Annotated in this window: 45 protein-coding genes; 12 read left to right on the top strand and 33 right to left on the bottom strand. The window is 34.8% G+C overall.

Annotated features, from left to right (window positions below):
- The 5 genes from ACJROP_RS02815 to tes all read right to left on the bottom strand — a co-directional run.
- The coding region (locus ACJROP_RS02815) for a histone-like protein (protein ID WP_406533985.1) at window positions 1-87 on the bottom strand (87 nt) is incomplete at its 3' end.
- A gap of 199 nt (window positions 88-286) precedes the next feature.
- A complete protein-coding gene (locus ACJROP_RS02810) occupies window positions 287-1567 on the bottom strand; it encodes a tRNA (N(6)-L-threonylcarbamoyladenosine(37)-C(2))-methylthiotransferase (RefSeq protein ID WP_406533981.1) in 1281 nt (426 codons plus the stop codon).
- Between the two features lie 10 nt (window positions 1568-1577).
- The gene (locus ACJROP_RS02805) at window positions 1578-2198 is read right to left on the bottom strand and encodes an HVO_0476 family zinc finger protein (protein ID WP_406533980.1); all 621 of its coding nucleotides are present in this window, start codon (window positions 2196-2198) and stop codon (window positions 1578-1580) included.
- Window positions 2199-2209: 11 nt separating this feature from the next.
- On the bottom strand, window positions 2210-2692 hold the full coding sequence (gene hacB / locus ACJROP_RS02800) for a homoaconitase small subunit (RefSeq protein WP_406533979.1): 483 nt from the start codon (window positions 2690-2692) through the stop codon (window positions 2210-2212).
- 86 nt (window positions 2693-2778) lie between these two features.
- Window positions 2779-4284 (bottom strand): tetraether lipid synthase Tes, encoded by a 1506-nt coding sequence (gene tes / locus ACJROP_RS02795; RefSeq protein ID WP_406533978.1) that lies wholly within the window; start codon window positions 4282-4284, stop codon window positions 2779-2781.
- A 152-nt stretch (window positions 4285-4436) separates the two neighbouring features.
- Between tes and ACJROP_RS02790 the strand changes: the two genes are divergently transcribed.
- Window positions 4437-5000, top strand: coding sequence for a CDP-2,3-bis-(O-geranylgeranyl)-sn-glycerol synthase (locus ACJROP_RS02790; RefSeq protein WP_406533977.1), 564 nt, complete (start codon window positions 4437-4439; stop codon window positions 4998-5000).
- Window positions 5001-5033: 33 nt separating this feature from the next.
- On the opposite strand, the gene ACJROP_RS02785 is transcribed toward ACJROP_RS02790, so the two are convergent.
- From ACJROP_RS02785 to wecB, 3 genes are read right to left on the bottom strand one after another with little or no spacing between them, the layout of a single operon-like run.
- A complete protein-coding gene (locus ACJROP_RS02785) occupies window positions 5034-6056 on the bottom strand; it encodes a hydantoinase/oxoprolinase family protein (RefSeq protein ID WP_406533976.1) in 1023 nt (340 codons plus the stop codon).
- A gap of 1 nt (window position 6057) precedes the next feature.
- Window positions 6058-7146, bottom strand: coding sequence for an ATP-grasp domain-containing protein (locus tag ACJROP_RS02780; protein WP_406533975.1), 1089 nt, complete (start codon window positions 7144-7146; stop codon window positions 6058-6060).
- Entirely contained in the window at window positions 7130-8452 is a 1323-nt protein-coding gene (gene wecB, locus ACJROP_RS02775; protein ID WP_406533974.1) for a non-hydrolyzing UDP-N-acetylglucosamine 2-epimerase, read from the bottom strand. Before wecB ends, ACJROP_RS02780 begins: the two co-directional genes overlap by 17 nt.
- A 171-nt stretch (window positions 8453-8623) precedes the next feature.
- On the opposite strand from wecB, the gene ACJROP_RS02770 reads away from it, so the two are divergent.
- Together ACJROP_RS02770 and ACJROP_RS02765 are read left to right on the top strand one after the other, a co-directional pair.
- On the top strand, window positions 8624-8758 hold the full coding sequence (locus tag ACJROP_RS02770) for a DNA/RNA helicase domain-containing protein (protein WP_406533984.1): 135 nt from the start codon (window positions 8624-8626) through the stop codon (window positions 8756-8758).
- Between the two features lie 133 nt (window positions 8759-8891).
- On the top strand, window positions 8892-9302 hold the full coding sequence (locus tag ACJROP_RS02765; RefSeq protein ID WP_406533973.1) for a hypothetical protein: 411 nt from the start codon (window positions 8892-8894) through the stop codon (window positions 9300-9302).
- A gap of 124 nt (window positions 9303-9426) precedes the next feature.
- Here ACJROP_RS02765 and ACJROP_RS02760 read toward each other — a convergent pair whose 3' ends face one another.
- A complete protein-coding gene (locus ACJROP_RS02760) occupies window positions 9427-10464 on the bottom strand; it encodes an SHOCT domain-containing protein (protein WP_406533972.1) in 1038 nt (345 codons plus the stop codon).
- Window positions 10465-10525: 61 nt separating this feature from the next.
- Window positions 10526-11353, bottom strand: coding sequence for an ion transporter (locus tag ACJROP_RS02755; protein ID WP_406533971.1), 828 nt, complete (start codon window positions 11351-11353; stop codon window positions 10526-10528).
- Window positions 11354-11616: 263 nt separating this feature from the next.
- Between ACJROP_RS02755 and ACJROP_RS02750 the strand changes: the two genes are divergently transcribed.
- On the top strand, window positions 11617-11877 hold the full coding sequence (locus ACJROP_RS02750; protein ID WP_406533970.1) for a hypothetical protein: 261 nt from the start codon (window positions 11617-11619) through the stop codon (window positions 11875-11877).
- A 7-nt stretch (window positions 11878-11884) separates the two neighbouring features.
- Here ACJROP_RS02750 and ACJROP_RS02745 read toward each other — a convergent pair whose 3' ends face one another.
- From ACJROP_RS02745 to ACJROP_RS02720, 6 genes are all read right to left on the bottom strand, one after another.
- The gene (locus ACJROP_RS02745) at window positions 11885-12502 is read right to left on the bottom strand and encodes a hypothetical protein (RefSeq protein WP_406533969.1); all 618 of its coding nucleotides are present in this window, start codon (window positions 12500-12502) and stop codon (window positions 11885-11887) included.
- 354 nt (window positions 12503-12856) lie between these two features.
- On the bottom strand, window positions 12857-13717 hold the full coding sequence (gene truA / locus ACJROP_RS02740; RefSeq protein ID WP_406533968.1) for a tRNA pseudouridine(38-40) synthase TruA: 861 nt from the start codon (window positions 13715-13717) through the stop codon (window positions 12857-12859).
- Between the two features lie 55 nt (window positions 13718-13772).
- A complete protein-coding gene (locus ACJROP_RS02735; protein ID WP_406533967.1) occupies window positions 13773-14279 on the bottom strand; it encodes a GNAT family N-acetyltransferase in 507 nt (168 codons plus the stop codon).
- A 49-nt stretch (window positions 14280-14328) separates the two neighbouring features.
- Complete coding sequence (locus tag ACJROP_RS02730; protein WP_406533966.1) at window positions 14329-15186, bottom strand: ABC transporter permease; 858 nt, start codon at window positions 15184-15186, stop codon at window positions 14329-14331.
- Window positions 15179-16108: an ABC transporter permease gene (locus ACJROP_RS02725; RefSeq protein WP_406533983.1), complete on the bottom strand. Its 930-nt coding sequence runs from the start codon at window positions 16106-16108 to the stop codon at window positions 15179-15181. Before ACJROP_RS02725 ends, ACJROP_RS02730 begins: the two co-directional genes overlap by 8 nt.
- Before the next feature lie 111 nt (window positions 16109-16219).
- Window positions 16220-17839 (bottom strand): ABC transporter substrate-binding protein, encoded by a 1620-nt coding sequence (locus ACJROP_RS02720; RefSeq protein WP_406533965.1) that lies wholly within the window; start codon window positions 17837-17839, stop codon window positions 16220-16222.
- Window positions 17840-18182: 343 nt separating this feature from the next.
- Here ACJROP_RS02720 and ACJROP_RS02715 point away from each other — a divergent pair, with 343 nt between their 5' ends.
- Window positions 18183-18875 carry a 4Fe-4S double cluster binding domain-containing protein gene (locus ACJROP_RS02715; protein WP_406533964.1) on the top strand — a complete coding sequence of 231 codons (693 nt, stop codon included), beginning with the start codon at window positions 18183-18185 and terminating at the stop codon, window positions 18873-18875.
- Here the strand turns inward: ACJROP_RS02715 and ACJROP_RS02710 are convergent.
- Complete coding sequence (locus tag ACJROP_RS02710; protein WP_406533963.1) at window positions 18870-19433, bottom strand: GNAT family N-acetyltransferase; 564 nt, start codon at window positions 19431-19433, stop codon at window positions 18870-18872. The two genes, ACJROP_RS02715 and ACJROP_RS02710, sit on opposite strands and share 6 nt — an antisense overlap.
- 154 nt (window positions 19434-19587) lie before the next feature.
- On the opposite strand from ACJROP_RS02710, the gene ACJROP_RS02705 reads away from it, so the two are divergent.
- Both ACJROP_RS02705 and ACJROP_RS02700 read left to right on the top strand, forming a co-directional pair.
- On the top strand, window positions 19588-20535 hold the full coding sequence (locus tag ACJROP_RS02705) for an ABC transporter ATP-binding protein (protein ID WP_406533962.1): 948 nt from the start codon (window positions 19588-19590) through the stop codon (window positions 20533-20535).
- A 1-nt stretch (window position 20536) separates the two neighbouring features.
- Window positions 20537-21151 carry an ABC transporter ATP-binding protein gene (locus ACJROP_RS02700; protein WP_406533961.1) on the top strand — a complete coding sequence of 205 codons (615 nt, stop codon included), beginning with the start codon at window positions 20537-20539 and terminating at the stop codon, window positions 21149-21151.
- Here ACJROP_RS02700 and ACJROP_RS02695 read toward each other — a convergent pair.
- Window positions 21148-22518: an MATE family efflux transporter gene (locus tag ACJROP_RS02695; RefSeq protein WP_406533960.1), complete on the bottom strand. Its 1371-nt coding sequence runs from the start codon at window positions 22516-22518 to the stop codon at window positions 21148-21150. The two genes, ACJROP_RS02700 and ACJROP_RS02695, sit on opposite strands and share 4 nt — an antisense overlap.
- Window positions 22519-22769: 251 nt before the next feature.
- Here ACJROP_RS02695 and ACJROP_RS02690 point away from each other — a divergent pair, with 251 nt between their 5' ends.
- The 5 genes from ACJROP_RS02690 (at window position 22770) to ACJROP_RS02670 (ending at window position 27857) form a co-directional block, all read left to right on the top strand.
- On the top strand, window positions 22770-24374 hold the full coding sequence (locus ACJROP_RS02690) for an ABC transporter substrate-binding protein (RefSeq protein ID WP_406533959.1): 1605 nt from the start codon (window positions 22770-22772) through the stop codon (window positions 24372-24374).
- Between the two features lie 80 nt (window positions 24375-24454).
- Complete coding sequence (locus ACJROP_RS02685) at window positions 24455-25450, top strand: ABC transporter permease (protein WP_406533958.1); 996 nt, start codon at window positions 24455-24457, stop codon at window positions 25448-25450.
- Complete coding sequence (locus ACJROP_RS02680; RefSeq protein ID WP_406533957.1) at window positions 25443-26294, top strand: ABC transporter permease; 852 nt, start codon at window positions 25443-25445, stop codon at window positions 26292-26294. Before ACJROP_RS02685 ends, ACJROP_RS02680 begins: the two co-directional genes overlap by 8 nt.
- Window positions 26295-26308: 14 nt before the next feature.
- Entirely contained in the window at window positions 26309-27256 is a 948-nt protein-coding gene (locus tag ACJROP_RS02675) for an ATP-binding cassette domain-containing protein (protein ID WP_406533956.1), read from the top strand.
- Window positions 27246-27857 (top strand): ABC transporter ATP-binding protein, encoded by a 612-nt coding sequence (locus tag ACJROP_RS02670; RefSeq protein ID WP_406533955.1) that lies wholly within the window; start codon window positions 27246-27248, stop codon window positions 27855-27857. Before ACJROP_RS02675 ends, ACJROP_RS02670 begins: the two co-directional genes overlap by 11 nt.
- A 240-nt stretch (window positions 27858-28097) precedes the next feature.
- On the opposite strand, the gene ACJROP_RS02665 is transcribed toward ACJROP_RS02670, so the two are convergent.
- From ACJROP_RS02665 to ACJROP_RS02595, 15 genes are all read right to left on the bottom strand, one after another.
- The gene (locus ACJROP_RS02665; protein WP_406533954.1) at window positions 28098-29108 is read right to left on the bottom strand and encodes a virulence RhuM family protein; all 1011 of its coding nucleotides are present in this window, start codon (window positions 29106-29108) and stop codon (window positions 28098-28100) included.
- 184 nt (window positions 29109-29292) lie between these two features.
- Window positions 29293-31767: a heavy metal translocating P-type ATPase gene (locus tag ACJROP_RS02660; protein WP_406533953.1), complete on the bottom strand. Its 2475-nt coding sequence runs from the start codon at window positions 31765-31767 to the stop codon at window positions 29293-29295.
- A gap of 18 nt (window positions 31768-31785) precedes the next feature.
- Window positions 31786-32160: an ArsR/SmtB family transcription factor gene (locus tag ACJROP_RS02655; protein WP_406533982.1), complete on the bottom strand. Its 375-nt coding sequence runs from the start codon at window positions 32158-32160 to the stop codon at window positions 31786-31788.
- 133 nt (window positions 32161-32293) lie between these two features.
- Window positions 32294-32740 carry a hypothetical protein gene (locus tag ACJROP_RS02650; RefSeq protein WP_406533952.1) on the bottom strand — a complete coding sequence of 149 codons (447 nt, stop codon included), beginning with the start codon at window positions 32738-32740 and terminating at the stop codon, window positions 32294-32296.
- A 23-nt stretch (window positions 32741-32763) separates the two neighbouring features.
- Window positions 32764-33228: a DUF2124 family protein gene (locus ACJROP_RS02645; protein WP_406533951.1), complete on the bottom strand. Its 465-nt coding sequence runs from the start codon at window positions 33226-33228 to the stop codon at window positions 32764-32766.
- 50 nt (window positions 33229-33278) lie between these two features.
- Window positions 33279-33767: a methyltransferase family protein gene (locus ACJROP_RS02640; protein ID WP_406533950.1), complete on the bottom strand. Its 489-nt coding sequence runs from the start codon at window positions 33765-33767 to the stop codon at window positions 33279-33281.
- A gap of 77 nt (window positions 33768-33844) precedes the next feature.
- On the bottom strand, window positions 33845-34801 hold the full coding sequence (locus ACJROP_RS02635; RefSeq protein WP_406533949.1) for a hypothetical protein: 957 nt from the start codon (window positions 34799-34801) through the stop codon (window positions 33845-33847).
- A gap of 72 nt (window positions 34802-34873) precedes the next feature.
- The gene (locus ACJROP_RS02630) at window positions 34874-37132 is read right to left on the bottom strand and encodes an ABC transporter permease (protein WP_406533948.1); all 2259 of its coding nucleotides are present in this window, start codon (window positions 37130-37132) and stop codon (window positions 34874-34876) included.
- Window positions 37133-37381: 249 nt separating this feature from the next.
- Window positions 37382-39652: an FtsX-like permease family protein gene (locus ACJROP_RS02625; protein WP_406533947.1), complete on the bottom strand. Its 2271-nt coding sequence runs from the start codon at window positions 39650-39652 to the stop codon at window positions 37382-37384.
- Window positions 39653-39656: 4 nt separating this feature from the next.
- Window positions 39657-40361 carry an ABC transporter ATP-binding protein gene (locus ACJROP_RS02620; protein WP_406533946.1) on the bottom strand — a complete coding sequence of 235 codons (705 nt, stop codon included), beginning with the start codon at window positions 40359-40361 and terminating at the stop codon, window positions 39657-39659.
- Between the two features lie 100 nt (window positions 40362-40461).
- A complete protein-coding gene (locus ACJROP_RS02615; protein ID WP_406533945.1) occupies window positions 40462-41898 on the bottom strand; it encodes an ABC transporter ATP-binding protein in 1437 nt (478 codons plus the stop codon).
- Entirely contained in the window at window positions 41891-42604 is a 714-nt protein-coding gene (locus ACJROP_RS02610; protein WP_406533944.1) for an energy-coupling factor transporter transmembrane component T, read from the bottom strand. Before ACJROP_RS02610 ends, ACJROP_RS02615 begins: the two co-directional genes overlap by 8 nt.
- Window positions 42605-42613: 9 nt before the next feature.
- A complete protein-coding gene (locus tag ACJROP_RS02605; protein WP_406533943.1) occupies window positions 42614-43195 on the bottom strand; it encodes an MptD family putative ECF transporter S component in 582 nt (193 codons plus the stop codon).
- Between the two features lie 51 nt (window positions 43196-43246).
- The gene (locus ACJROP_RS02600; RefSeq protein WP_406533942.1) at window positions 43247-44992 is read right to left on the bottom strand and encodes an ABC transporter ATP-binding protein; all 1746 of its coding nucleotides are present in this window, start codon (window positions 44990-44992) and stop codon (window positions 43247-43249) included.
- Window positions 44989-45451, bottom strand: a 463-nt coding sequence (locus ACJROP_RS02595) for an ATP-binding cassette domain-containing protein (protein ID WP_406533941.1), incomplete at its 5' end; no start/stop codon positions are given. The genes ACJROP_RS02595 and ACJROP_RS02600, both read right to left, overlap by 4 nt.

Raw genomic sequence — 45451 nt, 5'->3', positions numbered from 1 at the left:
TAATGCAATTTTTGCATCATCACTAATTCTTTGTGCGCCAGCATTTTTTAAGATACGACCGACTGGTGCGATTGGTAATTCACTCATTTTGACACCTCCAATTAAAAGATAGTATGCAATAGTATATAAAGGTATCGGTAAAAATGCCTATTATTCCCCCATATTTTAACATATCAACTCATTGTATATGCTTTCCAAATTTGGAAAAAAATATAAGAATTATATGAGATTAAGGGATACAAATTAACAATCATATGAAAATAAGAATACATACAAAAAATAAAAATTATTTTTCCAATAATTCGCTTTTAAGGTATGTGGCGGTCGCTTCGGTTATTTTTACTTTAACAAATGTTCCTAACTCAACATCTTCAATAATTACTGGAATATAGGAATCAGTTTTTGCAATAAATCCTCCTTTAGAACCTACTTCAACAACCAAAACCTTTTGAATGGAACCAACAAGATCCTGGTTCTCATCTTCTGTTATTTTTGATTTAATTTCAGACAAAAATTTTGATCTTTTTTTCATTATTTCAGGTGGAACTTCACGAAGTGAAGATGATATTGCACCTTTTCTATGTTGATATTTTGACAAATGAATTAAACTCGGCTTAACATCTTCAAGCAATTTTACAGTTAAATCAAAATCGTCATCATTTTCAGTGGGATATCCAACAATAATGTCCACCGCCAAGGTAATGTCTGGAATTTCATTTTTGAATTTTGAGACAATATCCAGGTATTGGCTTATATTATGACCCCGCCTCATATCGGATAAAACTTTATCACTTCCGGATTGAACCGGTAAATGTATGAAATTATATACCTTCGGATGTTTCATTGCATCGATTATTTCATCAACATCATTTAAAATGTTTTTAGGATGCATCATTCCAACACGGACACGGAAATCTCCTTCTAAATTAGCCACTTCTTTAATTAAATCTGATAGTTTCTCACCACTATCCCGGCCGAAAGCAGCAGTGTCTTGAGCTGTAAGCTGAATTTCGCAGGCCCCATTTTCAATAGCTTTTTTAGCTTCGGCTTTAATGTCTGCAATCGGATAGCTATTTAATGGTCCGCGAGCAAAACGAGTGCAGCAGAATGTGCATGCGCCCAAACAACCTTCACAAATCTGAATAATATGGATTAAACTATCATCAACCACTTTAGGAACTCCTACTTTAGGTTCCTTAGAAAATCCGCATTCGCGAATGACTTCACCACAATAGGCGCCGCTCACAACGTCAGCTGCCTTATTCAATTGGTGAGGGCCAATCCAGGAACAGTCAGGTCCGACCTTATCAAGCTTTTCAGGATCAATTTCAACCATGCATCCTCCGATGATGATTTTTTTATCCGGATAGTCCTTTTGAAGCTTTTGGATTCTATAGGTGACCTTATTTTCAGTAGGTAACTTAACATAACAGGTATTTACAATAACAACGTCCGCTTCTTCTATAGACTCAACAATATCTATTTCATTCTCTTTTAGATTACCCGCAATTATCTGTCCATCAGCCTTGTTAAAGGTGCATCCATAAGATTCAATATATACTTTCATTAGTTTCACTCTATGAGGTTTTTTTAACGATGTCTTTAGTCAAGTCATAATCATAATTATTGAATTTGACCGGCTTTGAGTATACTCTTTTAATTACTCCTGCCTTTGCAAATCCTGAAGTTAACTTCCTATCTTGGGTTTTTATGACATGAACCTTTACAATATGTTTGTCGATTTTTACAATATCTCCAGGAGCTATTTCGAAATCCCGCTCCAAATCTAATTTATATGAATCGACTTCACCATGCAAATCAACAGAAAAACCGATGCGTGCCGGAATTTCAATAGATGAAGCCCAAATTGTATTTACATCTTCTAATTTTGCTTGTGTTACTCTTTTATCCTTAATTTCAATGCCTGTTACCTCAACTTGACCTAAATCAGAAAGTAAGATATCACCGCATTTAAGCTCATCACTTGGAGATAAATCAATTGTGGTTTTATGAGATTTATCCTGCTCTGAAATGATTAATCTATAAGGTTTAGGTTTTTTTGCTGATATGACATCCTTAAAAACATGACCGCATTCATCACATTTCAACAAATATTCCTCAATGAATTTTTTCTTAGAGGACTTATCTTTTGAATTCAAAATTTCAAGTTCGTCAGAACCGCAAATCGGACACTCCATTTTCATGCCTCCTAATCATCTTTCAAATAATGGTTTACTAAACCGCCGTCTTCCAAAATATTCAACATGAACTCCTTAAACGGTTCAAAAGTCTTGGATTCACCAGTAGTCTCGTTGACTAAAATTCCTTTTGACAAATCAATGCTGATGACATCCCCATCTTTTGCTTCAATATCGCTGACAATAACAGGCAGGCCTATATTGATTGCATTTCTGTAAAAGATTCTTGCAAATGATTTGGCAATGATTGCATCTACACCTGCAGTCTTGATGGCTACCGGCGCTTGCTCTCTTGATGAACCGCAACCGAAGTTTTCATCAGCGACAATAATGTCTCCTTTCTGAACATTTTTAGTAAAGTCAGGACGTTCTCCCTCCAATACATGGTCCGCCAAGTCTTGAGGATTGAATGTTCTTAAATATCTTCCTGGAATAATGACATCAGTGTCAATGTTTTCTCCAAAAGTCCATGTTTTTCCTTTAATAATATCCATTTATATCACTATAAAATTGATTTTGAAAAAAATGAGTATTTGGGATGACCCAAATACAAAATAAGTAAGGTGATTTTAAAATTAATCTATTTCTTTTGTTTCAATGGTGTTGAAAATTCTTGTTCTACTCCTTCACGATACATAGAGTTCATGGTACAGAATGGGATAATCCTGCCGTCCGGTGTTGCATAGTGAATAACACATTTTTTAACTCTGTCTTCATCAAAGTTGAATGGATCCATGAAGTGCATGCATGAAATAAGCATAGCATCTTTAGAAAATTCTCCTAAAGCCTGATAAGACCTTTTCTTAAATAAATTTAAGAAAATCTTTACAAGGTCTAAGTTTTCAGGAGCTTTGCTTGGATGAACCATTCTTGGAAGCCTTTTAGCTGCACTGGCTAAAACTTTCTTTCTAGCGCCGAATTTTCCTTCAATAAGTTTATCGGCATATTCATCAAGCTTTTCAAATAAGTCTTCAACATCGATAATGTCAGTTATTGGTACTAATCTATCTTTGCCCGGGCCTTCAGTTTTTTCTCTAAATATGTAAGTTCCTACACCACAGTGCTGATGGCAATTTAAGGTTACATAAGGTATTTCACTACCATCTAAAGCACTGATGAACCTTGCAATTGGTTCAACTGCAGAAGGTGGGTAAAATGCATCGCTTGTAACCTGACCGTCAGTTTCCTCATCAATAATATTGATGAAATCTGGAATTGTGATTCTTTGAGTTTCAACCTCATCGGCAGGGGTTCTTCCTGAAAAGGAAACCGGCTGGAAATTAACTCCATAAATAATGTCTGCATTGTCAAATGCGAACTTGATAATCTCGCCAACTTGATCATCGTTGACTCCCTTAATCAATGTTGGAACAAGAACTACACCCAAATCCGCTTTTCTACAGTTTTCAATAGCTTTCAATTTTATATCAAGCAAGTCTTTTCCTTTGTTCTTGATATATGGCTCTGAAGTAACACCTTCAAATGATAAATAGATTGTATTTAATCCTGCATCCTTAAATTCTTTTGCAAGATCTTCTTTTCTAGCCAATCTTAAACCATTTGTAGCCATTTGGATATGGGAGAATCCTTCTTCCTTAGCCATTTCAATAAGTTCTATAATATCCTTTCTGACTGTAGGTTCACCGCCGGCATATTGAATAGCAGGACAAGGGTTAGGCTTTAGACTTCTCAAATTCCTAAGCATTTGCCTTATCTCTTCTTTAGTAGGTTCATACAGATATCCTGCTGCCGCAGCATTTGCAAAACAAACCGGACATTTCAAGTTACACCTATTAGTTACATCGATTAATCCTAAAACTGTTGAGGTTTCGTGTTTTGAGCATAACCCGCAGTTGCTTGGGCATGATGCAGTATCCTCAACGCAAGGGTTTTCTACAGGCAACAATGATGGTGCAAATTTTTCTGCCCTATTGTATAAATCTTCACTGCCCCAATAAGTATTGACAAATTCCCCATGCTCATCACAGGTTTTTTTGATGAAGACCTTGCCGTCCTCATCATAAACTTCCGCATCAAGAGGTTTGCCACACTCCGGACATAAGCTTTTTGTATCCTTAATTTTCAAAAAATCACCTTAACTAACAAATGTTAAATTATTAGTATTACTATTATAAACTATTATATATTTAAACTAATTTAATATTTAAACTTAATTAATATATAATAGTTTGACAATAATTATTATTATAAAAAAATAAATTAAAATGGAGAAAAACTATGATTAATTTCCAAATGTTGCTGATTGCATGTGTTTCAACATTATATTTCATACTTCCAGCATACTTTTCAAACGGCAGCGGACTGGTTTTCGGAGGAGGTCTGCCACTCGATTTTGGAAAATCCGACAGTAAAGGCGTTCGCTGGATTGGCGACGGAGTCACCTGGAGAGGATTTATTGCAGGAACCGTCGTCGGAACAATAACCGGTGCTATTCAGGGAATTATTGCCCCCTATGTTATTCAGACATTCGGCCAATACATTACCACTCCAATTGTTACAAACCTTCCTGAAGGGATGCTTGTTGGTTTTTTACTTGGTTTTGGAGCCCTTCTAGGAGATGCAATAGGTAGTTTTCTGAAAAGAAGGCTTGGAATCGGAAGGGGAAACCCCGCTCCTGTTTTGGATCAGCTTGATTTTATAATCGTTGCATTGATTCTGGTTTCATTTGTTGTGGAACTTAATTTATTATTTGTTGTAATAGCTATTGTTTTGACTTTAGCATTCCACTTCTTAACAAATGTCGGCGCTTATCTGCTTGGTTTGAAAGACGTGTGGTACTAATTTTTAAAAAAAAGTTTTAAGAGAATAATTCTCTTAATTCAAATATTTGTTCATCATTATTGCGGTTCCAACGGCCGGCGCTACAACACATTCCTCATCAGTCAGGATATCGCCCATGGACTTGACTTCCAGACCTAAGGATTCCGCCGCTGGCTTGTCTAAAATATCCTTTCCAAGACCAGTTACTACAATCAAATCCAAGTCTTGGGTTTCGACAACCTGCTTTAGGCCATCAGCAATTTGGGCAACCTGCTTTTCGTGAATGAACTTGGACATTTCAATGATATCATCCATTGACAATATCTCCAAATCGGCACATACGACACGGGCTATCCTTTTGGCGCAATCCACTTTGGATTTGGACTCGCCATCAAAGGTGTCACATACATAATCTTCAGGTTTGATTAGGTCTAAAACTGTGTAAACATCAGCGGTTTGTGCAAACAGCTCAGATGCTACCCTATATTCTTTTCCGTTCAATTCTATCTTATCAAGAAAGCTTGCAAGATTGGTCCTTAAAGTTCCAGTGTAGACCAGCTCGCCTGTAGCGGATCTGTCGAAGTCAGATTTGCCGATTGCACATTCCTTGCCATTTTTAATTGGTATAATGTCAGTTGTGGTGCTTCCGGTATCGATGAAAATGCAGTTATCAGATATCAATGTTGCAATCTGGACTGTTGCAATCCAGTTTGCAGCCGCAGCCTTAAGCGGAGTTTCCTCTATTTCATCTTTTGAAAGCATTCCATCAATTCCAACATAAGCTATCGGGCAGTCAAATGTCTCTTCACATTTCTTAACGACATCCAAAACACCATCCTTTTTAGTGTCATATGCATCGACAAGCTCGGCAGTCATTGAAATGCCGACAGCATCAATTTCTGAAATCGGACATATGTTTTCTATTAGCTCAACCAAAACCCTTGACAAATCATCATTATTGCTCCACATCGGAAGATAAGCAAAATCGACTTCGATATTTTTAATTTCCTCTCCGTCAAAGTCAATTACCGCAAGATCGGTATTCGCTCCTCCAATATCAAATCCAGCTACCTTCATCTTATAAACTCCTAATCACCATTGAATCTCCGGACTTCTTGAACTCGACTTCACCATCCAGAGCAATGTCAATATCGTCAATATCAATTTCGCCATCGAGCAGTTCAACAATTGTCTTTCCGATGTTGATGTTGGCAATCCTGTTCAATCCGACATATGGGGTTGTGAATCTGGAATTGACTTCCAAAAGATAGACTGAGTAAATATCTTTTTCATCAGCATTAATCAATAAGTCCACACCGACAAATCCTTTAAGCCCTTCAATAGCTTCAACGGCTTTTGTTGCAATTTCAAATGCTTCATCCTTGTATTCGCTTTCATAAGGCAACTTTCCGCCCATGTAGGTTCCCTTGTCCCCTTTAAGTTCAACAAACTGCTTGTTCAGACTGATTGGAATGGCCTTTTTGCCGTCGGATATTAGGCTAACGCTGATATCTTCACCTTCAATATACTCCTGAACGATTATTCTGGAACCCGGAACGAATATCTTATCCAAATCCAAGGTTAAATCTTCGATGTTTTCAATGATTACGATATTTTCGCAGTCAACGCCAACCAATGGCTTTATGATTAATTTTAATGGTGTTAACGGGTCTTCAGCCTGCCATTTTTCATGCAGGTTTTCGATTGCCCTTTTCCAGTACCCCTTCGGATCTATCTTGAACCTGAATGACCTTGGCTGCGGAACGATGTTGGAAAGAGCTTCATAAGTTTCATACTTATCGGAAGACTTTAAACAAGCTTCAGCTGAAGATGTATATGTTTTAACGTTATTTTCTTCCAATATTTTAGTTATATTGTAGAGATTGTTGTTGTTTTCAGCGGCAATGAAAATCGCCTTTGTAAACCCTGAAGCGTTTTCTTCAAGCCAGGAGATGATGTCTTCATCTATCAGGATAGCATTGACATTTTCATATTCCTTTACAACATCCTCATAAGACTTGTTGATGACCAAATCAACATTATAATCTTTCAAATCTTCTACAAGACTAAAAATCAATGCTTCGGCTTCGGAAATAATGCATTTATCCTTTTCGCCGGAAGCAGTGAAGTACTCAAATACTAAAATTGAATCATTCTCGTTTGTCATAACTAATCATCATACCATTTAAGTTTAATTCATCAGCTGGAAATATCATTTTCTCCCCATCAAATACCATGTGGATTAAGGCATTTTCCCTAATCTCAAATTCATTTACAGTGATTTCCTCATTTATTTTTGCCATTCTTCTTGTAAATGAAGTCATTATATCTTCTGGAGCCTTGATATCCAATAATCCATCAGCATAATACTTTTCTATTGCATCAACAGTCAATTTTGCTGCATCGCCCTGACCGTAAGGGTTTGCGGCATTCTTCATTTTGTCTGCAAAATCCCTATCGGATAATATTTTACGTGTATTATCCAAAATAATATCTTTATTAGAACCTACAAGAATATTCCCTCCGGCACTAACGGTTTCGGGCCTTTCCGTATTGTACCTCAATGTCAATGCGGGAACATTCAATGTGATTGCTTCTTCCTGGAGACCTCCAGAATCAGTTAGAATCAATGTTGATTTTGAAGTTAAAAGCAGGAAATCAAGATAGCCTATAGGCTTTATAATGTGAACATGACTTAAATCATTCAATTCATCGAATAAACCAAAGTTTTGAAGAGTATTTTTGGTTCTGGGATGAATCGGGAAAATAATATTCATATCATCCAATTCCTTTAAAGCTTCGATGATATTTGTAACCCTTTTCTTGTTATCAACATTTTCTGCCCTGTGCATTGTTAAAGTCAAAATATTGTCCATATTTTCAATATCCAACTCTTTTAGGGATTTGTCTTCAAACCCTCTTTTTTGAGCTATTTTTAAATGTCTAAAACAAGCATCGACAACGGTATTTCCTGTGATAATTAAATTTTTTGGTGAAAAACCTTCAGCCAAAAGGTTGATTGCAGATTCTTCAGTTGGAATGAAATACATCACTGAGCAGATGTCGGCTACCTTCCGGTTTATCTCTTCAGGCATTGTCAAATCAAATGATCTAAGGCCAGCTTCAACGTGGCCAACAGCAATATGCAATTTAGAAGCAACCAATGCACCAGCCAAAACCGCATTAGTATCTCCTTGAACCAATACGATATCGGGTTTTTCATCTAAAAGAATCTCTTCTATACCTTCCATCATCAATCCAGTCTGTTTTCCATGGGTTCCGGACCCGACATGAATGTTATAATCTGGAGTTGGGATTTCCAAATCCTTAAAAAAAGCATCTGACATTTCCTCATCATAATGCTGTCCGGTATGCAGAACAACTTGACTGATACTCCTTTTGGAGATTTCATCAATGATAGGGGCCATCTTGATAATTTCAGGCCGAGTTCCTAGAATGGTTGCTATTTTCATAATATCACTAATTACTATATTATTTAAATAAGTTAATAATTATTTTGAAAATGAGGGAACCTCTGGGAAAAATTAATGAAAAAATGAAGTCCTCAAAAATCGGAAAAAGGAAGGTGGATTTATCTTTGATTATAGTTGTTTTGAAAATCTGCTGCAAAAAATAGGTTTTGAATATTTGTACTGAAAACATTCGCTACAAACGACAATAATATTTATAGAATAAACAGTTATAGGGTTCTATTAACTCGGGGCCGTGAGGGTTTTATTATATTTGTTCCACCTACTGCTAAGTTGGATTCCTATTAATTTTTTTATTTTCATAATATTAATTTGGTGATATTTGACTATTTTTATGTATGGAAATGTTTATTAATATTAGACAACAGATTCTCTTTTAACAAGGTATTTTAAAACCAATAATGTTTGGAGGTTTTAATTTATGGATAATAAAAGGAAAATAATCTTGTTAATATTATTGTCTGTCTTTATAGTAGGCATGTTATGCGGTTCAGCATCTGCAAGCCACACTTTCAAAGACAAAGGATATAAATACAAGATGAGTACAAAAGAAGTCAATAAATTAAAAAAGTCTGCTAAGAAGAATACTCGTGCTTATAAGCATGTTAAAGTTAGTAAACTTGTCAAAAAGGATTCTTTGGAGAAAGTCACTAAAAAACAATTTTTAAAGGCTCAAAAAACGGGTGCCACCCCCTATGGTAAGAATTATCAGTTTGTATCCTGTAAAAAGTGTGGTTCTCATTATAAAGTGACTTTGAAGAGAACTGCTAAAATGAATTGTGGAGTTGAATATTATAAGGGCAAATATTCTTATTATGCAACTGCATATTAATTTTTAAAGCCAATGGCAATTGGGTTGTTGGTTTTTTATTTTTTCATTTCTCTAATTTTTAATAACTACAACATAAAATACCATTCCTATTTCGTTTTTTCCAATGAATTACAAATATTCAAATTTAAATTAATTTTGCACCACAGTTTGTGCAGAATTTACTATCTTCATCATCAATAGGTGTACCACATGATCCACAGAATTTAGGTTTATCATTTGGAATTATATCATTTTGTTCTATGAAATCTTCCTTAAGAGAATACTCCTCATCTATAGGTCCTGTTTCAATTATGTCATTACTACTTGTACCAAGCAGTTCTGCCTTTTTCATGTCAAATTCTTCTTTAGTCAATAGTCCTTTTTCATATAATTCAGCATATTTGAGTAATTCATCTGCAGTAGATGTTGTTGAAATGTTTTGTTGTATTGGTGCGGTTTGTTGTGGGCTATGTGTTTTTTCAAGATATGATTCAAAAGCATTATTCATTAACTCAAATTTGTCTCTAGTTACGAATTTTAAGTGTACATGTTCAGAACCTTTTGTATTAATTATAACACTACTTGATGCGTGCAATTTGCCTCTTGCATCATAATCTAAACTAGTTAGATTATAGAAAAAAAGTTTACGAGTCCCCATATTTGATTTAAGCCAAACACTTTCCTTAATAATTTCAAAGTTGTCCTCATTAATTATTACATATGCAGTATCGATATTTCTAACTCTTTGATTACTGAAAGTACTGTATTTTATTTCTTCAATAGAACATTGAAACCATTGTTTATTTGTTAAATCAACTCCAAATTTTTCTTCAATTTCGCCTTTTTTGATTAATTTTTTATTCATAGATTCCTGATAATTTTTTTTCCTTTTTTCGAGTATTTGAGGACTTGCATTTTCAGTAAGAATTTCATCAATTCTTTGATTAATTGCTTCAGTTGTAGGTTCTAATTCATTATTTATAACTTCATTTTTTATTGTTTTTAAAACCTTTGACCTTACTTTTTCTTGGTGTATTCCTTTGACACCTTTACTACTCATTCTAGCGAAAAAATTAAATCTAGTACGAGTAGGCATCATGCCCCCAACTAATTCATCTAAAATTTTTTCAGCTTGTTTCTTTTTTTGCTTTTGTTCGTTATTTCCACTATCAAATAATGCCATAGTAATCTTCCTTAGATATTTTTTATATTTATCCATTTCTAATAAAAGTAAATTTTATCCTTCATTTATTGTTTATTAAGTCTTTTAATTCATTAATTTCATCTTTTAGTTCATTAATTTCATTTTTTAATCCCTTATTTTCCTCATGAACATTTTTTAACTCATTCATAATATTTTCAGATTTTTCTTCAAAAACTTCCTTAATTTCATCTTTAATGTCTTCCTCATCATCTTCTAATATATTGTCAGTAAAAAATGAAGACATCATCGCAGTAATTGTGGAAAATACGAATATTCCAATTAAGATTAAAATTATTGATAATACTTTTTCATTATAGGTCTTGGGTGTTACGTCTCCATATCCAACTGTAGTCAATGTAACTATGACAAAATAAAAAGAGTTAAAAAAGTCAAAATGTGGACCAAAATGCTCAAATAATAATGTGAATAATAATATAGTAATTATTATTCCTCCGAAAATCTTATGCAACCCTGTTTTTTCAAATAACTCTTTAATAAACTTTAATCTGCTTGATAAAAGAAATATTCTAGTTAATTTAAAAAGTCTGAGATATCTTAAAACAATAGTGTGTGGAATAATTGCAGATAAAATAATATCAAAAGGTATAGAAGCAATTAACCCCACTATATTCAGAGGGTCTAATATAAAATCTTTTTTGGGAGACGATAAATATAAATTCAGTGCATATTCTACTAAAAGAATTATACAAACAATTAAATCAAAATTTTGGATATCTGTGGCAACATTTGCTGGAATTTGGAAAATCAGGGAAATAGTAATTAAAATCATATCGATGATTATCAAACCGTTAAAACAATAAAACCAAAGAAAAAATTTTAAATTTATATCTTTACCCCATATTTTCATTGTTTATAAACTCCTTGAGAATATTATTCTTAATGTATTATACTTCATTTCTTTCAAGTTGTAGAAAAATTAATATTATGATAATAAATTATGTTAAAAATTATTATTAAATATTTTGATGTCTGATTATTTCTTCTCATGACTACATTGTTTTAACCTTGTAATTTCACAAACAGAAAGCAATAATTAATGGGTCATATGTAAAGACTTAAAATGATTAAATAATCAATTAATACATAATGAATCCTCCAGGAGAAAGAAGTATGACTAATTCATTAACTATAATAGAATTACATGATATCCTAACTAAACTAATCAACCGAGGGGAAGGCGATAAAGAATTCCAAATATTTTACGATAGAGAATGCGTATATACAACAATCCCAAAAGACAGTAAGATTAGAATATTAGATGATAGTGTAAGATTCACCAATTATGACTATTATAACCACCTTAAACATATAACAGACCATATAAATAAAAAAAAGAAAAAGATCAGTAGAATAAAAACTACTGGCAATTAACATCATCTTATATTGCAGTTGGACCTGTATATTTTTTCAAAGGAGATTTTGCTTTAATAGAGATTCTTTTATATTCTAATGGGAAGTCACCATCAAGACCAAACCAAACACTATCCCCACTGAATTTGCCTTTGTATGTTTCAGTTGCTACAGTCATATAAATTGGTTTTTTAACCTTTTTATAACCGTTTTTAACTTTCTTTGTTGTAGTTATTTTTTTACCAAATTTAGTAAATGACTTTTCTTTTCCATCAACTGTTTTTGAATATGAAGAGAATTCTGTCCATCCTTCTTTTTGATATTTCTTATAGGCTGCACTTTTTACGGAATGGAATGCCCCATCATCAGTATAATACCCATCTTCAATATCCTTATACAACCATTTTTTTGTTTTAACAGTCTTATACTTGGCTACTTTTTTTGTTTTGTATTGTTTTGTTTTTACGGTAATGTATTTAGCTTTGCCTTTCTTTTTTGCAGTTTGTAAGGACTTATATTGTTTATCAGATATTGTTCCTTTGTATTTTCCTGCTTTAAAGGTATGACTTGCAGATGCAGTTCCCATTACCATACCCACAATGAAAATAGATAGTATGATTAATATTAGTATTTTCTTTTTATTCATTGTTTTACCCCAAAATATATTTTGATATTATTATGTGTATAAGTTTATTTTTATACAATTTACTATTTTTCGTGAGAATGTTAGAACCCCCCCCCTCCGCTATGTATTTTTCGAAGTTTTGATGTACCTTGTAATAAAAAATAGAGGCATTTATTAAATATTGTTTAAAAATAAAGCATAAAAATATTCATATATTCAAAAGAATAGTTATTAAATGTGTCAGAAATAGTTTGTGAATAATTGATTGTGCTACGAAATGGCAGCTTCACATAATCAAAACTCAAAAATGTTACTAAAAAACAAGACAAATACCCGAGGTTATTTGTGTTTGAAATGAATGTTTTAGAGAAATATTCATAACAAATCATTCAAACTCTTTACCATTGACTCACGAATCGCATACCTTTTTTGCAAATCGCTTAAAGAATCAACCAAATCACGCCTGAACCTCTCGCAGGCATAATCGTCATAGGTGAATTTGATACCGTCATATTGAATATCCATTAAAATCAGATATTCTGCTTCCATGACCTTGATATATGCCCTTGGCTCATCTTCAGCAGGATTCAATAGTCTTTCAACCTCATCCAAATCCATTTTCCCGATAGCTACATCAACAAAGACCCTCATCATCTTCCTTACCATATTCCATAAAAACGATTCACCATAAATGTCAATGAATATCGGAGAGATTGTATCATGAAGGTTAGGGAATTCCCTCTTGTGATAGTCATCCAGATCCACTTTTGTGACTTTAATATCATCAATTGTTCTGACTGTAGTCTTCTGAAATCTTTTGGTAAAATTAGTGAAGTCATGGGTTCCCTTGAAGATTTCTGCAACCTCATTGAGCTTGTCAATATCCAAATCCTGAAACAGCATATACCGATACTGTCTCATCTGAGCATATCTTGGCTTGAAAGCATAGCGAACAGGAGCACTGGCTAAAATCTGAATGTCATCAGGAAGGGAATTGTTGATTTCATTGACTCGCACTTCCTTTTCTGACTGGAAGCTGATTACATTGCCCAAACTGTGAACTCCAGCATCGGTCCTTCCGGCTATTCTGAATCTGGACTTTTTCAAATCATCAATATAGCCAAGTTTGCGCAAATGGTATATTAATTCCTCTTCGACTGTCCTTAAATTGGGTTGTCTTTGAAAACCGTGAAAATTAGTTCCTATATATCCAATCTTTAGTGCTGTTCGCTTCATCAATATAATATTAAGCACAATATAAAATAAGTTTTTAGGAATTTGAATCCTAAAATTAATATAGATTTTTTACCATATGATCGGTTTCATCATAGTCGTCTTCTTGAACAGTTATCTCATAACCAAGGGATTTCCAGAATGCAGGTGCGGCTTCAAGGTATCTGTGAGTATGCAGATATATTCTGTCATATCCTTCATTTTTAGCGAATTCTTCCATTTCACTAACCAATCTGCGTGCAAGGCCATGTCTCCTATACTCCTTATCCACCATCAATCTCCAAATGCTTGCAGTATCATCTTCTGAGTAGATGCCTCTAAAAAGCTCATAGTCCTTATCATATGCCCTAATCCCGGCAGTTGCAACAATTTCATCCCCACAAAAAGCAACATAAAAATTGTTTCTCTCAGGCAAGATATAATATTCTTCCATCTCCTCAATGTCATAATGAAACTCGGGAGTCGGACCTATCCCATACTCCTTTTTAATCTGGTCATATAAAAAATCCTTCACAGCGCAAATTTCATCAAAATCATTGTTAATCTCTCTAATATAAATGTCCATAATATCCCTTAAAAAAATAAAAAAAATAGAGAAATTTTAAAAATTTCCCTTATTCTTGAGCAGTTTCCGGATTGAGTAACTTTTCAACATTTTCTCCAATAAGGTCAAATAACAGCACTACAAGTAATAATGCTACACCCGGATAAAATGCCAACCACCAATATCCAGAAGATAAATAGTGCATTGACTCAGATAAGATTACTCCAATAGCCGGTTCGTGAGGCGGTAAACCAAATCCTAAGAAAGTAATTGCCGCTTCGTGCATGATTGCATGAGGAAACATTAAGATTACCCCTACAATAATTTGAGATACAATTAAAGGCAAGATATGCTTGAGTGCAATCCATACTTTGGATTTACCTAGATTTTGAGCTAAATGAATATATTCTTTGGTCCTGATTTCCTTTACCTCGGACCTTAAAACCCTTGCAAGCGGCGTCCAGTGAGTTAAACCCACACCCATGATAACACCATATACTCCACCACCGAACATGATGGAAACAAGAATGATTAAGAGAATATGAGGAATTGAACCAAACAGGTCAATGATTCCTGCAACACATTCATCTGCCAATTTATTGAAACTTGAGAATAATCCTAAAACAATGGAAATGACAGTACTTACCGCTGATGCGATAAAACCTACCATAATACTTAACCCAAGTCCGGCAATTGTACGCTGAAACATGTCCCTTCCCATCCAATCAGTACCGAAAGGATGCTGCAAGGAAGGCATTTGATTAGCGCTAGCGAAATTTGATGGAATATCTCTTATAAAGTACCCGCAAACGAATATGGAAACAATAACCAATATGGATATGGCTATGATTACAAGAGTTTTTGTTCTGAGATTTGCAGAGTAAATAAACCATTGCTTTTTATCATCCGCTTTTGGATTTTTAATCATTGAACTCACTCTCCTTGATTCTTGGGTCTATTAGATAATAAGAAATATCCGCAAGCAAGTTACCGACAAATACGAATATTGCACTAATAACAACAATTCCTAAAAATAGCGGCACGTCATTCTGAAGACCTGCTGCTACTGCAGTCTGACCTATTCCCGGATAGGAAAATACCTGTTCTACCATTACCGCACCACCGAACAATTCACTGAATGAGAGGAACTGCAATGTGATTGCAGGCAGTAATATATTTCTAAGTCCGTGATTTTTAACCAGGTCCCAACCTTTTTCACCTCTGGATTTTGCAAACAATACATAATCAGAAGATAAAACTTGGATTAGCTCATTACGTGTATACATTGCAATCGGCGCTAGACCAACTAAACTCAATGTCAATGCAGGAAGGACCAGCCTTGATGCCCATTCCATAAACGTAGCGTCCGTACTTTTTACACCAATTGGAACACCGAATCCTATTGGGAACCACCCTAAATAAACAGCAAATACCATTAAAACGAGCATTCCAACCCAAAATGATGGAGCAGATTGAATTGCATAACAGTAAATCTTAACTGCTTTATCAATCCATGATCCTTTATTCTTACCAGCCAATACTCCTAATATAAAACCTAAAATACCGCTTAAAATCCATGAAATCGCCATCAATACCACAGAAGCGGAGAATTTATCAATGATTACATCCATAACAGGAGCACGATATATTAAGGAAGTTCCCAAATTCCCTTGAATCAAATCCAAAAGCCAATGATAGATTTTAGTTGGTAGGGGAACATTGGTTCCGAAATATTGCTGTAAGATTTGTCTTTGTGCTTCTGATACTGCAGCACCTTTTAGATAAGCACTAACTGGGTCAATAGGGGATAAATCCAATAATACAAAACTGAATATTGCAACAGCAACCATTAATAATATAAAACGGATTAATTTATATCCAAAATATTTTGCTAATTTTTGTTTATTCAATGAAATGAACCCCCTTGAAAATTTTTAAAAAAAATAAAAAAGGAAAATGATTTAAGCTGTGGAATTGGTTCTGGTCCAATCACAGATATTAATTAAGAAATCATTTCCTAAACCGTCAGGTTGTTCGCCCATATCTATATCGTTTTTGACGAAATAGTTGTAGTTGTAGTTAACAAGCCATGCAAATGGAGCATCTCCAGCAGGACCCCAACCTCCGCCGTTAACGAGAGCAGATTGTGCCCATAAGGTGTTAGCAGCATTTAAATCGGTTGAGTGCATTGCGTCTTCCATCAGCTTGTCGGAATCAGTATTGTTATATAAACCAGGGTTCATATAGAAGTCATCTGCCTCTTTACTGTGGTATTGTTGGTAGATGGATTTATATGGGTCTGGGGAAGTTTGTTGCATTAATGCAGCTGAGCTGTACATGTTAGCATAGATTGTATCCCAGTCAGCACCTACGAGGTTTACTTCAATTCCGATATCTTTTGCTTGTTCTGAGAATACGGTTGCTAGAGATTGTCTGTCGAGATAATCAGGTGGGTAGTATAAATCGAATGATGCTTTTACACCATCTTTTTCTACGATTCCGTCACCGTCAGTATCTGTCCAACCGCCTTCTTTCAAGATTTCTTTTGCTGCGTCAACATCGCCGTCTTGTACTTTAGCGTCAGGGTTTGCGTAGTCTCTTGTATCAGTACTTGTGTACTCAGGAGTAGCGTGACCAGCGAATACTTCATCACACATTTTTTGACGGTCAACACCGACGTTTAATGCTTCTCTGATTGCTTTATCAGCAGTTACGTTATTACCTATTTTGTATCCACCAGGGCTTACATCACCAGTATCTTCAAGGTAAGGGAATGATACACCTTGAGCTCTACCTGCTGATTTTTCAACGAATTGATAATTGTCAACAGTTTGGTTTAATGCGGAAGTTGCAACTGGTACTACATCAACTTGACCTGATTTAGCAAGTTCTAACCAGGTTGCTTCTTCAGGGAATAACATGGTAACTTGGGTAAAGTATGGTTTATCACCATAGTAATTATCGTTTACTTTGAATATTGCTTGTTGACCTTTATCCCAGTGATCTAATACGTATGGTCCAGTACCGATTGGGTTTTCACCATAGGTAGCGTTATCATACTCTTCCGGTACGATACCGACGTATCTTAAATCATAAATAAAGGTTGATCTTGGTTCTACTAAGGTAAATTCAACACAAGTGTCATTTACTGCTTCTACTTTTTCAAGATTTGTTAAGTCTAAATCTGTTTCAGTATCTTTTGCAGTGTTAAATGTGAATGCTACGTCATTAGCATCAAATGTTGAATTGTCTGAGAATACAACGTCATCTCTTACGTTTACAGTCCAGGTTTTTCCGTCACTGCTGATTGAATAGTCAGTAGCTAAATCTGGAACAATTTCTCCACTTTTATCTGTTTTAAATAAACAGCTTTGTACTAATGGATTATAGTTCATGTGTCCGCATCCCCAACCAGTAAGTGGGTTGAAACCTGCTTCTGGTTCTTTCATGTTACTGTGTGCAGCTACAGTCAAATGGGTAGGATCATCATCAGTTGTTCCACCCATTAATGCAAAAGCACCAATAGCGACAATGGCAATTGCGGCAATAGCGCCTATAATCATCATTGTTTTTTTATCCATAACTTTTCACCATTTGTCTATAAATTCAACATATTAAAATAGAAGTATTACTTTTATTGAAAATTATACTCAACTAGTAATACTTTATTTATTTATTTTAATATTAATTATTATTTTATAATAATACATATAAAAACATTTTTATTACATCTTAAAGTGTACTTGACTAAAAAATTATACAATCATTCAAATAAAATACTGAACATTGTCATATTTAATAAGTAATATAATTTAGACATGATAAAAAAATTAAGACAGAAAATGCACATACATAAATAAAAAATACAAATTGACAATAATACTTAAAATAAATATAAATAACATCAGCTGTATATATTCCGATATGGCACTATCTCTTAAACTAAAAAAATTCTTACTAAAACAGGGTGCTAGTGAAGTAGGGTATGCCGATATCACTGATTTTACACCAAGACCCGGATTAAACTCAGGAGTTGTTTTTTTTATAGCATATCCCAAAGGAATTATAAAGACCATGAAAAATGCACCTTCTCCAGAATATCTTGAAGAATTGATTAGTTTAAACTCAAGATTAGATGCAGTCGGAATGAAATGCGAAGAATTTTTGATTGATGAGGGATATGACGCCTATGCCCAAACAAAAAAGAGACTGGGGACTGATTTTGGAGAATTCAATTCATTCGAATTGCCTCACAAAACAATAGCTACCCGTGCAGGCCTTGGATGGATTGGAAAATCCGCACTTTTTACAACATTAAAATACGGATCCGCTTTAAGATTATCATCAGTTCTGACCGATGCCCCACTGGATTTTGGAAAACCAATACTCAAATCAAAATGCGGAAAATGTGAAGAATGTAAAAACGCATGTCTCGGAGGAGCAATAAGCGGATTGAACTGGAATTACAAACTCAAAAGAAACGATTTTTACGATGACAAGAAATGCGAAAAGTATGCTCTGGTAGTTTCAGAGGAAAATTTGGGGAAAGCAGATACAGTATGCGGAAAATGCATTTTTGCCTGTCCACACACACAAAAATATTTGAAAAGATTATAATTTTACGGCATATCTAAAATCGGCCGCTTGAGGATTGATTTCCAATTCATGAATCTGTTTGTCCATATGAACTGTTTCAAGCTCGTCTTCAGAATCCAAGACAACGACAAAGCCCATTTTTGTCCAGAATTCAAGAGCCCCATCCAGATTTTTGTGGGTATGTAAATAAATGTCATTATAGTCTACCTGGTTTGCAAAATTTTCGGCAATGCTGAACATTTTAGAAGCCAGACCGCAACGTCTGCACCTTCTGTCAACGAATAGCCTCCATATGCTTGAGGTGGTATCCTTTGAATACAGATGCCTGAACTCTGGAAAATCCTTATCATAAGCCCTTATGCCGATTGTTGCTATGATTTCACCGGTTTCTTCAAGATATGCGGCAAAAAAATTATTTCTTTCTGGATCAACATAATACTCTTCCATATTGACAATATCCTGATGCCATTCTGGAACATAGTCATATCCGAACTCTTTTTTTATCATTGTAAATAAAAATTCCTGAACATTGTTTATCTGTTCAGAATCATTACTCAACTCTTGAATCACAACATTCATTTTTTACACCATTTTAAGGTATTACTTAAAATAGAAATTTTATGTTATCAGTAATACTTTTTTGTAAATTTTAAATAACTTTAATATAAATAAAGTATAAATGAATATATAAAAGTTATCATTTGATTGTCTGAAAATAATTTAAGGTGATTTAATGGAGAAATTATTAGATGTTGAAAATGTTTCTATTTCATTTATTCAATATACTAAGGGATTAAATCAAAGAGATTTAAAAGTTATCACCGATTTGACTTTAGATATATCTGAAGGTGAAATATTGGCAGTATTGGGTTCAAGCGGATCTGGAAAAAGTCTGCTTGCACATGCAATATTTGGAATACTTCCGGATAATGCAAACCTAAACGGGAAAATAAAATACAAAGGAAAGGAATTATCACAAGAAGACAAAGAGGAATTAAGGGGAAAGGACATAGTGCTTGTACCTCAATCAGTTAACTTCCTAGACCCTCTAATGAAAATTTCCGACCAGGCAATAGGACACACCGAAAGCGATGCCGAAAAGAAAGAAAAGAAAATAAAACAAAGGGAAATCTTTGAACACTACAACCTAGGTCCCGAAGTGGATGACATGTATCCATTCCAACTATCCGGAGGAATGGCAAGAAGAGTGCTTGTATCAACAGCATTACTATCAGACCCAAAACTCGTCGTAGCAGACGAACCAACTCCAGGGCTTGATGAAAAAACAGTACAAGAAACCTTAAATCATTTCAAACACATGAAAGAAGATGGAATAGGAGTGCTCTTAATTACACACGACATTCATGCCGCACTTGAAGTGGCAGACAGGATCGGAATATTCTACTCAGGTTACGTAATTGAAATCGCACTAAAAGAGGACTTCACAGGAGATGGGGAAAACCTGCTCCACCCATACACAAAAGCACTATACAAAGCATTGCCTGCAAATGGATTTGAAGTTATAAAAGGACACCAGCCATTACACGGTGAAATACAAAAAGGATGTCCATATTATGCCAGATGTGAAATGAGATTCGACAGATGCAAAGAGGAAAGGCCGGAATTATTAGATCTTGGAGATAAAAAGGTTAGATGCTTTAAATATGAAGAAGGTGCATAAAATGAAACTTGAAGCAAAAAATATTTCATTTAAATATCCGTCTGCTGAAAAATACATAGTGAAAAACATTGACCTTGAATTGGACAATAAAAAAATTTACGGATTGATTGGAGACAGTGGTAGTGGAAAATCAACCTTCTGCAAAATCTTATCAGGATATATAACAAAATACGAAGGTAGCGTTACATTGGACGGCCAACCACTTCCTAAAAAGGGATTCAAACCTGTTCAATTGATTTACCAACACCCAGAAAAAGTCATGAATCCAAAATGGAAAATGAAACAAGTTTTAGCCGAATCATATGATGTCAGCGATGAAACACTATCCGAATTCGGTATCCAAAAATCATGGCTTACAAGATTTCCGCAGGAATTATCCGGTGGGGAACTTCAAAGGTTTTCCGTTGTGAGATCCCTAAATCCAAATACAAAATTCCTGATTGCAGATGAAATGACCACAATGCTCGATGCAATTACACAGGCACAAATCCTGGATTCTGTTTTAAAAATAGTTAAAGAAAGAAAAATGGGATTTTTGTTAGTCAGTCACGATATGCCTTTAGTAGAAACAATATGTGACGAAAAAATCTACTTTAAAGATATTAATGGTGTCTAATCATTAATATTTATTAATTTTTTTATTTGCCAGTCAGCCCACACCATAGTAATATTATTTGAAACAATCTCACCTAATACAATACCCATCCAGGCTCCCCACACACCATAACCTAAAACAACACCCAACAAAACTGCAAATAATATTGTAAAGCCTGTTTCCCTCATTATGGTTTGAAACATTGCGGTGATTCCCTTGCCAAGACCCTGGAAGACATAAGTTGAAGCAACACCTACAGCCATGGTAGGATAATAGATTACAATCCACTGCAGGAAACTTGTAAGTTCAGAAGCGATTCTTACGCTGCTTCCTGTTGAAGCGAATATTGATGCAATATCTCCAGCAAAAACATTTGTTAAGATAGCTACAATAAATGCAAATACCATTGAAATCTTCATGGCATACCTATGGGCTGTTTTAATGTTTTCATAGTTTTTAGCACCATAATTGGCTGCAATTACACTAATCAATGCAGTACCAATAGCTAAAATTGGAGTTGTTCCTATAATAACTATCCGCCAACCTGTCGAATAAACGGCAACCGAATCGGTTGACCCGACATAAGTCAGGAGAGCAGAAAAGACCGCTGCGAAGAATGCGTTGTTTAAAAGCTGGATGCTTGCAGGAATCCCTACCTTAATAATATCTTTTGAAATATCATTTCTAAAATTAAAATTACGGAAATTGGGATTTAGATATGTATCCTGTTTAATATAGAACCAATATAGCAAAATCAAAATCACAGATATCGATGAAATGACTGTTGCAATAGCTGCCCCTTTAACGCCCAAATTCAAAGTATAGATGAAAATAGGGTCTAAAATCATGTTAAGAATAGCTGAAGCAATCATGGCATACATTGGCCTGGTAGTATCCCCCTCACCTCTGAAAATGCCATATAACGCATTAGACAGGATGATAAAAACAGACCCTAAAAGAATGATTACACCATAATCGGTAGCATAACCGATAGTTTGACCTGCACCCATTGCATTTAAAATAGGATTCAAAAAAATCAGCAGAATAACAGTGACAACTAATGAGACAATGATATCGAGCATCATTGAATGGACTGATGCGTTATCCGCTTTTGGCTTATTCTTTTCGCCGAGATATTTTGATATGGCAAAAGCGGCACCGGAACCCAATCCATTTCCAAAACCTATTAAAATCATGAATATCGGTGTGAAAAATCCGACACCCGCCAGTGCATCAGCACCGAGACCAGACACCCAAGCGGCATCAATCAAATTATAAAAACTAGTTATGAGCAATGAAGCAATAAGAGGCATAGACATTTTAATCAATGCTTTTTCAGGATTATTGAGCATCATGTCTACATTATTGGATGAATCATTGCATAACATATATAGATTATTAAAATTTATTCAAATATAAAATTACTCTTTTGTTCAGACATTTGTTTTGAAGAATTATGTCTATTCAAATACACTTAATTTTTAGACAGTAATTTTTAAATACTTAAAACATTATAATAATATTTGTAATATCATAATAATAGAAAGTATTACATATAATAATATATATCATAAAAAAAGTAATACTGAAATGTGGATATTACTTTAATATTTTATTGAATTTTTAATGAGGAAAAAAAATGGAAACTAAATATATTATAGCTGCAGTTGTTGCAGTTCTTGCAATAATTGGTATTGGTGCTTTTGCCATGGGGGGAGGAAGCACAGAACATGCTGCTAACGAATTAGTAACATGTGTTGCTGCCCACGGTGAAGAACCAGAATTTGGTTTCGACCCAATGCACGGTTGGGGATACCACGACTCTGGAACAGACCCTCTTATACAAAGTACCATTCTTAAAAGAGATAAAGACAACAATTTTGTAAACGATTTGGCGACAGATTATGAAATCTCTAGCGACTTAAAAACTTACACTGTAACTATTCGTGATGATGTAAACTTCACTGATGGTTCCAAATTAACCGCTGAAGATGTAGCATTCTCCTATAATAAAGCAAAAGAATTAGGTGAAGGTGCTGACTTAAGCTCTATGAAAGAAGCTAAAGCGGATGGAGATAAAGTAGTATTCACACTTGATAAAGCTGATTCAACATTCATCAACAAATTAACTGATGTTGGAATCGTGCCTGAAGCTGGTTATGATGAAAACACTTACGGTCAAAACCCAATTGGATCAGGACCTTATAAATTAGCTCAATGGGATAAAGGACAACAATTTATCTTAGAGAAAAACCCTGATTACTATGGAAAAGAACCTTACTTCGAAAAAATAACTAACCTCTTCCTTGATTCCGATGCATCATTCGCATCAGTTAAAAATGGAGATGTAGATATTGCTGAAGTACCAGTAGCATACGCAAACGAAACCGTGGATGGTTACCACCTGGAATACTTCGATTCAATTGATGTACGTGGAATCTCATTACCAACACAAATGGATGAAGGAAAACTATCCGCAGATAATTACACTATTGGTAACAATGTAACTGGTGATCCTGCTATAAGAGAAGCATTGTGTATTGGTATTGACAGACAATCATTAGTTGATGGTTCCTTAAACGGATTTGGTAATGTGTCCAAAAATGGTGTAGCAAATCAATTACCATGGTCATTTGAATCCCCATATACTGACGGGGACATTGAAGGAGCAAAAAAAGTTCTTGCAGATGCTGGATGGAACGACACTGATGGTGACGGAATCGTAGAAAAAGATGGTCAAAAAGCTGAATTTACAATTTATTACAATTCAAAAGCAGTTGAAAGACAAGCAATTGCTGTAGCAGTTGCAGAACAAGCTAAAGAACTTGGTATCGAAATTACTCCTGTAGGTGGAAGTTGGGATGACATTACTCCTAATATTCTCAGTCAAGGAGTAGTATGGGGATTCGGTTCAGCAGATCCATTCGCAATCCAACATCAATATGATTCAAGTGTAGCTGGTGTAGGTTTCGATAACCCTGAATGTCTTAACGATTCTGCTGTAGATTCATTAATTGATGCAGCAATGGCCCAAGAGCTTGATAGTTCATACGCTACCTGGTCCCAAGCTTCACAACAAGCAAACTCCAATTATCCATACTTATGGATTGGAACAATGGATTACACTTACTTTGTAAGTGATGATTTAGACATTTCAAATGATACTGCCCTCATTTATCCACACGGTGGAGACATATGGGGTAACATCTACGATTGGAATCGTATCAATGCAACCGAAGCTTAAATTATTTAATTTAAAATGATTTATTTTTATAAATCATTTTTAAATTCTTTTTTTTAGAACAAAGTTTATACAAACTGGAGATGATTAAAATTAACAATAAAAAATTAGCTAAATTTTTAGGATATAAAGCTATTAGACTACTAATTTTATTAATTGTTATTTCCGCAATCAGTTTTATAATGATACAATTATCTCCAATAGACCCTGTTCAAGCTTATCTTGGCCAAAGAATTGTCAGTCAAGAACAATTAGCAATAATAGGTGAATATTGGGGTACAAATTTATCTTTAAGTGAAAGAGTATTAGGTTGGCTTCAAACTTTAGCATCCGGAAGTATGGGTTTTTCATTAATTTATAGAGTTCCTGTAACCGAAGTAATAATGCAAAAATTCACATCATCATTTATTCTTATGGCTGTTTCTTGGATAATATCTGCAGTTGTTGGTTTTGGATTAGGAATACTTGCTGGTGCAAAAGAAGGTAGTTGGACAGATAAAGCAATTAAAACTTACTGTTACATATTACAATCTACACCTACTTTCTGGATAGGATTAGTACTTTTAATGGTCTTTTCCGTTTATTTAGGATGGTTCCCTATTGGACTTTCTGTTCCAATTGGTCAACTATCAGACACAGTAACATTCTGGCAATGGCTATATAGATTAATATTGCCTGCAATTACATTAAGTATTGTAGGAATCGCATCCTTAACCATGTATACCAGAGACAAACTTATCAGTGTTAAAAAAAGCGATTATTTCTTATTTGCACAAGCTAGAGGTGAAAGTTTTTGGGGAATAATAAAAAATCATGGAATAAGAAACATTTTACTTCCGGCAATCACAATTCAATTTTTATCATTCAATGAATTATTTGGTGGGACAATCTTAGTTGAACAGGTATTTGCATATCCTGGAATTGGTCAAGCAGCTGTAGCTGCTGGATTAAGGTCAGATGTTCCATTATTATTAGGTATTGTTATAATCAGCGCTATTTTCGTATTTACAGGAAATTTTATCGCTGACATAATTTATCAATATGTAGACCCAAGATTAAGGAGTGAGGATAATGAGTAAAACTCCTTGGTATAATAAAGGTTTGTTTAGTTCTTTAAACTTAAGGCAAAAAACCCTTTTGACTATAGGACTCACAGGATTGCTTTTATTAATAATTTTCATTAATGGAATGATGATTGATGCTAATTTGCCAACTGATTTTACTATAAAAATGCAACCTCCATCCTTTGAACACCTTTTTGGTACTGATTGGATGGGAAGAGATATGTTCATCAGAACATTAAAAGGTTTGAGTTTAAGTATTCTGATTGGAATAGGTGCATCAATAATTTCTAGTATTATAGCAACAATTTTAGCATTCTTTGCTAGTTTTAACAGTAAATGCGATGAACTTGTATCCTGGTTAATCGATTTATTTGCATCAATACCTCATATCCTATTAATTATGATGATTTCTATCGGATTAGGTAAAGGGGCTTTTGGTGTAACAATGGCAGTGGCATTTTCACACTGGGTGAATTTGACAAGAGTATTGAGAGCCGAAGTATTACAAATTAACACCTCTGAATATGTTGCATTATCTAAAAGATTTGGTAAAGGTAAATTTTGGATTGCAAAAGAACATATTTTACCATTAGTATTATCTCAAATATTCGTAGGAACATTACTTGTATTCCCTCATGCAATTATGCACGAATCAAGTGTAACATTCTTAGGATTCGGTTTATCACCACACGAACCTGCAATTGGTATAATCTTATCTGAATCAATGACATATCTTGCAATGGGCGCTTGGTGGTTAGCATTCTTCCCAGGAGTGGCATTATTGATTGTCGTATTATTGTTTGACATTATAGGAGACAATTTAAAACGATTATTTGATCCTTCAGAGGCGAATAAATAGATTTTGGTGATATTATGGGAAAATTATTAGAAGTAAATAATTTATCAATATCTTTTACACAATATGTTCAAGGATTAAATAGGCACGATTTAAAGGTGATATCCGATTTGACAATAGATGTTGGAGAAAGCGAAATCGTTGCAATATTAGGTTCCAGTGGTTCAGGTAAAAGTCTTTTAGCTCATTCAATCTTAGGTATCTTGCCTTACAACTCCCATGTTACTGGAGACATTAAATATAAAGGACAGATTTTAGACCAAGAATTAAAAGAAAAGTTAAGGGGTAAAGAAATTTGTTTAATTCCGCAATCAGTGAATTTCCTAGACCCCCTTATGAAAGTATCCGAACAGGCAATCGGAGAATGTAAGGATAAAGAGGAATATGCCGCTAAAAAAATAAGGCAAAGGGAAATTTTTGCAAAATATGGATTGGATGAAAGTGTAGACGACTTATATCCTTTCGAATTATCTGGTGGAATGGCAAGAAAAGTGTTGTTATCTACAGCATTAGTAGGTGATCCTACTTTATTAATTGCCGATGAACCTACTCCCGGTCTTGATGCCAAAAGTGTTGAAGAAACAATTGCAGACATCAGAAATCTAAAAGAACAAGGAAAAGGCGTCCTTCTTATTACTCACGAAATTGATGTTGCACTGAAAACAGCAGACAGAATTGCAATATTCTATTCAGGTTATGTTATTGAAATTAATAAAGTAGAAAACTTCAAAAATGCAGATACAGTATTACACCCGTATACCAAAGCTTTAATTAATTCACTGCCAAGAAACGGTTTCAAATTAACCGAAGGCGTCCAGCCATTAGATGAAGTTCCGGGATGCCCATATTGGGAAAATTGTCCTATACGCATAGACAAATGTAAAAACACTAAACCAGACCTTGTTGAACATGATGGGGTAATGATTAGATGTTTCAATTTCAAGGAGGCTAACGATGGAACTTAAGGCGAACAATATTTCTTTTTCATATAATAAGAAAAAACCTATATTGAAGGATATCTCCTTATCTGTCAACAGTAATCAGATTATAGGATTGATGGGAGACAGCGGTAGTGGTAAATCCACATTATGTAAAATAATAGCAGGATACCTTACCCACTATACCGGTGAAGTTACCATTGATGGCAAAAAGATTCCTGATAAGGATTACTATCCTGTGCAGTTAATCTTTCAACACCCTGAAAAGACCATGAATCCTAAATGGAAGATGGATAAAGTATTGAATGAATCATGGACTCCAACTCAAGATTTAAAAGATACTTTCGGTCTTAAAGACAGCTGGTTGACACGTTGGCCTAACGAACTTTCCGGTGGAGAATTGCAACGTTTCAGTATAATAAGGGCTCTTAATCCTAAAACAAAATTCATCATTGCCGATGAGATAAGTACCATGCTTGATGCAGTTACACAAGTACAAATTTGGGAAGCTCTTATTGGCCATTGCAAAGCAAATAACATTGGAATATTGGCTGTTAGCCACGATAAAGATCTACTTGAAGTGTTCTGCGATGATATCTTATATTTTGATGAAATCAATAATCTCTAAAATTATTTAGAGATTTTTCTTTTTTTATTTTTTAATAATTTTTCAGCATAGTTTAAATTGTTTTTTCATGAAAGTATTCAACAACTAAGAATGACAACTGCACATTTTCTAGAATTAAAAATGAAAATGCTTGGACATAGTTTTTCTTTTGTTTAAATTGGCAAGGGCCATCTACATGAAAAAAAGTAAAATTAGAATAGTGGATTTTTCACCATCCCAATTCCAAATGAATTCAAAAAATTACTTGTTTAACAGTTTTCTTGTTTTTTCTTCAAATTCATTGTAATCTGATTTATAGAGCTTATCTTGGATTGGTCTGAACTTATCAAATTCCACTTTAACAAATTCATTAATCTCACTTCGACTGACTTTTCCTTTACCTTCTAAAATTTGATAACCTACAAAGTCTAAAAATTTGTCCAATTGTTCTGCCCAGTCCTTCATGCTCATGGGAATCTCTCTTGTTGCTTGAAGTTCTGCAAAGTTAAGATATAACTCTACAAGCTTATTCAGTTCTGCTAATTCCTCTTCAGACAAGTAATTTTTAGCAATTTTCGCATCACTTAACTGAATTTTGCCTTCCGGTGAATGTTTCCAAGAGGTTAACCCCATATTTTCCTTATCACTGCTTGCACGATTTTTGATTATTTCAGGAGCAGTCATGCCAGATATTGCATAATGAAGTTTGTTTTGGACTTTAGCATAGAATTCTTGAGTGATTTCAGCATTTTTGTTATAATCATGGCTTGTTGCATACAAATCCGTTAATTTTTCATAGAATCTTCTCTCAGAAACTCTTATCTCACGGATTCTTTCAAGCAAATCATGGAAATAATCCTTTCCAAATCTGGATCCGTTTTTCAATAATTCATCATCTAAAACAAATCCTTTAATAATAAATTCTTTTAAAACACCAGTAGCCCAAATCCTGAATCGTGTTGCATTTTTAGAGTTTACTCTGTACCCTACAGAGATGATAGCATCTAAATTATAGAAACCAGTATTATACTTTTTACCATCAGATGCAGTTACTCGAATTTTTCGAGTAACTGAATTTTCATCCAATTCTTCATCTCTAAAAATATTTTTTAGATGATAAGTAATTGTATGCTCTTTTACATTAAACACTTCGGCCATAGTTTTTTGAGTTGCCCACATAGTTTCTCTTTCATGGTCAATGATTACATCCATAGACACCTCGCCTCCATCACCAACATACAATAAAGTTCTTGTTATCTGATTTTCATTCATGAAAAAAACCTCTTTTTAAGTTTATTGATTTAAAACTTATTTAATTCTTGTTTTTTAATCTTAATAAGGTTTTTGTAACAAATAAAAGCAATATTACAGAGTAAGAACAATATTAATAACTAAAAGCAATTTTATTAAAAAAATAATGAAAAAAAGAGGTTTAAAAATTTAAAAAAAAGTAAAATTAGAATAGTGGATCTTTCACCATTCCAATTCTAAATGAATTCAGGATAACCAGTAAGGTCAATCCCAAATCACCAAAGCCGACAGACATCATCAATGTGATAATACCTAAAATAGCCAGGACTACACATAACAGTTTTACCGCAATAGCAACAGTAATGTTCTGCTTAATGATGCTCATTGTCTTGTGGCTTAAAGCGAATAAATATGGAAGTTTAGATATATCATCCTGCATCAATGCAACATCTGCTGTTTCGATAGCCACATCAGAACCTGCCGCACCCATTGCAATACCTATATTTGCACGTGCCAGTGCCGGAGCATCGTTGATTCCATCCCCGACCATGGCCACATCACCAAACTTGTTCCTAATTGTATCCAGGATGTTTAGCTTGTCTTCAGGCATCAAGTTAGAATAGACATAATCGATTCCAATTTCATCTGCAACACTTTTTGCAGCTAACTTGTTGTCCCCTGTAAGCATTACAGTCTGCACACCTTGGTCTTTCAAATCGGCAATTACTTCAGCAGCATTTTCCCTAATTGTATCGGAAACAGTGATGATACCTAAAACCTTTTCGGAGTTACCGACAAATATCAGGGTTTTACCTTCACTGGAGTACCTGTTGATTTCATCTCTGGATATCTCGAAGTTGGATCCTTCAATCAATGACTCGTTTGCGGCATAATATTGCTCGCCGTTGATGTTGGCGATGATTCCTTTACCTGGGACATTCTTAAAGTCTTCAATTGCATCAAATATTATGTTATGTTCATCAGCATAATTGACTACCGCTTGAGCGATAGGGTGAGATGATTGGAATTCCAAGGAAGCTGCAATTTTGACGATATCCTCTTTTGAGTAAGTTTCATCTAAAACTTCAACATCGCTTAACTGGAGTTTTCCTTCTGTCAATGTACCTGTTTTATCAAAGATGACGGCTTTGACATTACGCATTTCCTCAACATAGGTACTTCCTTTAATGATAACACCATTTCTGGTAGCTGAAGTAATGGAAGACACCATTCCGACAGGAGTTGAAATCAAAAATGCACAAGGGCATGAAATTACCAATAGTGAAAGAGCCTTGTAAACCCAGTCAACTAAATTTTGACCGAACAGAAGCGGTGGAACAAATGCTACAATAGCTGCCGCAACCATCATGATTGGAGTATAATACTTAGCCACCTTTTCAACCAAAGTTTCGGTTTCAGACCTGTTGAGCTGGGATCTTTTAACTAAAGTTACGATTTTTGAGATGACTGAATCCTTAGCGGCTTTAGTTACTTTAATTTCCAGATATCCGTCTTCATTAACGGTTCCGGAAAAGACCTCATCCCCAACTTCTTTTAGGACCGGAACGCTTTCACCTGTAATTGAAGCTTGGTTAATGGAAGATGAACCTAAAACGACTTCACCATCCAAAGGCACCTTATCACCAGGTTTTACGATAACAATATCGCCAATATCCACTTCATCAACATTCCTGATTTCCTCTTTGTCTCCAACTTTTACCCTAGCAGTATCAGGAGCAATTTCAACCAGTGACTTGATTGAACGTTTAGCTCTATGTTCGGCATAGTCTTCTAAAAATTCTGCAATATAGTAAAGGAATGTTACAGCCGCACCTTCTTCAGGATGGCCTATGATAAATGAAGCAACACATGCAATACACATTAACATTGCAGGGCCGATGGTGTGTCTTTTGACTAATGAGTTATAAGCCAAAACGGCAATCTCATAACCTGCAATTATAGCGCCCAACATATATGTAGCAGTAACAACAGTTGGTGAAAATGACAAATATTCAAAAACGTGACCCAATACAAATAGGATACCGCTCGCAACGATAATCTGGATTGGTCTGTTTGCAATCAATGGTTTTCCTTCAGCCAACAATTCTCCATCGCCATGGCTGTGCTCATGTCCGTGGTCATGGTTATCATCATCTACACAATCAGGACAGGCACAAAGACTGAATTCAACATCATCATCGTGGTCGTGGTCATGGCAACCGCAATCATCATCTGTGCAAACGTTTTTCTCTTCATGACTGTGTTCATGGTCGTGATCATGATGATGCTCGTGATCATGATGATGCTCATGCTCATGATGCTCATGCTCATGGTCGTGATCATGATGATGCTCATGCTCATGGTCGTGATCATGATTGTGGTCGTGTCCATGGCCATGTTCGTGGCCATGTTCGTGGTCATGGTCATCATCATCTGCACAATCAGGACAGGCACAAAGATTTATATCAACATCTTCATCATAATCAATTTCTTCTCTGTGGTCATATACGCTTAAATCAGTATTTTTCTGATAATCCCTTAATAACTGTTTATCATAATGATTTGGATCTTCACAGTGAACATCCTCACATTCCGGGTCGAAACAGATGTAATTGTAATGTTTCGGATTGCGACAGTTTTCATCTTCACAATCTGAATCATAACACCTATTTTCATCCATAGTATCACCAATTAAAAATTATTCTAATATATGTTCTAGACCTACTTTGTATATCATTTCAATATGATTATCTGTAAGAGAATATCTTGCCATTTTACCTTCTTTTTGGTATTTGACAATATTATTTGCACGCAATATCCTTAATTGATTTGAAACTGTTGTTTGGTTTAAATCAAGTGATTCACAGATATCACATACACATAAATCCTCAAGAGAAAGTAGAGAAATAATTTTTAATCTTGTTGGATTTCCAAATATTTTAAAAAATTCTGATAAATCTGTGTATTCTTCTTCCAAAAGCATTGACTCTTTTACACGAGCAACAACTTCATCATGAGAATCAAATACCTCACAGACATCATCATTTTCGTTTTCAAGATTATTATTTTTCATAGTTATCACATATATTATATATTTACATATTATGATATGTTTATCTATTTAAATTTTGTCATATCATGATATTATGATATGTTGTTTAAAAAATAGTTTACATTAAAAATTGGAAAAAAATAAAAAAATAGGATTAACTACCCTGAAGGTCATGGACTTCCTGACCGATGTAATCTACATCTCTAACCAGCAGAACGTCCCTTGAAAACTCGACATCCCCCAAGGAATGATTTTCCAGGACTTTGCATTCTATGAACTCGTCAATGTAGGCGTCACATACATATTGTGAAGGGATTTTCATTGCATCCCCCTTGTCCATCACCACAAATGCCCCATCAGCGACAAAGACCTGCTTGTTTCCCAGAGATTCCATCCATGCAACTGTTTCATTATCGTAACCTTCATAATAATCCGCAGTTTTAATGTCCTCAATTATCCCATATAATGGAATTGGACCTTCTGAAGATACTGTAATGGATGTTTTAGTTGAATCATCAGTTTCGCTGAAAGAATAAACTAAAACCAATGCCAGAATAGCTAAAAGTACAATCACGATTGCAATAATACTTTTATCATTCATTTCAAAAACCCCCATTTTACGGATTATTTTTTAACCACGCCTATCAATGTTCCGTCGATGACACAGTCGAAATCGACTTTTTCCAGCCATCCCGCTTTGGTAAACATATCCATGAAGCAAACTCCCATAAGAAGACCATCCTCTTTCAATATCTCTTTAACTAAAGCTTTCACTTCTTCAGTATCAACGTCATATTTTGGCATGGACAATCCACCCAACAATACAACAGCATCAGAGTCATGAGGGTCTGAAACTTCATCCTTAAGCACCATAGCATATGGCTTGGATTCGAATTCATGGCAATCATCAATATCCAGCAAAGGAATGAAATGTGTCTCCTTATCCCTTACGGAATAGGCCAAGAATTCTGCAAATGGAGTGCAAACGCCTGGAGATCCGATAAAAGTAATTTTTTCAGCATCCCCGATTTCTTTTTTAAATGTTACAAGCTGTCCATTCAATCCTTTCCATTCGTAAATGTCTTCCATAGTACCACCTTATAAGTTAAATTATATCATTATGCTTTTAAATGTTTTTATTATTTTAATTTCGGCAAGAATCTATTTGAATTTTTTACATAATCCTCATAAGCTTTTCCAAAATCCTTCATCAAGCGTTGTTCTTCCTTTTTGACTTGAACGTTCATTATCAAAATTTCAATTATGAAAACCAATAAAGCTCCTATTGAAAAGATAGCTATCAAAACTCCGATGTGGTATATGAAAACCCCAAGCAACATCGGATTTCTGCAGATTCCGTATGGTCCCTCCGTCATTAAGGAGCTTGTTCTGGGTGCAATTTCATGATTGAATGCATCGAAAGGATTCCCCCCGCCAACATTTTTCATGTAAACGATTGACCATACGCTTAATCCGATTCCGACAATAGCCAAAACAATCACTATAATCCATCTGATTAATCCTATTTCAGCCAGATTCGGACTCCCCGCTGCCAAAAACATTACATAAGGAATTCCGATTATGAAAATTATTAAACCTAGCAAATATCCTATGAAATCACGATTCATGCCATCACCTTCAATAACTATTAATTAATCTCATCATATAAATGATTATTTATATGTTTCCAGAATGCAAAAAGTTATCATTCCCGATAAACATCATCGGGTTGGTTATCATTAAAAATACAGTCATTCAAATTTAAATATTCCTTATTTTTTGTATATACTGATCCTCCGCAATTTGCAGTATTTTTGCATAACCTGGAATCAGCAATGCTCAACAGGCCATTGTCATATATCGCTCCGCCATGACCCTCAGATGTGTTATTGAAAAATTCAGAATAGGTTATGGTCAAATCACCGTCAATGCTAAATATCGCTCCGCCATCATTATCTGCCATGTTATTTGATAATGTGGACTCGGCAATATTCAATATGCCCCTATTTTTGTGTATTGCTCCGCCACCAAACATTCCACTGGCCATATTCTCGGATAATATGGATTCCGTTATATTTATCTCACCCCTATTGTCATATATTGCTCCACCGGATCCATTTGCAGTGTTTTTGGATAATACGGAATTCCTGATATTCAATTCAGCACCACTATATACTGCTCCACCATCATTTATTGCTGAGTTATTGGATAATCTGGAATTTGCAATGTTTACTACACCATTGAAATTGAATATTGCTCCGCCATGACATCCTGAGGCATTATCAGATATAGTGGAATCTTCAATGTTCATCTTACCCCAATTATTGTATATCGCTCCGCCTGCAACATCTGCTGCATTAGATAATATTGATGATTCGAATATGTTTAAAACTCCCTTGAAGTTATATATGGCTCCAACACCATTTTTCAGCACAATATTTTTAAGAGTTATCCGTTTATCAGTAATGTAAAAAATTCGTGCTTTTCCGCAAGCATCAATTGTGTGGCCATTTGCTTCAATGATTAAATCATCAACATCCAGATTAATTCCATCCACATATTCAGACTCTTCATTTTCATCTAAAACTATGTCTGAAGTTAGAAAAATCTTTTTAGCTCCACTATGGATTAAATCATCTAAATATTTAAAGTTTTCTTGCATATCCAACACCAAAACTAATATTAAATATGGAATCACTATTAATTAAACTTACACAATGATTTTTACACATGCTCATTCAACATCCTTAAGCGCTTCGACCATATTTAAATCACTGATTCTATCCGAAAACAATAGATTGACGCCAATTGATATGGTAAATATAATAATTGCGGTCAATAGGATATTTCCCCAAGTCAAGGAGGGAATATAATACAAGGAATCGCCTGCAGCATCCATCATTAACGTCATGAAGTAAAAACCTAGCGGAATTCCCAATATAAAACCTATTGTTGTGAAAATCACGTTCTGTGTTAACAGTAATTTTCTTAAAACGTTTGTCTTGAATCCCAAAACCTTTAGGGTTGCAATTTCCCGCTCCATTTCGGTAAATGACAGGATTCCCAGATTATATAAAATCAGTATAGCCAGCACAACAGCTACAACTGTCACTACATAAACCATCATCATTACTGATTCCGTTACCTTGTCCCAGCTTTTTTTCATCTTGTCAATGCTTGAGATTGATTTGATTGAATCAAAGTTTTCAGCGAAGAACTGTTTGGTCAAAATATGGGACGGTGTGAAGTTCAAGCCTTGATCTTCTAGGGTATCGGGAGACATTATTAAACCTTGAGATATAGGTTCAGCATGAATCTGGCCTATTTTTGAGCTCACCCACTCATCACTTCCGACAATGTGCCATTTCACTTTATCGCCAATGCTTAAGTTAAAAGTATCGGCAAGTTTTCTGGAAACTGAAACTTTTCCCTCATCAATGCCAATCGGATTTTTATTGCTGTCCGTATAGGATATCAAATCCGTGTTATTCGATACCAACAACCCTACCGTGTCTTCCATGCCATTCGCTTTAATTTCAATCGATTGCTGCATGATAAAGCTACCATTGGTCTCATTTAAAATGTAGTACAGTTCCATCGGATTTGCCTCATTTGAAAGCAACAATTTTGACTCGTAATGGCTGATATTATCATATTCCCATGATTTCAGCTCATCCATGCTGTCATTCATACCGAATGCCGCAATTAGCAGTGCAACACATCCCATAACTCCAACTATCGCCATGAATGCCCTGAACTTATTTCTTCTTGCATCTCTCCAATTCCAACGAAGATTGAAACTTAAATGTTTCCAAAACGTTGATCTTTCAATCAGACTATCTGAAGAAACATTCGGAGCTTTTGGCCGTAATGTATTTGCAGGATTTTCCTTTGAAATCCTTCTGCAGGATAAGTATGTAACAAAAACAGATGATGCAACCATCAACACTGCAATATAAACAAAACTCATGTCAAAACCGGGATGCCAGCTTGGCATACTGTAGCTTCTGGCCATTGTCGGATAAAACATTTGGGGAATTATCATAGGTCCTGTAATCAAACCTAAAATAGCTCCCGCCAAGACTGGCCAGAATGCATACGACAGGTAATGCAGGATTATTGTTATGTCCTTAAATCCCACTGCCTTCAGGATTCCAATCTGAGTTCTTTGGTATGCAACAATCCTTGTCATTGTTGTTAAGAGTGTCAGGAAAGTAACTAAAATAAACACAATCGGGAAAACATCTCCAATCATCTTGTGCTGTGCCATTTCATCTGCAAACTTGGCAACACTGAGATGGTCTTCCTTTTTAGTGAATGATAAATAATCGATTGACTTATCAAGTTTGTCTTTAAAATCACTATCTGATTGATTATATTTAACTAACGCCCGGTTATATTCCAAATCGTCAGGATATGCCTTGGCTGAAAGGTATGCAAATCCAATCTCTGAAAAATCAGGAGTCAATGTAGAGGGGGATGATTCATAAATATACTCCGGAGAATAACCTAAACCCTTAATCTCCTTTTTGATTTTATTGTCATCGAATTCAAATGTGATGGAATCCCCGATTCTTAAATCACGGGCATCGGCAAAACGCTTATCCAGCCAAACACCTGAAGCATCTGATGCATTGAAATCTTCACCTTCAGTTGCATAAAACTTGGAAATCGTTCCCTTTTCAACGAAGTGCAGCGTTATATCAGGTTTGTTATCCATCTTTGCAACAGATTGAACAACATACTGCCTATCAGATTCTGTTGCAAATTCGTTTATTTTATCAATTGAAGAGTCATCAAAATCAGTATTGTAAATCCAGCCGTCAGCCATATTAGTCATGGCATAATACTCATCAGAAGTTTGTTCTAGACCATAATACTCGCCATATATTCCGCAGTAAGCAAAGATACCCAAAAATGCCATCAGAAATATTGCAATGAATTGCGTCTTATTGATTTTTATATCCCTCAGCATTTTCTTAGATAGTGACATAATATAATATTAGAAAAATGAAATATAAAAAACTCACTTTTAATTGATGGAAGGTCCTATTAAAATGAAAGTTCAACAAGAGAACAATGAATGCAAAAGGATGATTTACATTAACATTGCCGATTTGCAAATATTAATCCAATTGAAAATAGGGATGTATATCAAATAACCAAATAATAATCAAAATAAAAAAAAGTAATAGTTAATGTGAAATTAATCTAATTTCACAATAACATTTGAGGTAGAAATCTATTCTCCACTCTTTAGAGATTCAACCATATCCAAGTTCTTAATCTTACGTGAAAACAACAAGTTCACAAGTATTGACAATGCAAAGGTTATTGCAGCAGATATCAATAAGTTTGTAATTGATATTGAAGGTAGAATGTAGAATGAATCTCCTGAAGACTCCCACATTATTTTTAGGATGTAATAACCTACCGGAAGGCCGATTATAAATCCAATGGCAGTAAACCACAAGTTTTGAGTAAGTAAAAGTCTTCTTAGAGCTCCACTCTTGAATCCTAAAACCTTTAATGTGGCTATTTCACGTTCGATTTCTGTAAATGACAGCAAACCTAGGTTATATAGAACAACAACGGCCAAAACACTTGCAAAGAAGATTAAAATGTAAATTGCTAACCACATTGCCTCAGTTAGTTCATCCCAACTTGAAACCATATCTCTGATTGAATTAACTGATTTGATGGCTGAATAATTTTTATCAACATGCTCAGCGGTTACAATGCTTGTCGGAGTGTAATTTAAATCCAAATCCTCTAGCTTGTCTTTTGACATGATGAAACCTTGTGAAGTCGGATCTGCATGAATCTTATCAATTGTTGTGTTTACCCATTTGTCTGAGCCCATAATGTGCCATGTTACAGTATCTCCAACATCAACATCCAACAAATCAGCCATCTTTTGAGAAATTGACACTTCATCATTTCCTATACTTATCTCATTCCAATCATAATCAGTTGGAGTAATTAAGTCTGTATGATTTAAGACAAGCAGCGAACCTGACTTTTTAGCCGAAGACGATTCGATTTCAATAGCTGATTCCATTATCTTATCACCGTTTACATCGTCTGCAACATCATCAATTTCTGATAGGGTAGCCTCTTCATCGATTACCAATTTTGAATCGTAATGATTGATTTGATTAAATTCCCATTCTTTTAAATCATTCATTCCGTCATACATGCCGAATGCAGAGATTAAAAGTGCAGTACAACCCATAACACCAATGATTGTCATCAATGCCCTGAACTTATTTCTTTTAGCATCACGGTAATTCCAACGTGCATTGAAAGATAGTTTTTTCCAAAAGCTGAATTTCTCAACAAACCCTGATGTTGAAACCTTAGGTGCCTTTGGTTTTATTGTATTGGCGGGATTTTCCTTTGAAATATTTCTAACTGCAAAGTATGAAACCGCCAAAGACATTATAATCATCAAAGCGGTTACATATATGAAATTCATGCTCCATGCTGGATCCCATGAAGGCAACTTGTAAGTTGCACTCATTGAAGGCAGAAAGAGCTTAGGCAATGTAAGAGGACCTAAAATCAAACCTAAAATAGACCCAATCAAAACCAGCCAGAATCCATATGAAATATAATGAATCATTATTGACCTGTTTGTAAACCCACTGGCTTTCAAAATACCGATTTGTGTACGTTGATGAGCAATGATTCTTGTCATTGTTGTCAAAAGAATCAACATTGCAATCAGGATAAACACAACCGGGAAAATATCAGCCATCATCTTGTGCTGGTCCATCTCTTCAGAAAACTGACTTACGCTAGTATGCTCTGACCTTTCAATGAATGAGTTATAATCTCCATCCAATTCATCTGAGAGCAAATCGTCATACTCACCAGGTTCCCCATCAAATTTCACATTTAATACATTGTATGGAACATCATCTAACGGGAATGCCTTATAGGACATATAGGCAAAACCAATTTTATTAAAATCGGGAATTACAGAGGATGTTGAAGCGTGATATACATATTCGGGAGAATAACCGATTCCCCTAATTTCCTTTTCGATTTCCAATCCGTTGAATTTGAATGTGATGTTGTCTCCAACTTTCAGGCCTTTTGCATCTGCAAAGCTTTTGTCAAGCCATACCCCATCGCTATCGCTGACATTTAACGGTTCGCCATCCATCAGATAGAACTTTGATATTGTATTGTTTTCCACAAAATGCAGCTTAACCTCGGGATCATTTGAAAAATCTGCAACCGAATCCAAGACCAACTGTCTTTCCGAAGCTGTTGTTAAGCTTAGATTATTGACTTTATCAACAAAATCATCACTCAAATCGGCTGCATAAATCCAACCATCCGCCAGATTTGTATCATTATAATAATTGTTACTGTTGACTTCAAGACCTACTGATTCTCCGCCGACACCAGCAAAAACAAAAACACCTAAAAATGCCATTAGAAAAATAGATAGAAATTGTGTTTTATGCTTCCTGATGTCTCTCAACATCTTTTTGAAAAGCATCAAATCACCAGTCTAAATCAGTGACCTTTTTTGGATTTTCACTAACAACAACACTTTCAATCTGGCCGTTTTTAATTCTTATTACCTTATCAGCGGCCTCAGCAAGTATTGCGTTGTGAGTTACAATTACAACTGTAGTATTCTGGCTGTTGCTCATGTCTTGAAGCAAACTTAAAATTAGCACACCTGTTTTTGAATCAAGCGCTCCTGTCGGCTCATCACATAAAAGCATTGTAGGCTTTTTGGCGACTGCACGGGCAATTGATACCCTTTGCTGCTCACCACCGGACAATTGTGCTGGAAATTGGCTTGCATGGTCCTTAAGTCCAACGGAGTCTAAAACTGCAAGTCCGTCAATATCCACATCAACAATATCCTTCATCAGCTCCACATTTTCAAGGGAAGTTAAATTCGGAATCAGATTATAAAACTGAAATATGAAACCGACATTTTTTGCTCGGTATTCAGTAAGCTGATTATCATCAAATTTTTCTACATTCTGTCCATTTACAATAATCTGACCGGAGGTTACTGAGTCAAGACCTCCCAGGAGATTTAAGAGTGTTGACTTGCCCGCACCAGACGGTCCGAGAATTACAACAAATTCTCCTTCGTCAATTGTAAAATTAACATTATCCATAGCTTTTAAGATGTGATCTCCAGATTTGTATTCCTTTACCACATTTTTAAATTCTATAATTGTACTCATTAATATGCCTTCTTTAATTAATTATACTTATATTTTATTTTTTTAATATATAAAATTTAGGTATGCCTAAAAATTATTAAAATTACTATAAAAATTAGAATTATAAGAAAAATTTCCTCAATTTTTCTTCATCAATCTTATAATTATCGACTACATTCCCATTTTCCAAATGTAGAATATGGGAACATGTTTCCATGATTAATTCGAAATCATGAGTTATGATAAAAGAGGTAATGCCTAAGCTTTGAAGATAAATCAGGTTTTCGCTGACTTTCATCATATTTTTTAAATCAAGCCCGCTTGTTGGCTCATCAAAAATCAATATTTCTTTTTCAGATGCGATTGCTGATGCAATGGCCACCCTCTGCTTTTCACCACCTGACAATGCCATAGGATGTGCATCTTTTAAGTGAATTAAATTTAAATTAGTTAAAATAGTCTTGGCCAACTCTTCATTTTCTTCATCCATACTCAACAATACTTCATCCATGACGCTTTCAGTAAATAACTGATGGTTTACATCCTGCATTACCATGTAACTTTTCTTCAATAGCTCTTTTCGTTTTAATATTTTATCGTTAATGATTAATTCCCCTTTACATGACCTTTTAAGGCCACATAAACAATTGGCCAATGTTGATTTTCCAGCGCCATTCTTGCCTATGATAGCAATTATCTCATTTTTAGGAATTTTAACATTATCAATACCTAAAACCCGAGTCCCGCCATATTTAAAATTGAAATTTTTTAGTTCTAGAAATTCAAGGTTCTTTGAATAATATTGCTTGCATTTTGCAGTTAAATTATTTAAATCCAATTGCCTTAATCCTAAATCTCGATGACTAATATCTTTAAATTCAGAAGAGGACCATTCTTTGGCTATTTTTCCATCTTTAACGAACAGCACCCTATCAACAACTTCACTCAAAAAGAATAATTTATGCTCTGCAATGATAACTGTTTTGCCTTGAGATTTCCAGTTTCTTATTATCTCTTCAAATTCCCAACTAGATTGTGAATCCAAGTTAGATGACGGTTCATCCAGAATAATTATTTCAGGACTGACAGCTGATACTGAAGCACAGGCTATTTTTTGCTTTTCACCACCTGACAAATTAAAAATGCTTTTATCCAATAAATGACTTAACTTGAAGTCAGAAACCACATTATCTAATCGTTTTTTAATCTCGGTTTCTTCAACAGCCAAGTTTTCACATCCGAAGACTATCTCACTTGTTGTATCGACATTGAAAAATTGGGTTTTTGGATTCTGAAAAACAGATCCGATATGCTTGGAAATTTCATAAATTGGCATTTCACTCAGCAGATTATTATTCAAATAGACATCACCCGCTCGTTTTCCATCAAAGAAATTTGGAATGAGGCCATTTAAAAGACGTGTTATGGTAGTTTTTCCACAACCTGACTCTCCACAAAGCAAAATCACTTCACCTTGCTTAACATTCAGATTGATATTATCTAAATTATTTTTTCCATCTTCTCCATATGAAAATGAAACCTCTTCCATCTTAAGCAAACAGAGCACCTCCAATAAAGTAATAGGCATAAACTCCCAAACCAATAATCGCAATTGAAATAAACAAATAATCCATCATATTAAACCTAACAGAAAGTAAGTGAGTTCTTTTTTGAGGATTGCTAAGGCCTCTTGTTAGGGAAGCGGCAGATAACTCATCTGCAGTCTTAACAGCACTGATTAAAATTGGAATCATATAAAATTCAATTAATTTTAAGGGGGATTTGAGGGATTTGAAAGTCAATCCAAATCCTCTCATTTTCATAGCATCAGTTATGGACCTGATTTCTTCATAAACAGATGGGATATATCGAAATACTACTGAAAGAGGAATTATAATGTCTCTTGGAATATTGCTTTTCTCCATTGAAGCTATAAATTCGCTGACTTTTGTTGTTGATATTGTATAATATCCCATCATAAGAATTGGCAACATTCTAGTAGCAGTATAACTGAACGCTATCAACAATACTGATAAGATACCAGTTGCAGTAGGAAGAATAGCTATTTGAAGGAATCTTGCTATTATAAATACTAGAATGTAAATCAATGCTGCCTTTTTATAATTTGAGAAAAATAAACAAACGAATGGAATTAAAACTAAAATCCCACTGACATAAAAAGGTGCATCATTAAAAACCATGAAGCTTAAAATAACAAGAATTATTATTTTAGTTCTTGGATCTATACTTAGTTTTAATTCCATAATTTCACCTTAAGCAATACCTGCTCTTTGGAAATGTTTTTTCAATACTATTTTTCCAATGTATGCACTTATCAAACCAAAAATAAAAGTTAAAACAATCATAACTATCAAAGTATTGGTTTGTAGGAACGGTGCAACAACATTAACATAATCGTTTCCCATAGATGTGCGCATAGCTTCCATATAAGCGTCCCTTAAAATGAAAAATGGCAACATATTGCCCATGATTCCTAAAATAAACACTCCATGACTAATAATGGAATTTTTGATTGAAGAGTAATTTCCCATTTTCAAGATATAATCAGCAATAAATGCACAGACAGTAAATGTTACTATAGGAACCCATGTATGACCGCTTAAAAACATTACAAGCCCTAGAATAAAACCTAATAGGGTAACCATTCCAAATTTGGAAACCCTTGTTAAAAACAACATGTATGGAATTCCACAAATCAATGCCGCCAGAACCGGCAGCGCCAGCATTACAATCGGAATGTAACCTAACATTCCGAAAAGAAATATCAAAACTATAATGATTACTGCGAATATACCGACAGTAATCAAATCTTTTACATTTAATCTTTCACTCATTAGAATTTCTCCTATTTTTTTAATAATTTAATGAAATTAATGTAGAGAATGTTATATTTTCCATTCTCCACTTAAACTTTGCAAATCAACCATTTTCTTAAATAAGCCACCGTTAGCAATCAATTCTTCAGGTGAACCTTGTTCAGCAATCCTGCCTTCATCCAATACTACAATTTTATCTGCATTGGCTATTGTACGCATCCTATGGGCTATGATGATAACAGTCTTGTTTTTGATTAGCTCAGACAATGCCTTTTGAATTTTGGATTCGTTTTCAACATCTAAAAATGAAGTTGCTTCATCCAAAAGGATGACATTAGCATCCTTAAGCAATGCTCTTGCAATTGAGATTCTTTGCCTTTGGCCACCAGATAAAAGTTCACCGTTTTCACCAATGACAGTATCATAACCGTTTGGAAGCTTTTGAACAAATTCCTCACATTCCGCAAGTCTTGCCGCCTCAATCACCTCTTCATCTGTTGCGTCTTTCTTACCAACACGTATATTTTCTAAAATCGAATTGTTGAATAGAATTACATCTTGGAAAACTATTGAAAAGTTCTCTAAAAGTTTTTCAGAATCCAATTTGGATAAATCCTGACCGCCGAGTGATACTGTACCGGAAACCGGATCCCAAAATCTTGCAGCCAGCTTTGAAACAGTGGATTTACCACCACCGGATGGTCCGACAAGCGCTGTTACTTCACCTTGCTTTGCAGTAAATGAAATATCAGTTAGGACATCTTTCAAATCATCATAATTGAAATCAACATCCTTAAATTCCACATCATAACCATCCAATGAATAATCGGTTAAACCACCTTCAATTACTAGACTTTCAATTTCTTTAGTTCTCCATATTTTCATGTCCATCATGAAAATTTCAGATAAAAACATCAATCCGTTCTCAACAGGAGCATAAATTGTAGCAGAAGCTATCAAAAATATCAAAAGTGTATAAAGGGATACCTGTGAGTTCACAATTAAATATGAACCTAATAGAATCACAGAAACAATTCCAAGGTTTAAGACAACTTTGCCTGTGATAACTCCCGCTGAAGCCATTAGCTCCGCTTTTATTCTTGATTTTTCAATTTTTGATGTTAAGTTGCTGATTTTACCGAAGTATTCGTTTTCATAATTGTATGACTTCAAATCCCGAATAGATTCAATGCATTCCTGCATAGCATCTCCACAGTCAAGCAAATCAGCCATTACAATTTCTCCACCTTTATAAATGAGTATTTTTGAAGCATATAATATTGCAAATGCAACAGGAACCGGCCATAAAAGGGCAATAGCCAGTCTCCAATCAAATGTGAAGAGTCCAATGGCTACCAGAATCAAAGAGATTATGGAACCCAACAATTGCGGAACTGCATGTGAGAAAACATGCTCCAAATCAGTGCAGTCATTCATGATAGTTGAGGTCAGATCAGCCAAATCCCTATTTTCAAAGAATGATAACGGAAGCTTCCTTAAGTTCTCACCAAGATTAATCCTTCTGTTTTCGCTTTCTGTGTAGGTTGTATTGAATACAAAATGATATTGTTTCCAGGCAAAAGCAAAGATAATGCCTAAAACAATCAATATTAAAACGATGAACATTCCAAGATTCGGTTCTATGATTTCCCCACCGGTCAATGGCTCTACCCATAAATAAAGAAGCAGAGCATACAAACCAACCGGCAACATGAATGAAATGTTTAAAAGGGCAGTATAAAGAATACCTTTGATTAGATTATCTGAACCGTATTTTGTGAGTCCAAATCTTCGTGTAAAGAATTCTGATATCATTGTACCACCTCACTTTTTACTTTCCATTGAATGGATTGGTTGAATTCATCCCACATTCTTGAATAAAGTCCACCATCCTCAACTAAGCTGTCGTGATTTCCTTGCTCAATAATTCGGCCATTTTCAACTACATAAATTTTATCTACATTTTTAACTGTGGATAACCTATGAGCAATCATGATAACAGTCTTGTCTTTAGTGATTTCTGAAATTGCCTTTTGAATCATATATTCATTTTCAGGGTCGGCCAATGCAGTTGCTTCGTCTAAAATAATAATTGGAGCATCTTTAAGTATTGCCCTTGCAAGAGCAATCCTTTGTTGTTGGCCTCCGGAAAGATAAGTTCCTTCGGTTCCGATTACTGTATCAATCCCATCAGGCAGCTCATCGATAATGTCATCACATTGAGCCAGACTCAATGCATTTTTAACATCATCCCTTGAAGCTCCTTTACGGCCA

The sequence above is a fragment of the Methanobrevibacter sp. genome, from assembly GCF_045220775.1.
In the GTDB taxonomy this organism is placed as follows: domain Archaea; phylum Methanobacteriota; class Methanobacteria; order Methanobacteriales; family Methanobacteriaceae; genus Methanocatella.
The sequence above is the reverse complement of the archived record's forward strand: the minus strand, read 5'-3'. Positions and strand labels throughout refer to the sequence as shown.

Coding starts and splice junctions, on each gene's coding strand:
- ACJROP_RS02705 (WP_406533962.1), top strand. CDS start 19,588: ATGGAGAAATTATTAGATGTTGAAAATGTTTCTATTTCATTTATTCAA.
- ACJROP_RS02695 (WP_406533960.1), bottom strand. CDS start 22,518: ATGTTATGCAATGATTCATCCAATAATGTAGACATGATGCTCAATAAT.
- ACJROP_RS02665 (WP_406533954.1), bottom strand. CDS start 29,108: ATGAATGAAAATCAGATAACAAGAACTTTATTGTATGTTGGTGATGGA.
- ACJROP_RS02650 (WP_406533952.1), bottom strand. CDS start 32,740: ATGAATGATAAAAGTATTATTGCAATCGTGATTGTACTTTTAGCTATT.
- ACJROP_RS02765 (WP_406533973.1), top strand. CDS start 8,892: ATGGATAATAAAAGGAAAATAATCTTGTTAATATTATTGTCTGTCTTT.
- ACJROP_RS02710 (WP_406533963.1), bottom strand. CDS start 19,433: ATGAATGTTGTGATTCAAGAGTTGAGTAATGATTCTGAACAGATAAAC.
- ACJROP_RS02735 (WP_406533967.1), bottom strand. CDS start 14,279: ATGGACATTTATATTAGAGAGATTAACAATGATTTTGATGAAATTTGC.
- ACJROP_RS02810 (WP_406533981.1), bottom strand. CDS start 1,567: ATGAAAGTATATATTGAATCTTATGGATGCACCTTTAACAAGGCTGAT.
- ACJROP_RS02685 (WP_406533958.1), top strand. CDS start 24,455: ATGATTAAAATTAACAATAAAAAATTAGCTAAATTTTTAGGATATAAA.
- ACJROP_RS02625 (WP_406533947.1), bottom strand. CDS start 39,652: ATGCTTTTCAAAAAGATGTTGAGAGACATCAGGAAGCATAAAACACAA.
- ACJROP_RS02745 (WP_406533969.1), bottom strand. CDS start 12,502: ATGAATAAAAAGAAAATACTAATATTAATCATACTATCTATTTTCATT.
- ACJROP_RS02805 (WP_406533980.1), bottom strand. CDS start 2,198: ATGGAGTGTCCGATTTGCGGTTCTGACGAACTTGAAATTTTGAATTCA.
- ACJROP_RS02605 (WP_406533943.1), bottom strand. CDS start 43,195: ATGAGTGAAAGATTAAATGTAAAAGATTTGATTACTGTCGGTATATTC.
- wecB (WP_406533974.1), bottom strand. CDS start 8,452: ATGAAAATAGCAACCATTCTAGGAACTCGGCCTGAAATTATCAAGATG.
- ACJROP_RS02620 (WP_406533946.1), bottom strand. CDS start 40,361: ATGAGTACAATTATAGAATTTAAAAATGTGGTAAAGGAATACAAATCT.
- ACJROP_RS02655 (WP_406533982.1), bottom strand. CDS start 32,160: ATGAAAAATAATAATCTTGAAAACGAAAATGATGATGTCTGTGAGGTA.
- ACJROP_RS02715 (WP_406533964.1), top strand. CDS start 18,183: ATGGCACTATCTCTTAAACTAAAAAAATTCTTACTAAAACAGGGTGCT.
- ACJROP_RS02725 (WP_406533983.1), bottom strand. CDS start 16,108: ATGGTTGCTGTTGCAATATTCAGTTTTGTATTATTGGATTTATCCCCT.
- ACJROP_RS02720 (WP_406533965.1), bottom strand. CDS start 17,839: ATGGATAAAAAAACAATGATGATTATAGGCGCTATTGCCGCAATTGCC.
- ACJROP_RS02670 (WP_406533955.1), top strand. CDS start 27,246: ATGGAACTTAAGGCGAACAATATTTCTTTTTCATATAATAAGAAAAAA.
- ACJROP_RS02690 (WP_406533959.1), top strand. CDS start 22,770: ATGGAAACTAAATATATTATAGCTGCAGTTGTTGCAGTTCTTGCAATA.
- ACJROP_RS02680 (WP_406533957.1), top strand. CDS start 25,443: ATGAGTAAAACTCCTTGGTATAATAAAGGTTTGTTTAGTTCTTTAAAC.
- ACJROP_RS02755 (WP_406533971.1), bottom strand. CDS start 11,353: ATGAAAATATGGGGTAAAGATATAAATTTAAAATTTTTTCTTTGGTTT.
- hacB (WP_406533979.1), bottom strand. CDS start 2,692: ATGGATATTATTAAAGGAAAAACATGGACTTTTGGAGAAAACATTGAC.
- ACJROP_RS02760 (WP_406533972.1), bottom strand. CDS start 10,464: ATGGCATTATTTGATAGTGGAAATAACGAACAAAAGCAAAAAAAGAAA.
- ACJROP_RS02635 (WP_406533949.1), bottom strand. CDS start 34,801: ATGCAAGAAAACTTTAAATATTTAGATGATTTAATCCATAGTGGAGCT.
- ACJROP_RS02600 (WP_406533942.1), bottom strand. CDS start 44,992: ATGATATCAGAATTCTTTACACGAAGATTTGGACTCACAAAATACGGT.
- ACJROP_RS02640 (WP_406533950.1), bottom strand. CDS start 33,767: ATGAATCGTGATTTCATAGGATATTTGCTAGGTTTAATAATTTTCATA.
- ACJROP_RS02610 (WP_406533944.1), bottom strand. CDS start 42,604: ATGGAATTAAAACTAAGTATAGATCCAAGAACTAAAATAATAATTCTT.
- ACJROP_RS02790 (WP_406533977.1), top strand. CDS start 4,437: ATGATTAATTTCCAAATGTTGCTGATTGCATGTGTTTCAACATTATAT.
- ACJROP_RS02675 (WP_406533956.1), top strand. CDS start 26,309: ATGGGAAAATTATTAGAAGTAAATAATTTATCAATATCTTTTACACAA.
- ACJROP_RS02630 (WP_406533948.1), bottom strand. CDS start 37,132: ATGTCACTATCTAAGAAAATGCTGAGGGATATAAAAATCAATAAGACG.
- ACJROP_RS02730 (WP_406533966.1), bottom strand. CDS start 15,186: ATGATTAAAAATCCAAAAGCGGATGATAAAAAGCAATGGTTTATTTAC.
- ACJROP_RS02660 (WP_406533953.1), bottom strand. CDS start 31,767: ATGGATGAAAATAGGTGTTATGATTCAGATTGTGAAGATGAAAACTGT.
- ACJROP_RS02645 (WP_406533951.1), bottom strand. CDS start 33,228: ATGGAAGACATTTACGAATGGAAAGGATTGAATGGACAGCTTGTAACA.
- ACJROP_RS02785 (WP_406533976.1), bottom strand. CDS start 6,056: ATGAAGGTAGCTGGATTTGATATTGGAGGAGCGAATACCGATCTTGCG.
- ACJROP_RS02700 (WP_406533961.1), top strand. CDS start 20,537: ATGAAACTTGAAGCAAAAAATATTTCATTTAAATATCCGTCTGCTGAA.
- truA (WP_406533968.1), bottom strand. CDS start 13,717: ATGAAGCGAACAGCACTAAAGATTGGATATATAGGAACTAATTTTCAC.
- ACJROP_RS02750 (WP_406533970.1), top strand. CDS start 11,617: ATGACTAATTCATTAACTATAATAGAATTACATGATATCCTAACTAAA.
- ACJROP_RS02780 (WP_406533975.1), bottom strand. CDS start 7,146: ATGACAAACGAGAATGATTCAATTTTAGTATTTGAGTACTTCACTGCT.